Origin of the sequence: Psychrobacter sp. NG27 (assembly GCF_016106655.1) — a bacterium.
In the GTDB taxonomy this organism is placed as follows: domain Bacteria; phylum Pseudomonadota; class Gammaproteobacteria; order Pseudomonadales; family Moraxellaceae; genus Psychrobacter.
On the sequence record NZ_JADGIN010000003.1, the window covers coordinates 1 to 57,671 of the forward strand.

Annotated in this window: 48 protein-coding genes and 2 pseudogenes (1 of these 50 running past the window's edge); 32 read left to right on the forward strand and 18 right to left on the reverse strand. The window is 38.6% G+C overall.

The features are described 5' to 3' along the window. The first annotated feature begins 520 nt into the window (after positions 1 to 520). The 16 genes and pseudogenes from hisD (at position 521) to IP485_RS06180 (ending at position 18,311) form a co-directional block, all read left to right on the forward strand. Positions 521 to 1,834 carry a histidinol dehydrogenase gene (hisD, locus tag IP485_RS06100; protein ID WP_265090933.1) on the forward strand — a complete coding sequence of 438 codons (1,314 nt, stop codon included), beginning with the start codon at positions 521 to 523 and terminating at the stop codon, positions 1,832 to 1,834. 66 nt (positions 1,835 to 1,900) lie between these two features. Then, positions 1,901 to 2,674 (forward strand): SDR family NAD(P)-dependent oxidoreductase, encoded by a 774-nt coding sequence (locus tag IP485_RS06105; RefSeq protein WP_198326483.1) that lies wholly within the window; start codon positions 1,901 to 1,903, stop codon positions 2,672 to 2,674. 130 nt (positions 2,675 to 2,804) lie between these two features. Further along, entirely contained in the window at positions 2,805 to 3,854 is a 1,050-nt protein-coding gene (locus IP485_RS06110) for a LacI family DNA-binding transcriptional regulator (RefSeq protein ID WP_198326484.1), read from the forward strand. 54 nt (positions 3,855 to 3,908) lie between these two features. After that, the gene (locus tag IP485_RS06115) at positions 3,909 to 4,901 is read left to right on the forward strand and encodes a cupin domain-containing protein (protein ID WP_198326485.1); all 993 of its coding nucleotides are present in this window, start codon (positions 3,909 to 3,911) and stop codon (positions 4,899 to 4,901) included. Positions 4,902 to 4,975: 74 nt separating this feature from the next. Continuing rightward, on the forward strand, positions 4,976 to 5,686 hold the full coding sequence (locus IP485_RS06120; RefSeq protein ID WP_198326486.1) for an alpha/beta fold hydrolase: 711 nt from the start codon (positions 4,976 to 4,978) through the stop codon (positions 5,684 to 5,686). 70 nt (positions 5,687 to 5,756) lie between these two features. Then, the gene (locus IP485_RS06125) at positions 5,757 to 6,461 is read left to right on the forward strand and encodes an RraA family protein (protein ID WP_198326487.1); all 705 of its coding nucleotides are present in this window, start codon (positions 5,757 to 5,759) and stop codon (positions 6,459 to 6,461) included. Positions 6,462 to 6,524: 63 nt separating this feature from the next. Further along, a complete protein-coding gene (locus IP485_RS06130) occupies positions 6,525 to 7,067 on the forward strand; it encodes an ester cyclase (RefSeq protein ID WP_198326488.1) in 543 nt (180 codons plus the stop codon). A 148-nt stretch (positions 7,068 to 7,215) separates the two neighbouring features. Continuing rightward, entirely contained in the window at positions 7,216 to 8,274 is a 1,059-nt protein-coding gene (locus IP485_RS06135) for an ester cyclase (RefSeq protein WP_198326489.1), read from the forward strand. Positions 8,275 to 8,313: 39 nt separating this feature from the next. Next, positions 8,314 to 9,261 (forward strand): ester cyclase, encoded by a 948-nt coding sequence (locus IP485_RS06140; protein ID WP_198326490.1) that lies wholly within the window; start codon positions 8,314 to 8,316, stop codon positions 9,259 to 9,261. 428 nt (positions 9,262 to 9,689) lie between these two features. Further along, positions 9,690 to 10,916 (forward strand): tetratricopeptide repeat protein, encoded by a 1,227-nt coding sequence (locus IP485_RS06145; RefSeq protein WP_198326491.1) that lies wholly within the window; start codon positions 9,690 to 9,692, stop codon positions 10,914 to 10,916. A 721-nt stretch (positions 10,917 to 11,637) separates the two neighbouring features. Further along, entirely contained in the window at positions 11,638 to 11,991 is a 354-nt protein-coding gene (locus IP485_RS06150; protein ID WP_198326492.1) for an IS630 transposase-related protein, read from the forward strand. A gap of 40 nt (positions 11,992 to 12,031) precedes the next feature. Next, positions 12,032 to 12,484: pseudogene (locus IP485_RS13965) on the forward strand (transposase). Between the two features lie 176 nt (positions 12,485 to 12,660). Next, entirely contained in the window at positions 12,661 to 15,096 is a 2,436-nt protein-coding gene (locus IP485_RS06165; RefSeq protein WP_198326495.1) for a dynamin family protein, read from the forward strand. Next, positions 15,093 to 16,007 carry a diguanylate cyclase regulator RdcB family protein gene (locus IP485_RS06170; protein ID WP_198326496.1) on the forward strand — a complete coding sequence of 305 codons (915 nt, stop codon included), beginning with the start codon at positions 15,093 to 15,095 and terminating at the stop codon, positions 16,005 to 16,007. Before IP485_RS06165 ends, IP485_RS06170 begins: the two co-directional genes overlap by 4 nt. Then, positions 16,000 to 17,028: a patatin-like phospholipase family protein gene (locus IP485_RS06175; protein ID WP_198326497.1), complete on the forward strand. Its 1,029-nt coding sequence runs from the start codon at positions 16,000 to 16,002 to the stop codon at positions 17,026 to 17,028. Before IP485_RS06170 ends, IP485_RS06175 begins: the two co-directional genes overlap by 8 nt. Before the next feature lie 323 nt (positions 17,029 to 17,351). Next, positions 17,352 to 18,311: a tetratricopeptide repeat protein gene (locus IP485_RS06180; RefSeq protein WP_198326498.1), complete on the forward strand. Its 960-nt coding sequence runs from the start codon at positions 17,352 to 17,354 to the stop codon at positions 18,309 to 18,311. A gap of 129 nt (positions 18,312 to 18,440) precedes the next feature. On the opposite strand, the gene IP485_RS06185 is transcribed toward IP485_RS06180, so the two are convergent. The 5 genes from IP485_RS06185 to IP485_RS06205 form a co-directional block, all read right to left on the reverse strand. Then, the gene (locus IP485_RS06185) at positions 18,441 to 19,067 is read right to left on the reverse strand and encodes a flagellar motor protein MotB (RefSeq protein ID WP_198326499.1); all 627 of its coding nucleotides are present in this window, start codon (positions 19,065 to 19,067) and stop codon (positions 18,441 to 18,443) included. A gap of 14 nt (positions 19,068 to 19,081) precedes the next feature. Further along, entirely contained in the window at positions 19,082 to 20,242 is a 1,161-nt protein-coding gene (locus tag IP485_RS06190) for a hypothetical protein (protein ID WP_198326500.1), read from the reverse strand. Between the two features lie 148 nt (positions 20,243 to 20,390). Then, on the reverse strand, positions 20,391 to 21,677 hold the full coding sequence (locus IP485_RS06195; RefSeq protein WP_198326501.1) for a serine/threonine-protein kinase: 1,287 nt from the start codon (positions 21,675 to 21,677) through the stop codon (positions 20,391 to 20,393). A gap of 73 nt (positions 21,678 to 21,750) precedes the next feature. Then, positions 21,751 to 22,737, reverse strand: coding sequence for a PP2C family serine/threonine-protein phosphatase (locus IP485_RS06200; RefSeq protein ID WP_198326502.1), 987 nt, complete (start codon positions 22,735 to 22,737; stop codon positions 21,751 to 21,753). Between the two features lies 1 nt (position 22,738). Next, positions 22,739 to 23,446, reverse strand: coding sequence for a vWA domain-containing protein (locus IP485_RS06205; RefSeq protein WP_198326503.1), 708 nt, complete (start codon positions 23,444 to 23,446; stop codon positions 22,739 to 22,741). 330 nt (positions 23,447 to 23,776) lie between these two features. On the opposite strand from IP485_RS06205, the gene IP485_RS06210 reads away from it, so the two are divergent. After that, the gene (locus tag IP485_RS06210; protein WP_198326504.1) at positions 23,777 to 24,991 is read left to right on the forward strand and encodes an IS256 family transposase; all 1,215 of its coding nucleotides are present in this window, start codon (positions 23,777 to 23,779) and stop codon (positions 24,989 to 24,991) included. Positions 24,992 to 25,085: 94 nt separating this feature from the next. Here the strand turns inward: IP485_RS06210 and IP485_RS13775 are convergent. From IP485_RS13775 to IP485_RS06230, 3 genes and pseudogenes are all read right to left on the reverse strand, one after another. Next, a pseudogene (locus tag IP485_RS13775) lies at positions 25,086 to 25,664 on the reverse strand (transposase). 62 nt (positions 25,665 to 25,726) lie between these two features. Next, a complete protein-coding gene (locus IP485_RS06225; protein WP_198326506.1) occupies positions 25,727 to 26,059 on the reverse strand; it encodes an IS630 transposase-related protein in 333 nt (110 codons plus the stop codon). 464 nt (positions 26,060 to 26,523) lie between these two features. Continuing rightward, positions 26,524 to 27,324 (reverse strand): alpha/beta fold hydrolase, encoded by an 801-nt coding sequence (locus IP485_RS06230; RefSeq protein WP_198326507.1) that lies wholly within the window; start codon positions 27,322 to 27,324, stop codon positions 26,524 to 26,526. A gap of 554 nt (positions 27,325 to 27,878) precedes the next feature. Here IP485_RS06230 and IP485_RS06235 point away from each other — a divergent pair. The 10 genes from IP485_RS06235 (at position 27,879) to IP485_RS06280 (ending at position 37,330) form a co-directional block, all read left to right on the forward strand. After that, positions 27,879 to 29,246, forward strand: coding sequence for a PLP-dependent aminotransferase family protein (locus IP485_RS06235; protein WP_198326508.1), 1,368 nt, complete (start codon positions 27,879 to 27,881; stop codon positions 29,244 to 29,246). 305 nt (positions 29,247 to 29,551) lie between these two features. Continuing rightward, positions 29,552 to 30,826 carry a hydroxymethylglutaryl-CoA reductase, degradative gene (locus tag IP485_RS06240; protein WP_198326509.1) on the forward strand — a complete coding sequence of 425 codons (1,275 nt, stop codon included), beginning with the start codon at positions 29,552 to 29,554 and terminating at the stop codon, positions 30,824 to 30,826. 168 nt (positions 30,827 to 30,994) lie between these two features. After that, a complete protein-coding gene (locus IP485_RS06245) occupies positions 30,995 to 31,423 on the forward strand; it encodes a hypothetical protein (RefSeq protein ID WP_198326510.1) in 429 nt (142 codons plus the stop codon). A gap of 70 nt (positions 31,424 to 31,493) precedes the next feature. After that, positions 31,494 to 32,867, forward strand: coding sequence for a tripartite tricarboxylate transporter permease (locus IP485_RS06250; RefSeq protein ID WP_198326511.1), 1,374 nt, complete (start codon positions 31,494 to 31,496; stop codon positions 32,865 to 32,867). A 232-nt stretch (positions 32,868 to 33,099) separates the two neighbouring features. Then, positions 33,100 to 34,119 (forward strand): WG repeat-containing protein, encoded by a 1,020-nt coding sequence (locus IP485_RS06255; protein ID WP_227686450.1) that lies wholly within the window; start codon positions 33,100 to 33,102, stop codon positions 34,117 to 34,119. Positions 34,120 to 34,223: 104 nt separating this feature from the next. Continuing rightward, a complete protein-coding gene (locus IP485_RS06260; protein ID WP_198326512.1) occupies positions 34,224 to 34,745 on the forward strand; it encodes a hypothetical protein in 522 nt (173 codons plus the stop codon). Between the two features lie 195 nt (positions 34,746 to 34,940). Beyond that, complete coding sequence (locus IP485_RS06265) at positions 34,941 to 35,414, forward strand: WYL domain-containing protein (protein WP_227686451.1); 474 nt, start codon at positions 34,941 to 34,943, stop codon at positions 35,412 to 35,414. A 27-nt stretch (positions 35,415 to 35,441) separates the two neighbouring features. Beyond that, complete coding sequence (locus tag IP485_RS06270) at positions 35,442 to 36,116, forward strand: hypothetical protein (RefSeq protein ID WP_198326513.1); 675 nt, start codon at positions 35,442 to 35,444, stop codon at positions 36,114 to 36,116. A gap of 50 nt (positions 36,117 to 36,166) precedes the next feature. After that, the gene (locus IP485_RS06275) at positions 36,167 to 36,619 is read left to right on the forward strand and encodes a DUF1810 domain-containing protein (RefSeq protein WP_198326514.1); all 453 of its coding nucleotides are present in this window, start codon (positions 36,167 to 36,169) and stop codon (positions 36,617 to 36,619) included. Between the two features lie 84 nt (positions 36,620 to 36,703). Beyond that, positions 36,704 to 37,330 carry a hypothetical protein gene (locus tag IP485_RS06280; protein ID WP_198326515.1) on the forward strand — a complete coding sequence of 209 codons (627 nt, stop codon included), beginning with the start codon at positions 36,704 to 36,706 and terminating at the stop codon, positions 37,328 to 37,330. 335 nt (positions 37,331 to 37,665) lie between these two features. On the opposite strand, the gene IP485_RS06285 is transcribed toward IP485_RS06280, so the two are convergent. The 6 genes from IP485_RS06285 to IP485_RS06310 form a co-directional block, all read right to left on the reverse strand. Beyond that, positions 37,666 to 38,964 (reverse strand): McrC family protein, encoded by a 1,299-nt coding sequence (locus tag IP485_RS06285; RefSeq protein WP_198326516.1) that lies wholly within the window; start codon positions 38,962 to 38,964, stop codon positions 37,666 to 37,668. Beyond that, entirely contained in the window at positions 38,964 to 41,723 is a 2,760-nt protein-coding gene (locus IP485_RS06290; RefSeq protein ID WP_227686452.1) for an AAA family ATPase, read from the reverse strand. The genes IP485_RS06285 and IP485_RS06290 overlap by 1 nt, the downstream gene beginning before the upstream one ends. 288 nt (positions 41,724 to 42,011) lie before the next feature. After that, positions 42,012 to 43,154: a PD-(D/E)XK nuclease family protein gene (locus IP485_RS06295; protein WP_198326517.1), complete on the reverse strand. Its 1,143-nt coding sequence runs from the start codon at positions 43,152 to 43,154 to the stop codon at positions 42,012 to 42,014. 127 nt (positions 43,155 to 43,281) lie between these two features. Continuing rightward, positions 43,282 to 44,379 carry a PD-(D/E)XK nuclease family protein gene (locus IP485_RS06300; protein WP_198326518.1) on the reverse strand — a complete coding sequence of 366 codons (1,098 nt, stop codon included), beginning with the start codon at positions 44,377 to 44,379 and terminating at the stop codon, positions 43,282 to 43,284. A gap of 505 nt (positions 44,380 to 44,884) precedes the next feature. Continuing rightward, positions 44,885 to 45,529, reverse strand: coding sequence for a hypothetical protein (locus IP485_RS06305; protein WP_198326519.1), 645 nt, complete (start codon positions 45,527 to 45,529; stop codon positions 44,885 to 44,887). A gap of 127 nt (positions 45,530 to 45,656) precedes the next feature. Further along, entirely contained in the window at positions 45,657 to 45,887 is a 231-nt protein-coding gene (locus IP485_RS06310; RefSeq protein WP_320159121.1) for a restriction endonuclease subunit S, read from the reverse strand. A gap of 295 nt (positions 45,888 to 46,182) precedes the next feature. Between IP485_RS06310 and zorA the strand changes: the two genes are divergently transcribed. The 5 genes from zorA (at position 46,183) to IP485_RS06335 (ending at position 55,022) form a co-directional block, all read left to right on the forward strand. Then, on the forward strand, positions 46,183 to 48,249 hold the full coding sequence (gene zorA / locus IP485_RS06315) for an anti-phage ZorAB system protein ZorA (RefSeq protein ID WP_198326521.1): 2,067 nt from the start codon (positions 46,183 to 46,185) through the stop codon (positions 48,247 to 48,249). 18 nt (positions 48,250 to 48,267) lie between these two features. Then, positions 48,268 to 48,999 carry a type I Zorya anti-phage system protein ZorB1 gene (zorB1, locus tag IP485_RS06320; RefSeq protein WP_198326522.1) on the forward strand — a complete coding sequence of 244 codons (732 nt, stop codon included), beginning with the start codon at positions 48,268 to 48,270 and terminating at the stop codon, positions 48,997 to 48,999. Positions 49,000 to 49,004: 5 nt separating this feature from the next. After that, complete coding sequence (locus IP485_RS06325; protein ID WP_198326523.1) at positions 49,005 to 50,426, forward strand: EH signature domain-containing protein; 1,422 nt, start codon at positions 49,005 to 49,007, stop codon at positions 50,424 to 50,426. 9 nt (positions 50,427 to 50,435) lie between these two features. Further along, the gene (locus IP485_RS06330; RefSeq protein ID WP_198326524.1) at positions 50,436 to 53,663 is read left to right on the forward strand and encodes a DEAD/DEAH box helicase; all 3,228 of its coding nucleotides are present in this window, start codon (positions 50,436 to 50,438) and stop codon (positions 53,661 to 53,663) included. 153 nt (positions 53,664 to 53,816) lie between these two features. After that, positions 53,817 to 55,022 carry a hypothetical protein gene (locus IP485_RS06335; RefSeq protein ID WP_198326525.1) on the forward strand — a complete coding sequence of 402 codons (1,206 nt, stop codon included), beginning with the start codon at positions 53,817 to 53,819 and terminating at the stop codon, positions 55,020 to 55,022. Between the two features lie 25 nt (positions 55,023 to 55,047). Here IP485_RS06335 and IP485_RS06340 read toward each other — a convergent pair whose 3' ends face one another. From IP485_RS06340 to IP485_RS06355, 4 genes are all read right to left on the reverse strand, one after another. Continuing rightward, positions 55,048 to 55,956: a viperin family antiviral radical SAM protein gene (locus IP485_RS06340; RefSeq protein ID WP_198326526.1), complete on the reverse strand. Its 909-nt coding sequence runs from the start codon at positions 55,954 to 55,956 to the stop codon at positions 55,048 to 55,050. Between the two features lie 177 nt (positions 55,957 to 56,133). Then, positions 56,134 to 56,454: a hypothetical protein gene (locus tag IP485_RS06345; protein ID WP_227686455.1), complete on the reverse strand. Its 321-nt coding sequence runs from the start codon at positions 56,452 to 56,454 to the stop codon at positions 56,134 to 56,136. Positions 56,455 to 56,464: 10 nt separating this feature from the next. After that, complete coding sequence (locus IP485_RS06350) at positions 56,465 to 56,758, reverse strand: hypothetical protein (RefSeq protein ID WP_198326527.1); 294 nt, start codon at positions 56,756 to 56,758, stop codon at positions 56,465 to 56,467. Next, positions 56,755 to 57,671, reverse strand: the 3' portion of a protein-coding gene (locus tag IP485_RS06355; RefSeq protein ID WP_198326528.1) for an Arm DNA-binding domain-containing protein. 328 nt of this gene lie beyond the right edge of the window; the window shows 917 of its 1,245 coding nt (coding positions 329-1,245); its start codon lies off the right edge, out of view; it ends in the stop codon at positions 56,755 to 56,757. The genes IP485_RS06350 and IP485_RS06355 overlap by 4 nt, the downstream gene beginning before the upstream one ends.

Sequence of the window (57,671 nt, forward strand, 5' to 3'; positions counted from 1 at the left end):
GCAGGTCACTAATCTCTGACCCATACTTTTAAATATACGCTTTTCAATAAAAAAGTCACTGAGGTGGCTTTTTTTGCATTCTATAGCATGAATGATGCCGATGAATAATGTGATGCTCGTTCTTATCGACTTTTATATTCTATATGAAAGAGTAGCATGACTGCCAAACATTCGTAAATTTAAGCATTAAATATCTCACATTAAAGCCCTTTGATAGAGGTATAAAAATTAATGAATTCGAATTCAATAAAATGTTGTATTATTGGTCGTATCGCGCTAATATATATTCATAATCAGTAGGTTTCTAGATTAACAATTTTTATTTTATACGCTTTATTTAAAGGTTCTTATTGGTATTTTCAACGTATTTAGATAAGTATCGACATAAGGATTTTAACGATAAATTCGTATGCAGTATAAGTGTGATGCGTGAATGGTTTCATACCATTAATAACATAATGTAAGAAAGCCAATCTGTTTTATCTATCAAAAAACATGCTAAATAAGCATAAACGAGGACATGGATGTGATTACCTATTTAAAAAAAGGCAAACCTGAAGCACAACGTAGCCAAGATGATGCAAAGGTGCGTCAAGTTGTTGAAAACACACTAGCAGATATCGAAAAGCGTGGTGACACTGCCATACGTGAGCTGTCAGAGAAATTTGACAATTATTCTCCACAAGCATTTCGTTTAAACCAACAAGAGATTGACGAGCTGATTGCGCAAGTTTCGCCTCGTGATTTAGAAGACATTAAATTTGCTCAAACTCAGGTACGTAATTTTGCCCAAGCTCAGCGTGACTCAATGCAGGACATTGAGATTGAAACCATGCCTGGAGTTATCTTGGGTCACAAAAATATTCCTGTTCAGTCGGCAGGTTGCTATATCCCAGGTGGTAAGTTTCCGATGGTCGCATCAGCACATATGTCTGTTGCCACAGCTTCGGTCGCTGGTGTACCTCGTATTGTTGCTTGCACACCACCATTTAAAGGCAAGCCGAACCCTGCTGTGATTGCTGCGATGCACCTAGGCGGCGCGCATGAAATTTATGTGTTGGGTGGTATTCAAGCCGTTGGAGCAATGGCATTAGGTACAGAAACCATCGAACCTGTGCATATGCTGGTTGGTCCTGGTAATGCTTTTGTCGCTGAGGCAAAGCGTCAGCTATTTGGTCGTGTGGGAATTGATTTATTTGCAGGACCTACTGAAACAATGGTCATTGCAGATGACACGGTTGATGGTGAGATTTGTGCCACAGATTTGCTAGGTCAAGCAGAGCACGGCTATAACTCACCTGCTGTACTGCTAACGACATCACAGCAACTGGCTGAAGACACCATGAGCGAAATAGAGCGCCTACTCAAAGTATTGCCAACGGCCGACACAGCATCGGTAAGTTGGGAAGATTATGGTGAAATCATTGTTTGTGACACCTATGAAGAAATGCTAGAAGTTGCCAATGATTACGCTTCAGAGCATGTGCAAGTGATGACGGATCGAGATGATTGGTTCTTAGAACATATGACTTGTTATGGGGCATTATTTTTAGGTCCTCGTACCAATGTTTCTAATGGTGATAAAGTCATTGGTACCAATCACACGTTACCCACCAAAAAAGCAGGTCGTTATACCGGTGGATTGTGGGTAGGAAAATACTTAAAAACACACTCATACCAAAAAATCATTACGGATGAGGCCGCTGCCAAGATTGGAAGTTATGGGTCGCGTTTATGCATGCTAGAGGGTTTTGTCGGTCATGCTGAACAGTGTAATGTGCGTGTACGCCGTTACGGTCATCAAGAAGTACCTTATGGTACAGCGGCTGACTAAGCCAGTATTATCATTCAATCATATCTATTTGATATCAAATATTTAAATTAGAGAAGATAAAGACCTATGCAATTACCAACAACACCCTCATTTAATCTGACAGGAAAGCGTGCATTAGTGACTGGAGCCTCATCTGGTATTGGGTTAGGGTGTGCTGTTGCATTGGCTGAAGCAGGTGCAGACGTCACATTAGCGGCGCGCTCCTCCGATAAGTTGCAAGCTGTGGTGACACTAATGGCAGATAAAGGTTTAAAGTCCAACGCCTTAAAACTAGATGTGACCGATGTCGCCTCTGTTCGTCATTTATTTGAAAACCTCTCTAATGCAGATGTTTTTGATATTGTGGTCAACAGTGCAGGTATGGCCAAACACACGCCTGCACTGGAGACTGAACCTAATGATTTTGATGACGTGACTGATATCAATCTGCGCGCCTCTTATTTTTTGATGCAAGCGGCAGCAAAGAAACTCATTCATGCCAATAAAGTCGGCAGCCTTATCAATGTCTCCTCACAAATGGGCCATGTCGGCGGGCCAGATCGTGCCGTGTACTGTGCAACTAAACATGCTGTTGAGGGTTATACCAAGGCCATGGCAATAGAGTGGGGTAAACATGGCATCCGCATTAATACCATCTGTCCCACATTTGTAAGAACAGCCTTGAGTGCGGCAACGTTTGCTGACGCTGACAAAAGCCAATGGATTATGAGTAAAATTCATTTAGGCAGAGTGGCTGAAGTAGAGGATATTATGGGAGCAACGGTGTTTTTGGCATCAGATGCCGCCGCCATGATAACAGGCACTTCATTGTTAATAGATGGTGGATGGACCGCAGAATAGCCAATGCTAGATATTGAGTTCTCAGCGGTTTTGACACTAAGTGTTTTTGATTTATTAGCTTAGGTATAATAATTAACATAACACCCTATCAACACCAATGGCTAAGAGCTGGGCTAAAAAAGGTTATGAGATGACAAATAAAAATTCTGATATCACAAATGTTATAAAAACCCAACGTGTCACAGCAGATCAAGTTGCTGAAGCAGCAGGGGTCAGTCAATCTGCGGTATCTCGGGTCTATACCCCAGGTGCAAGTGTGTCGCAAAAAATTAAAGACAAGGTAAAAAAAGCCGCTAAAGAACTAGGCTACCGCCCAAATATGCTAGCACGCTCATTAATCACTGGGCAAAGTCGTTTAATTGGTTTGGTTGTTGCGCACTTAGAAAACCTCTTTTATGCAGATGTGATCGAAAAGCTTTCTCATGCGTTGCAGTCACAAGGTTATCATTTACTAATTTTTATGGCGATGAATGACAAAGATTCTACGCTTAAGGTGGTCGATGAGCTTTTGGATTATCAAGTGGATGGTATTATCACAGCGTCTCTGAGTTTATCTAGCGATTTGACAGACCGTTGTCATACAGAGAATATTCCTGTGGTGATGCTCAATCGTTTGCAAGATGATGATCGACTCTCTGGTGTGAGCTCTGACAACTTTGTCGGTGGTCGTAAAGTAGCAGAGTTTTTTGTCAAAGGTAACCATAAAAGGATAGCTCATATTTCAGGTTGGACAGGGTCTTCTACACAGCGAGACCGTGAAGCGGGCTTTATTTTAGGGTTGCAACAGTCTGGTCAAAAGCTATTTGCACAAGCGGTCGGTAACTATGATCGTGAAACGGCGAAGCAAGCCACGATAGAGTTGTTTGCTAATAAATCTGAAACAAGCCGCCCAGATGCTGTATTTGTCGCTAATGACTTTATGGCTTTTGCTGTCATGGATACCTTACGTTATGAGTTGGGGCTTAAAGTGCCAGAAGATGTATCCGTCGTTGGGTACGATGATGTTGCAGTAGCATCTTGGGAATCTTATAGCTTAACGACCGTCAGTCAACCGGCTCAGCGTATGGCAGATGAGGTGGTGTCTACTTTATTAGAGAAAATAGCCAACCCTGATTCTCCACCGAGGCGTATTTCTATAGATGGCCCATTGATTGTTCGTAACTCGGCAAAAAAACCATAAATGCTTCTGATTAAAAAAGCTGTTTAGAAGATAAATTAAAATAGGAATAAAGTAATGGAAGGTATCAGCAGACTTGAGATGGAAAAACGTATCGTGCGCTATGGAGATTTGCAGCCTTGCCGCACTGCCTTTATTGATGCACATACGCCAGGGTCAAATCATAAAGAAAACTTCACTATTATTGGTGGTGGTGTGTCGGAAAGCCCAGACCAGCACGTACATATTCAAGACACCCCTGGCTTTAACATTGGTGCTGCAGGCCAACCTCCACATTGTAAAAACAGCTTACATCTACACACCACGGCCGAAGTCTTTTTTGTATTGAGTGGCCGCTGGCGCTTTTTTTGGGGCCTTCATGGTACAGCGGGAGAGGTTATTTGCGAAGCAGGGGATATTTTTAATATTCCAACGGGTGTATTTCGTGGCTTTGAAAATATCGGCAACGACTACGGCATGATTATGTCAATATTGGGTGGTGACGATGCGGGTGGCGGTGTGACTTGGGCACCGCAAGTTATTGAAGAGGCTAAGGCTCATGGTCTGATTTTGGGCAATGATGGTCGACTGTATGACAGCAAAAAAGGGGAGAGCCTACCTGAAGGTATTGAGCCAATGGCGCAACTCACAAAAGAAGGGCTTAAACAGTATCCAGAAGTGCCAACCTCAGCAATCGTCCCTCATTATGTTGCCCGTTATTGGGACATGATGGCACTGGCCAAAGAAGCACCTTGCCAAGTGATTGGTGAACATGCCTTGATCAAAGACAAGCCGGGTTTTTCGGTGGAGTTTTTGACACGCGGCTCAATCAGTGAAGCGCCTTATCAGACGGATTGTCACGAAATCCTAATGGTTAAAACAGGGCATTGGACATTTAAATGGCTAGATGATACTGGTGAAGAATCTCAGACGAGCATAGCACCAGGGGATGTAGTGGCTGTACCGCCTAATCTGACACATCGTCTTTACCCTTCTATGTCTGGTGAAACTGCCTTATTTAGAGTAAAAAATACTGCCGAAGCGGCAGGGGCGACTTGGATACAGAGTTAACCACCCAAAGTGAACGGTAGTGTGATTAAGGTTATTACCTTGGATTTTGAGGCAGACTGTTTAGGAATATAAAAATGATACCTTTGGTTCTTATCCCCGGCATGATGTGTGATGCAAGACTGTACCAACCTCAAATATCAGCTTTTTCGCATAGAGTGCCGATTCATACTGTACCGGTTTCAACTCACAGTAATATGCAGGATTTGGCAAAAGACATTCTAGATAATGCACCACCAGTCTTTGCGCTGGCAGGATTGTCCATGGGCGGTATTATTGCCATGGAGGTGTTACGTCAAGCGCCCAATCGCATTGCCAAGCTTGCGCTACTTGACACAAATCCAAGAGCAGAAGTAGAAGAAATTAAGAAAAATCGCCAGTTATTAATGGCCAATGTGCAACAGAATGGATTGGCTGAGGTGATAGCGAATACTATTCCTAAGTATTTTTCACCGACAGAAAGTCTAGCAACTCAGAAAAATTTAGAAATAATTGAGCTTTGCAACGCCATGTCTCAGTCATCTGGTGTAGCCGCTTATATTAACCAAAGCCTGGCTTTGCGTGATAGACAGGACCAGCAAGAAACGTTAAAAAAACTTGCTGCTAATGTCCCCACTTTGATCTTGTGCGGTGAAGACGATCAACTTTGTCCTGTTGAGCGCCATACATTGATGAAGTCTCTGATGCCACATGCAGATTTACACATCATTAAAGGTGCAGGACATCTACCGACATTGCAAGCGCCAGAGCAAACCAACCGTGCCTTAGAAAGCTGGTTGTTTACGTAAATAATGATACACCCTAGTTAAGCAGAATTCGCTTGTCGCTCAAATCATATGGAAATGAAAGGAGATATCTATGAATAATACGTTACTTAAACTGCTGCAATCTGTGGATACGCCAACGGTATGTAATGCCATTGAAGTGGCTCAAGGCAAACGAGGCTTCAATAGTTTTACACGTGGAAATATGTTGTCATCTGACCCTGATTCAAGACCGATTGTCGGTTATGCCGTGACCGCAAAGATTAGCGCATTGGCAGAACCCACAGAACCAAAAGAGGTGATCCGCGCCAGACGTATGGATTATTATCGTGCCATGTCAGAGGGTGCTAAAGGTGACATGCCCTCAGTCGCAGTGGTTGAAGATGTCGATTATCCAAACTGCATTGGCGCATACTGGGGCGAAATCAACACGACGATACATAAGGCATTTGGGATGAATGGGGCACTAACAAATGGCGTGATGCGCGATTTGAGTGACATGGCAGAAGACTTTCCAGTGATTGCCCATTCTGTCGGTCCTAGTCATGGATTTGTCCATGTTAAAGAGGTGAATACCACGGTCGATATCATGGGCATGACGGTTGAAGTTGGTGATTTAATACATGCTGACCGTCATGGCGCCGTCGTCATACCTAAAAATATAATCGATAAATTGGAAGCCGCTATTCATAAGTTATTAAATAGCGAAAAAATCATCCTAACACCAGCAAAACAGGAAGGCTTTGACTTTGCAGCTTTTGAGAAAGCGTGGCAAGCGTTCGAAGAATCAAGAGTTTGATTTTTGTCTTCACCAATGCTTAAGAAATAAACTTTACCTTTTAACCTAATAGAGAGAAATATTATGACAACCTCAAAACGTCCAGAGCAAGGTATCTTAACCAAAGACAATGATCTCAGTAAAACAGATGAAACCATAGGGGTGATTGACGCCATGGTTGACGGCTTAAATGATCATGATATTGACAATATGGGTCGATTTTTTGCCGAAACTTTTCGCTGGATGGGCAATGCAGGATGTGGTTATAAAGAAGGCTTAACAGAGTTTCAAAATGGTTGGCAGCGTCCGTTTCAGCAAGCATTCTCTGAAAAAGTTTGTATTGATGAAGCAAGACTAACCCAAGGTGAATGGTGTGCAGCATTTGGTCGTCAAGAAGCCATCCACAGTGGCGAGTTCATGGGTATAAAGCCCACCGGTAAGAAAGTTATCATTCGCTATATGGATTTTTGGAAAGTTGCAGATGGCAAAATCGAAGATAACTATGTCATGGTCGATTTCCCTTCTATTATGATGCAGCTAGGTGTTGACCCTTTTAATGGTCATGGTTGGGAAAAGTTTGACACCAAGTCAGGTGATTTGGCCCATACACCTACTATCATGGAATAGAGTCTTAACCTAAGACCTAAGATATAAGTCACTACCAATCAAAGCCATAACCACATCTACTATTGTCGGTGTGGTTGTGATGAGTTAACTGAAAGCTTGTGAGATTTTTAATCGATTCAAATCTAAAAAATACAGCAAGGGACAGCACATGAATAACCAAACAGTAGAACAGCAAAATAAGCATCAAATTGAGCGGTTTAATCAAGCGCTATACAATTATGATAGTGAAAAAGTGAAGTCTCTAATCGATGAGCTCTTTACGGAATCTGCTGTCATTCAATTGGCTTACCCATTAGAAACTCTGCAGAACCGTGATGCTTTATTTACTGAAGCGTTTAAGCCATTACAACAAGCCATTCCAGATCTAGAGCGCCGAACCTTTATTGTCATGGCTGGCAATAGTGGTAGCAGTATGACCAGCAATAAAAATAGCAATACTGACTGGGTAGGGTGTGCTGGCTACTATACAGGTACGTTCATGGAAAGCTGGCTTGATATTCCTCCCACAGGACATCAGGTTACCATGCGTTTTCATGAGTTTTACCGCTTTGAAAACGGCAAGATTGTTGAGATGCAAGCGCTCTGGGACATACCGGAAGTGATGCATCAAGCAGATGCATGGCCAATGGTAAAAAGCCTTGGGCGTGAGGGTATCACCTCAGCACCAGCTACCCTCGATGGCAACCTAGTGGGACAAGATTACTCTGTTGAACACAATCAGCGTAGCGCGCAATTAGTGCTCGATATGCTAAACGGTTTGGGCGAGTTTTCGACCGGCGGTGTCTCAGCCATGAATCTAGAAAAGTATTGGCATCCTCGTTGCACTTGGTACGGACCTTCTGGTATTGGTGCTTGCCGAGGTATTGCAGGGTTTCGCAACTGGCATCAAATCCCATTTTTAAATGCTCTGCCAAACCGTCAAACCATTGAAGAAAACGGGTATTTTTTTGCTGAAGGAGATTATGTCGCTTTCACCGCTTGGCCTGGCATGTCGATGACCGTCTCTCACGATGGCTGGCTTGGTATTGCACCTGCCGGGCAACAGATTATGCTTCGTAGCCTAGACTTTTGGCGTTGTGAGGATGGCTTAATTCGTGAGAACTGGGTGCTTGTAGATATTTTACATGCCTATAAACAAGTTGGCATAGATGTCCTCGCTCGCATGCGCGAATTTAATAAAGCACGTTACCGTCAGTTTGATAAATAAAACCAAGCTAATAATACTTACTTTAAAAAAGAGACATTTATGAAAGGATTCGATGAGAAATTTAACGATTTTCCCGACTATATATTAAAAATTACTAATGAAATTTGGGAAAACCGTGGATTACACACGCTACATGACTACTATGCGCCAGATATTGTGGTTAGGACGCCACTAGGTATAGACTTCGGAAATCAAGGCGTGATAAATGCGACCATGAATGTGTTAGCAGAGTTCCCTAATCGTACCTTGCTGGGTGAAGATGTCATTTGGAGCGGTACGCCAGAGACTGGCATGCTGTCTTCACACCGTATTATCACCACGGCCACACATATTAAAACGGGTCAAAATCTTCGTTTTCGAGTCATTGCTGATTGTCATGCAAAAAACAATCAGATTGATGATGAATGGTTGATAAGGGATCAAGGAGCCATTGCTCGACAAATGGGTCAAACGCCTAAAGATCGCGCGCAAGAAGTGATTGAAATGCAAGAGCAAAGTGGTATTGTCAAACCACCATTTACCCCAAATATTGATCAAGACGGCCCTTATTTAGGCCATGGTAACGACAATGAATGGGGTGAGAAGTATGCTGATATTTTAACTCGCTTAATGAATGCAGAGTTTGCTTTGATTCCGCATGAGTACGACCGTTGTTGTTTAGGCGAGTACCCAGGTGGCGTTTCAGGTATATCACATGGTGATGTTGATGCTTTTTGGCTAGGGTTGCGTTCATCATTTCCGAATGCTGAGTTTAAGATTCACCATCAGATTGGTCGGGAAGACAAGTTAATGTCACCTCGTGCAGCGATTAGATGGTCATTAACTGGCAAGCATGAAGGCTATGGACACTTTGGACAACCAACTGGTGCAGAGGTACATGTCATGGGCGCCTGCCATGCTGAGTTTGGACCTTGGGGATTACGCCGCGAATATGTGATGTATGATGAAGTAGCGATTTGGCAACAGATATTATTGGCTGCAAAATAATTTAGATGTGTAAAAGTTATGGCGTTATATATAGACGCTAATCATCACGAGTTTGTGCAAAAATATTTTAAGAAAAAGGATGCTAATACCTAAGGGTACTAGCATCCTTTTTTATTTTTATTACATCATCAATCTTCTACAGTGCGCTCTAATTCTTGTTTGACGGCAACTTACCAATGTTTATCACCATTTTTAGAATGAAGACACACCCTAGTAATATTCAATAGAACCGTAACTTCACAAGGGCTCTAATATCAATATTCAATCAAGATAAATATCGCTATGATCAAGAAATCGCTGTTGCTTTTGACCGCACTAGCCTAGCTTGTAAATAAAAACCTGCATAGTACAAAAAGTACGGAATGTCTGCCAATTATCCATGTTTATGCTGTTGAATTAGATATTTGCTTTTCATAGGGAGGGTGATAATGAGATCTAAATTTAAAACTTCTGTTTTTTATAGCGTGTTAGTTTTGAGCTTATCGTTTGGATTAATGTTACCAGCTACTAGTGCAGATTTTTCAACCACTCAAGCGCTGGCGGAGCAAAGAGATGCTTATTCTCAATACCGCCTTGGCTTTAAATATCATATCGGAAAAGGCGTTGAGCAAGATTATGCCAAGGCATTCGAATGGTATTTAAAATCTGCCTCTAAAGGTAACGCTGAGGCTCAAAATAATCTTGGCGCACTATACGATAAAGGCAAAGGTGTTGAGCAGGATTCGTCTAAAGCTTTTGAGTGGTATCTGAAAGCAGCAGAGCAAAGCGATACTAAGGGGCAGTTCAATGTTGGTGCTCTTTATCACAAAGGTGAAGGGGTCGAGCAGAGTGATAGCAAAGCCAGAGAATGGTACTTAAAATCTGCTGCTCAAGGGGATGATGGCGCTAAAAATAACTTGCAGCTCCTAAATCTTAATAAAGACAATAGACCTCAAAACCCAGCTAAAACGATTGAATGGCTAACTAAAGCCGCTAACGAAGGTGATGCAGATGCTCAATTTGAGCTTGGTATTCTCTATCACGAAAGCAATGATGTGGAGCAGGACGCTAGTAAAGTACTCGAATGGCTCACCAAAGCGGCCAATCAGGGACAAGTAAAGGCTCAATATGTCTTCGGCGCTATGCACTACTTTGGCAGAGGGGTTGAGCAAGATTATACCAAGGCTAGGGAATGGTGGCAGAAGTCAGCTGAGCAAGGCTATGATGAAGCGCAGTACAACCTTGGCGTTATGTACAGTCAGGGCGAAGGGGTTGCTAAAAGCGATAACCAAGCATTTAATTGGTATCAAAAAGCAGCTAAGCAAGGACATGCTGACGCTCAAAATAATCTTGGGGTCATATATGAGAACGGCAATGGCATTGCGACAGACTATGCTAAAGCAGTCATGTGGTATCAGAAGTCAGCCAATCAAGGCTTAACTGAAGCCGAATATAATTTGGCATGGATGTTTGAAAATGGCCATGGTGTCGATCAAGATTATAAGCAAGCATTTAACTGGTATCTGAGAGCGGCTGAGCAAGGTGACGCCATGGCAGCATATGTCATCGGCACGATGTACAACTATGGCAGAGGGGTAGCGCAAGATAAATCTCAAGCTGATATATGGCTCAATAAAGCTTGTGGAAATGGGGTGCAAATACGCTGCAACCGGTAACAGCCGTTTTGTTAAACAGGTTTAAATCATTGAGGATATACCCTAGCAACATGGCACTCTTTTCCATTGACCCTCTACACGTTGTAGGGTGTCATCGTCAAAGCGTGCCAGTTGTTTATGCGGATAACGTGTTGCGTAGCCTAACTGTAGTAGCATAATAAAATTGGATAGTGTTTACGAGGTTATACTAACTCAAAGAGAGAACCTGCTCTATTGGTTCCTTCTCTTTTAATATGAGAAAAATCACCACTTGTGTTTAGAACTGAATAAGCTTCGAGACCTTCCCGGATTCTGTGTAACTATCATGTATATGAAATGCTTTCTGAAAATACTGAACTACCCTAGGCTTGTCCATATTAGTCTCCGACAATCCTGGAGCTGTTCGGAACAGCTGCCTAAATAAAAAAAACTTTTTTTCAAAGCACTTGTAAGGATATTTCTCAAAATATCCTTAACTCTATTTACAAACTCATCTTCCGTATCTTCTTTTTGGAAAACCTAACTCGTTACTAAGTTTTGATATTACTTTTTCACTATTCACCAATTCTTCTGATTTTTTTACAAATTTTTTCCCTTCGGATTCTGAATCGAACAGCTTTTTGCTAGAATTAACCTGTACCTGAAGTGGCTTATTACTAAGTTGAGTAGTTATAGTCACTATAGTCAGTCCAAAATAGAAAAGGTACAATACTTTTAAACCAAGCAAAGTGAAATATAAAAGATGACCTACTCAGCAGATTTTCGAGCACAAGTTATCAAAAACATTAAACAAAAAGACATGAGCATCCGTCAGGCCTATACTTTTTACAATATCAGCAAAAGTACCTTACAGCGCTGGCTTATAGACCCAAACATCCAAACGACTAGAGTCAAAACACCAAGCAGTATACCTAATGAAGCCCTTCTAAAAGACGTTAATCAATACCCAGATGACTATTTGTATGAGCGAGCTCGTCGTTTAAACTGTAGTAAATCAGGTATTGGCTATGCTTTAAAAAGATTAAATATCAGCCAAAAAAAAGACCTTAGCACATCTAAAAGCCTGTCCGACAAAAAGAGCGATATATCAGAATAAGCTTGATAGCTTTACACAGCAAGGCTATCCCGTTATTTATATGGATGAAAGGGGATTCGAAGCTGAGCTCATTCGTGCTTACGGTTATGCGCTGATAGGTAAGCCTTGTATCGACAGTTACAACTGGCAAGATAAAAAACGAACCAACGTCATTGGTGCTCTTTATAAAAAGATGTTGTTTACGCTTGGTTGCTTTGAGCACAATATTAACAGCATCATATTTTATCATTAGCGCAAACATACGTTGATACCAAGCATTAAGACTAAATGTGTGATTGTCATGGATAGTGTACAGTTTCATAAAAATAAACATACTCAAAAACTACTGAACAGGCATGGTAATCGTATGCTTTGGTTGCCATCTTACAGTTTTACTCTAAATCCCATCGAGAAAAAATTGGCACAGGCAAAATTCATACGCCAAGGGTGGATGAATAGTAATTTACATAAACTATTTCATGATATAAGTTGTGTCTATTTTATTCTGGACTGACTATACTATGATACTTTTCTTTGTTAGGCATTGCTGCCTACATTAAGTAAATCTGCTACCGATATATTTGGGGCGGCTGAGTTTTCAATTTGCTATACATTTATATTTTTATAAATATAAGAAATAATATGTAATAAGTGCTTATAAATTTTAACTATTTGAGGATCGAACTAAATATGTACGAATTGGATATTAATTTATTACGGGATGAAGCACAACGTTTATTAAAACAAGAGATTAAAGTATTAGAGGAAATTCAAAGCACGCCCAACTTACTAGTTAAAACAAAGCAGAAAAACACTCAAACCCTTGATTCGGAATCTATTATAGAAGCTATTAAACGTTTAGAGGATGAAAGTTATAAGCTTAACAACCTTGAGTTAGTCATAGCTGTAGTGGGGACCATGAAGGCGGGCAAGTCAACCACTATCAATGCTATTGTTGGTATGGAGGTCTTACCGAATCGTAATAGACCAATGACTGCTTTACCCACATTGATTCGCCATACTCGGGGAGTTACTGAGCCGCGTTTAATTTTTCAGAATACGGCACCTGTTAACACCTTAATCAATGAGTTAAGTGAAAAGTTAAAAAATGCGCCTAACAATCTATTAAAGGAGCTTAACGAAAATGATGATATGCAAGAACTGCTAGAACAGGTTAGAAGAAAACAGACTTTTTCGGAAAGCCACGAAGGTAGCGATGCAATTTTTAACTTTCTTAAAAGCTTGAATGACTTAGTTCGTTTATGCACAGAGCTTGAAGTCGATTTTCCATTTTCTGATTATAGTCGTATTGAGAGTTTGCCTGTTATTGAGGTTGAGTTTATTCATTTAAGCCAGATGGCTCATATGCAAGGCCGTTTAACTTTATTGGATACTCCAGGTCCAAATGAAGCTGGTCAGAGTCATCTACGACCTATGCTTCGTGATCAACTCAAAAAAGCGTCTGCAATTTTGGCTGTGCTGGATTATACTCAACTAAAATCGGATGCTGACAATGAAATGCGTGAAAACTTAGAAGAAGTTGCAAGTGTAAGTGGTGAACGCTTATACGCACTAGTTAATAGGTTTGATCAAAAAGATAGAAACAGTGATAGTTCGGATGAAGTGCGTAAATACGTGTCGAGTAATTTAATGAAAGGGCTGATTCCTACTAATCGTGTATACCCCGTATCAGCAAGGTATGGTTATTTGGCAAGTCAAGCTAAGAATGAGCTTGCTATAAATAAACGTCTACCTAGTCATGACACTCATGAGTGGGTTACTGACTTTGCCAAAATAGCAATAGGTGGCTTCCGCTGGAAAGACCAACTTAATGATATTTATACAGTTACTGCTGCAGCTAATTATTTATGGGAAGAGTCGCAGTTCAACGAACCGCTAGAACATGTGATTCGCCAAGCTTACAGCAAGGCAGCTATTCTTACTATTGATTCCACAGCATCAAAAATGGTTGAGATTTTAGAGAATGCAAAAAATTTCTTAGGTACTCGTAAACAAGCTTTTAAGAAGAGTGTTGATGAGCTTCAACTTAAAATTATCTCGCTGCAAGATAATATAGATTTTATTCAGTATCAGGAAAAGGCTGTTAGTAAAGATATTAATTCTGCTCTAAATGACGTAAGAAAAGGTATTCAAATTGCAGGTCAAGTAGCTCAAAAAGACACCCTATCTATTCTTGATAAGTACTTTAAAGAAGGTAAGCGTATTGAGCGGACGAAGCAAGAAGAAAAAAAGAAAGAGCTTAGCACAAAACCTAAAAAAAAAGGTATTGAAAGTTCGACGCAAGAACGTCTGAAGCGACTTGGCTTTGGTGGCCTTTCTAATACTTCAGATAGAGAAGAAGACGCTCAAGACTTCGAGTTTAAGGACAAGCCACTTAAGTTTGAAAATAAAAATGAAGCTGAAGAGCTACTCAGTCGTATTGAAGCATCCATTGATGCAGCAAGTAAAGATGCTGAAGAGACTTTACGTAAGGATATTCAGCAGCAAGTACAATCTTTCAGTAAAAGGTTTCAAGGTTATGTTGATGAAACTAAAAAAATAATTGACAATATCAAAAAAGATATGGGTGACTTTGACTTGATTATCCGTTTGCCAGATGTAAAAGATTTACAGCTTGGTTTCGTAATCGCCGAAGTGCTTGATGATGCAGCAGAGATTAAAAGAGAATCGCAATCTCGCTCACGTAGAAAAAGTAGCGCGTGGGGTAAAGTTTGCAGCTGGTTCAACACAGATGATTGGGGCTGGGAGAGTTATTCAGTCGATGTATATGTGTGCTATGTTGATATAAAGTCCATCAAGAGCCAAGTTAAAAAAGGAATTGGAGTAGCTTTTAGTGAGTTAGAGATAACTCTTGGTTTAACAGTTGAAGCGCAGTTAAATAAACAAGCTGATAGCTTTTTTACTGCTTTAACAGTAAAGGTTGAGAATATTCATGGCGACTTAATAGCTAGTATGGACGATAGGAAAAAGAGTCAAGAAGATCAGAGGCTACTACTAGATAGTTTAGAAGAATTAGAGAAGCCTATTCCTCATTTATTGGGCGATAGCGAGGCTATCTTAAAAGATGTACGTGGTCTATTGCTAAGCGTAGGGACAGTAAAATGAGCCAGAACTTACAACCGATAACTCCTGATTGTGTTTTACTAAAAACGCTAACTTCAATACCAGAAAAATTTATAGTAGATTTTGCAAATAGTATTGATGTTACTCGCGATCACTCAGAGGTACAGCGTGAGAGAAATAAATTTTTTGCTCGCTGTTTTGATGGTTTTACAGGTAAAGATGTAAGACGCCAAACTGAAATTAATACTAACTTAACTAATGCTGTTGAATGTTCATTGACATGGCTAACCGAGCTTACCCAAGACTTAGTTCATACTAACCATGCTATAACACGCGTCAATGAACGAGTTACTAAGTTAACCAGTCAGGTAACATACCTTGCACAGTATTCAGAAAATACTCGTCATAGATTAGATGAGTTGTCGCAAAATCTTAACGATCGCATGCTATGTTTAGATAAAGAGGTTATGCGAATTGGTTTTAATCAAAAAGTAATACTGCATCTTGACCAAGTTTTTAATAAATGGAGGGCTGGGCGTTTGGTAAGTTATTCGCCTGCTGGTCGTTGCTACGCAGCTATAGAAGAGTTACGGTGGGGTGCATTTGGTGATTTCTGCCTCAGTCATACAGGCTCAGAGAGAGATAGCTTTATGCAGCAAGCAGTAGATCGTGCAACTGCACAGCTAGCAACAGATGCAGAAATTAGCACTAGTACTAGATTGAGTTTTTATAGTGGTTGGTTACAATTGTCTCATAATACTAATCAAAATGACGACTGGCATCAGGCACTAAAGTATTTGGCGAATGGCTTTACTACGGATAAAGCGCCTTTAATTACAACTATTACGCAAAAACTACCAGAAAGGCTAGGAGAGGTTCCTTTATTAGCAAATGCATCACGAATAGCTGAGACAATTGTGGATGAAGTATTTGCGGAGGAAAGTTATGTCTGAACAAATGAAGGTAGGTTTAGTACTCTCTGGTGGCGGTGCTAAAGGAGCTTATCAAGTTGGTGTCCTGCGAGCTTTACAAGAATTAGGTATCCAGATTGATATGGTGTCAGGCGCTAGTATTGGGGCACTTAATGGTGGGATACTAGCCAGCGCACCAACCCTTATTGAAGGCATTGAGCGAATTGAAAAACTTTGGAGTATTTTGGCTGAGACCTCTCCTATTCAGTTAAATTCAATGAGTTATATTAGGCTAGCAGTATCTGCAGGATCTTTATTAGTACCTAGCGCCCGATTTTTGATGTTAGCTCTTGGATTAAATGAGGAAGCGATTCTATCAGATAAGCCTTTAGCAGAGTTAATGGATGAGTATCTTGATACGAATGAGCTCGCTAAAGGTATGCCTCTTTATGTATCGGTTTATAGAAGTTTAGGTGCGACAAGAGATATTGGCCGCTGTTTTTTGGCAGCGACTGAATTAAAAAATACCCCAGACTCTGAGTTTTTACATGTTCAGTCGTTGCCTAAAGAAGATCAACGTAATGCTTTATTAGCATCAGCAGCGCTGCCTAAGCTTTTCAAAGCACGAAAGGTGTTAGGTCATAAGTATACTGATGGGGGTCAAGGTGGTTGGTCAAAAGCACAAGGTAATACGCCAATACAACCTCTGATAGATGCAGGTTGTAATCTTATAATAGTAACTCACCTTAGTAACGGTTCTTTTTGGAGCCGTAACGACTTTCCTGGGGTAACAATTCTTGAAATTCGTCCTCAGGCAACTATGGCTAGAGCTACGGGGCTAATGGGAGGTGCTAAAGATTTGCTAGGCTTTGATACAAGCAAAATCCCATCGTGGATAGAGCAAGGATACAATGATACTTTACATTGCATAGGCCGAGTAAAGAAAGTAACACAGGCTAGGGAAGCACTCAAAGCATCTAAATCTACTTTCGAGGAAAGTGAAAAATATGGCGCAGAAGTTGATATAGCTTTAGATGATATCTTATCAAGAATGAGAGAATAAAAGAGATACAAGGTAACCGAGTGCAGATGTATATGTGATATTTCAAACGAGGGTAACGCTGTAGCTCTCTAATAGAGGATTGACTATATCTTAAATCAAAGTGTTTGGATATTGATAACATAATCTATATATAGTGAGTTTAATATAATTTAAATATAAGCAAGACAAGTGAAAGTACTAAGATTAGCAGACTAAGTGAGCCTGACACCATATCTTATATATAATTGAATATATCTATAATTGATTTTTTAGGATCATGAATGTTTGGATATAGCTTACGCTGTAACCTTCATAGGTTTTATGAGTATAACTGGATAAGAATTATGAAACCATCAAGAGCTATAGAGTATATTTTATCAGAGTATGACCATAAAATTTTTAATGAATATCGTAAAGTTGAAGCATTATTTATGGATTTGTGCATAGAACCTAAATATACACAAGAGGTTAATGCCTTATTAGTTGCAGCAAAAATGAGGGTTCCTAATGAACTGCTTAAAAAAAGTGAGGTTGATGAGCTTCGTGAACTTGCCTTAATTAAGAAGATGATTGAAGACTATGGTATTAAAAGCGAGTTAGCTTTTGAAGCAATTTTTACGTGGTCAGATGCTATCTATGGTGATACAACTCACAAAAAACTAGGAAGTACTCTGCAAGATTTAAAAAAACATGCCGCAAAAGGAGATATGAATAAGCAGTTTGAGTTAGGTAAAGCTTATCTTAAAGGTTCTATATTATTCGAGGGTACTGAGGAAAGTATAGAAAAAGATGAAGCTAAAGCATTTGAGCTTTTCATGTTGGCTGCGAAAACCGATCATGTAGAAGCAAAAAATTATTTAGGTTACTGTTATGATCAAGGCATAGGGGTGACTAAAGACAGTAAAAAAGCTAAAGACTTTTATCAGCAGTCAGCAAAACAAGGTAGCTTGAATGCTTTATATAATATTGCTAATTGTTATGAATATGGTATTGGTGTCGCTCAGAATGAATCTAAAGCTTTTGAACACTATAAGAAATTGTATAAAAAAGGTTATGTAGAGGCAGCATATAAACTAGCATGGTTCTATGAAAATGGTATATCTATAGATGAAGACAAAAAGCATGCACTAGATTTATACCGAGAAGCAGGAGAAAAAGGATCGAGTCAAGCTCAGTATTATTTGGGTCAGTGTTATCAACATCCATCTCATGGTGAACCAAATATAGAAGAAGCAAAGAGATGGTATTACTTAGCAGCTAAAAATCATCATCCAAAAGCAAAGCTCCACTTGTCACAGTTGTAATATAGTCAATCCTTTATAAAAGAGCTACAGTGTTAACCTCGCTTGAAGTATTACATATAAATCTGCACTCGGTTGCCTTGTATCTCTTTTAAACTGAATCAACTATAGACTAAGGTCATGAAAGTCCTACTAATCTATATTAACAAATCTAATTTCAACTCTTCGATTTTTTGCTGATTCAGGATTCTCTACATCTATTAATCTGTCAGAGCCATAGCCTACAACTGATACCCTTTTCATCCATTCAGCTGTAGTTCTATCTACATCAGAAAATAGAGCGTTTCGGGCTTCTCGAGCTCTGCCAGCAGAGAGGGTGTAGTTATCATCGAATGGTGCGCAAGTGCGTGTGCTGCTTCTTTTAGAGCTACTAACAGGTACAATATCTGTATGCCCCTCTATTTGAACTCCTAGATGAATATTTTTTGATAGCTCTTTGATAATCATTTCTGATATCTGCTGCTGTAATAGTTTTTTTTTGCTTTCATTGATACAAGCACTGCCTTGAGTAAAGCTACTATCAGCTAATTGTATAAGCCTATTTTCAGGAAAAAACTCAATTCCTTCATATGCTTTATTATTTTTACTTTGTTCACTAAGTTTTTGAACGACTTCCCGTGCGCCTCTTTGCTTTTCTTCTTGAGCAGCTATTTGTGACCCAACTATAGTCAATATGGATATCACGAAAAATAAAACTAAAACACCTACTACACCAGACATTAAGTCACTAATTGATACCCAATAATCACCTTGCTTCATTATTATAATACCTATTACTGGTCATCTAGTTTGATTTGGCGGTCTACAGTCAACCTTAATAAATTTCTATTTACTTTCTCTGTTAGCGTAAAGTTTTTATCAAGAGATTGTATTATTCTATCACTGGTGATTAGGTTTTCATTCAAATTCCGTGAAGTATCTAGGTTATCCTGTAAGAAGTTACTAATTTTAGACATATTTTCAGAAATAGGAGTGGATGATGATGAAATTAATAATTTTGTTTCTAATAAAGAGCTAGATAATGAGTCTAGGTTATTATTGGTATGACGTAAATCTTTTGTTAAGGATACAAAGTTATTCGCATTAAGTAGTGACTCTATATTTTCTACCAGTTTTATAGCCTGCTGATTTGTTGTTTCCAGATTTTTCATACTGTCTGTAACAATAGATTTAGTTAAGCTGTTTAGTTCTGTGAAGCTCTCATTATTTTTTAAATCAATATTCTTAACTGACTCGTCAATATTATAAAGAAGTTGTGATATATCTAATTTCAAATCATTTATTATTGCTACTAAATTACTAATTGATTCAGTAGATTCGATATTATTTTTATTAATAGAATCAGTAAAAGATAATATACTACTTTCGATTGCATAAGGAGTATTGGCTATTTGTTTCATCTCTATTAACATATCTTCATTTGCTACTTGGTTTTTCTGGAAAAATCCTATCATTTCACTGTAAAAGTTGGCTTTTTGCTTTTCTGTATATGAATGTATCTGGTTTAATTCATGAGCTATAAAGTTCTGCTTTAATACATCAGTTTTGAAAAAAGGAATAATTAAGCGAATTAATATATGAACACTAATTCCCCAAGCACTAATTTTAAATTTAGTACCAATATCTGATAATACGGGACTAAGTTTACCGATAGTATCCATTGCATTAGATGTGGTAGTAACAGTAGAAAAGTTACTGAGACTTAAAATAACTTTACTGGCATCCTGTATAGCAAGACCTATACCTAAAAAGGTGCCTAATAATCCGAGGATTAAAACGAATCCTGCCCCATTCTCGACGATGCTATCCCATGTCGGATTAGAAAGATAGTTACGTATGTTTGTCTCATCCGTGAATGGCAGTGAGGATAGAGGTCTAACTAATAACTTGTTTATTGATTTTCTTACCATAAAAGCAGACAGAATAGTAATCATAAAACATGAGGCTATAGCGAAGAAAAATATCCAATCCAGATCAGTTTTCGGTTGTAAAAAAATAAATATTTCCACTATAACCCTTAAATAAAAGTATATGAGTATTAATCAATACCTATAAAAATTTCAATTGATAATAAAGTAGAGTTTAGACTATAGTCGCTTCTGTTTTACCAAAGTGAATTCTAGTATTAGGCTTAATAACCACACTTCTCTCCTTATCTATAGGTTGCATTTCACCATTCAATGGAAATGCTTGCCAAGTGTTATTACTTAAGTTTTTTAAACCCAATATAGTAGGGTCTTGTGGATGTTGAACAATCTGTGCTGTAATTTGACTAAAGTCATAAGTCTGACTGGGGTCGATATGATGCCCATATAGCTTAGTCTGTGAATGTATGGTGACAAATTTGCGTAGAAATTCTAGTCTTATATCTGGAACAATATTTTTACAGTTCCAGCAACTAATGGGTTTTTTACTTTGTTGAGCAAAATTTTCTACTCCACAAGAGCAAGGAATGATACTGTCTTTCAGCTGGGTAAGTGCTTCTTTCCATTCACTTCCTCTAACTCTCTTAGCAGGATCAATACCTGTAGTAAAAGCTCTAATAAAAATAGCTTTTAAAAAATCAGGATAAACTTTCCAAAATTCCAGAGCATTTTTATGATAACCAGGTACAGGACGGTTGGTTTCGTTTTCTGGATCAAAGATGAAAACTGGATTCACTCCATAGATTTGGTTCATAGCCGGTTGGTCAAAACACCTAATCTCAGCTTCATTTTTTCCTTCTAATGGATGACTAATAAACAACATGTAGAATAAAAGTGTCGCAAGGGAAAAAAGATCTGAATCAGAATTAGGGAAAGCTTCAGCTCTAACGATTTCAGGAGCCATGAATCGAGGTGTACCCACGACGCCCTGACTTGGGCTATTGTTTAACCCCACATTATCATTATCACATATTAGTACATCGCCGCTTTCTTCATGGAAGAATATATTACCGTGTGAAATGTCACGATAACATAGCCCAAGTCCATGTAACTTTTGAAAGCTATCTACTAAGTTAAAGGTAGCTGTAGCGAGAGTTGCAAATCCCGGATTAGATCTTCCTTTCATCAAATCGAATAGGCTTTTATATTCTGGACCACGCAGTCCCATGATATAACCAAAGCTTTTTGATCCTGAATCGTGAGCTATGTCAATAGGCCATAGAAAGCTACTACTAGGCTTACCACTAGAAATTAGTCTTTTAATATTATCGAGCTGCTCTGAAGTTGCTTGGCTGTCAAAATACCATTTTAAAGCAAAGTACTCGTTGCCAACCTTAACTTCATATACTTCACCTTGTCCGCCACTACCTATAAAACGTTGAACCAGTAATTTCTTGCCACTTTCTAATTCTAATTCTTGTCCTGTCTCTAATAAGAAACTCATATTGCACCTTTGAGCGATAAAATTAATAGTTTTTTTAAGAAAATTTTTTTTGTCTAAGAATACTATTCAGCAATTACTGAAATTTTCCTTTAGGTATTCCATCTTGAACATCCTCTTGAACATCCTCTTGAACATCCTCTTGAACATCCTCTTGAACATCCTCTTGAACATCCTCTTGAACATCTTCTTGAACATCCTCTTGAACATTTTCTTTTAAGATTCTGTCACTAACTAACCGTTCTCTATAATAAAAAACGATAGTAATATCGTCGCCTGAGCCTTGATAAGTGTATTCTTCTAGCCATTTTGGTATTTCTATTGAGATAGTTTCAAGCCCATGTTCACAAATGGATTCATATATTTCCTCAGCAGCAGAAAAAAATGCTTTATCTGTGGGAAAACTGTTTGGAAGTCCATCTGTAGTTAAAAAGACTAGATGAGGAGTTTCATGATGTAGCGTTATATTAAATTGAATATATTTATCGGCATCTTTTTCACAAAGAGAATGGGTGTCGTTACCTAGTAATATTTTGTCAGGGATAATAGGGGAGTTTGACTTATTTTCTGAATCAACGACAAATATATTGCCATCTCCAAGTTGTACATACAGTGTATAGTCTGATGTAATGACTGCGAGTAAAAGTGTAGCACCATAAGCTAGCTCAAAATCCTCTTTATTCTTTAGAAGGTTACGCTCATCTTCACTAAAAGGATCGTTATCTAAATGGCTTCTTACAGCTTGCTTCCATTCATAAACAATTCGGCGACAAAGAATATCAATTTTGCCTTTTAACTCGTTCGCTGAAGGAATATTACGAAAAAAATCTGATGATACTTTAACCGCAGTTTCAACTGCTATTCTAGAGCCATCTTGACTCCTAAAACTACGGCTACTTCCATGACCATCAGATACAGATAAAATGCTAACGTTCTCGTTATGCAAGCTAACATGTTTAGTAGAATCTTGATTTACTTTTTCTTGGCGTACATGAGAAGCTCCTATTTGAGTGAAGCTCATGACAATACCGTCTAAGTTGGTAGTTCCCACCGTATGTTCCATATTAAAAGACATCCAGTGATGAGTCTATAGGTTTAACTGGTGGCATTTGTACTGGGACGTTAGTCACTGAAGCCTGCTGACCGGGTGTTCTACTATCAGGAGAAGACGCAGCTTTTAGTACGACAGTTGAAGCCCATCTTATATAGTCGACCAATTGTGCTGAATTATTAGCTACTAAAGGCTGAATCTCACTATGGCCAATAAATTGTTGTAAAACATCTAAATCTGCACCTGCACCAATAGCGATAGATAGCTTTACAGCTTTTTTACCCCATGGTAATTTCATAATCTCATTCAGACCGCTTCTAAAGTCATCGGTTGGACAGCCATCAGATAATAAGACTAAAACAGGTGGTAAGGCACGATCTCCCATTTTATCTGTTTCAAGCTCTTTAGCAACTAACTTTAGGGCAGCCCCCATCGAAGTGACACCACCAATAGATAAGTCGATCCAGTTAAAAGTTTCTACTGGTGTTGGTGTTTCAATATGCCATTTAGCGCTACTATCAAAGCTGACTGCTCTACATAATATTTCAGCATTAGGGTTTTCGTCTGCTACGCTTCTCATAGCAGGCAAAGCTTCTTTAATTGCAAAATTGAGAGAATTTATTTTATCGCCATGCATTGAGCCAGAACAATCTGCAATCCAAATAAAGTGTAATGGGCGAGTCGCTAGTGCTTCTCCCGGTCGTTTAATTACATTAACCATATTATTTCCAGACTATAGTGTAAAAATGATATAAAAAGTCTACATAAGTTAATACTTTAAATACATTCTGTCAATAAAGAAATACATACATGTGTTGAGAGAGGTTCTCGCCTCATCTCTTTAGAATTAATGGATGAACTGTGTTTTTGGTCCCATAATTTGAGCTATTATATTAAATGCGAAAGTATGGGATTATTAGAAAAAACTATTGGAGTTTTATGATGTGGTGCAGAAATAAATAAACCAACATATGAACCGCCCCGACTATATCGGAGGGAGTTTCCTAAAAAGTGTGTAACTGCTTATAATCCAATAACCGGAGAATAAGCAATGACTACTCAATCTGACATTAAAAAACTGGCTGAGCAAATGGCCAGCAGCATGAACAGCTTCGATGATATCAAAGACTTTCAAAAGCAGCTCATGCAGTCGTTTATCGACACTGCCCTTGAAGCTGAGATGGAAGACCATCTCGGCTATCCCAAGCATGAAAAGGCAGACAAGCCAAATAAGCGTAATGGGCACACTAAAAAGACCGTCCGCAGTGACACAGGCGATCTTGAGATATCTACCCCAAGAGACCGCAATAGCAGCTTTGAGCCTGTGCTGGTCAGTAAGCATCAAAGTCGTATTAGTGGCCTTGATGATAAAATAATCATGTTTTATGCCAAGGGTCAAACCACCACGGAAATTGTAGAAACCATCAAAGACATCTACGACGTTGATATATCAAGCTCTCTTGTCTCAAGAGTCACTGACAACATCTTAGAGGACATCACCGCCTGGCAGAACCGGCCACTGAGTAGTGTTTATCCTATCGTCTACTTAGACTGCATCGTCGTGAAGATACGTCAAGACAAGCAGATCATCAACAAGGCTATCTATCTGGCGCTAGGTGTTGCTCTTAACGGTAAAAAAGAGCTGCTTGGTATGTGGCTATCAGAGAATGAGGGCGCTAAGTTCTGGCTGGGCGTACTCACTGAACTACAAAACCGTGGAGTACAAGATATCCTCATTGCCTGTGTCGATGGTTTGAAGGGCTTCCCTGATGCCATTAACACCGTCTACCCCAACGCTCAGGTCCAGCTGTGTATCGTACACATGGTGCGCTATTCGATGAAGTTTGTACCTTGGACGGATAAAAAGGCAGTAGCCGCTGATTTAAAGGCCATCTATGGTGCTGATACGCTTGAGATAGCAGAGGCTAACCTTGAGCATTTCGATGAGGTGTGGGGTGATAAGTATCCGCATGTGGTCAAGTCTTGGCGTAATAACTGGGAGGGCTTAACGGTGTTCTTCGAGTATCCTAAAGACATCAGAAAAGCCATATATACCACCAATGCGATAGAATCACTGAACAGTGTGATTCGGACGGCGGTGAATAAGCGTAAGGTGTTCCCATCTGATCAGGCAGCACTCAAGGTGGTGTACTTAGCCACCCAGCAAGCATCCAAAAAATGGTCGATGCCCATTCGTAACTGGACGTCTGCTCTTAATCGTTTTATGATTATGTTTGATGACCGTATCAGCAGGCATTTAATCTAAATGGCAGTTACACAGAATCTGGGATGGGCTCATATCGGAGGTTGATTTACTTGAGTCAGGCAGCCTCATCTAACAGATTAAGATTATTATATAGTCAGTCTAGAATAAAAGAGATACAACCCATATCATGAAACAGTTTTGGTAAATTATTTTCCATCCATCCTTGGCGTAGAAATTTTGCCTGTGCCCACTTTTTCTCGATGGGATTTAGATCAGGACTGTACGGCGGTAACCAAAGAATACGATGATCATGTCTATTAAGTAATTTTCGAATGCATTTGTTCTTGTGAAATCTAGCATTATCCATAACTATCAAGCATTTAGTCTTTAGTCTTTAGTCTTTAGTCTTTAGTCTTTAGTCTTTAGTCTTTAGTCTTTAGTCTTTAGTCTTTAGTCTTTAGTCTTTAGTCTTTAGTCTTTAGTCTTTAGTCTTTAGTCTTTAGTCTTTAGTCTTTAGGCTTAGGAGCAACGTGTGTTTGCACCAGCGATAAAATATACTGCTGTTAATATTTTGCTCAAAGTAATCAAGCGCAAACAATATTTTTTCATAGAGCGCACCAATAACGTTAGTTCGCTTTTTTGCTTGCCAGTTATAGCGATCAATACAAGGTTTACCGGTGGGTGCATAGCCGTAAGGACGAATGGTTTCTGCCTCAAAGCCACTTCCGTCCATATACACAATGGGATAGTCTCGCTGCTTAAAGCTATCAAGCTTGCTTTGATATATCGCTCTTTTTATTGGACACACTTTTGGATGCCCCAAGGTCTTTTTTTTTCACTAATTCCAAGGCGCTTCAAGGCAATCTCAATACCCGATTTACTGCAGCCTAGACGCTGCGCTTGCTCGTACATATAATCATCTAGATGTTGAGCGACGTCTTTGAGAAGAGCCTCATTCGGTATTTCACTTGGTGGCTTATCCCAAGTTTTCTTAATACTTGGGTTTTTTAACCAACGCTGTAGTGCGGTTTTGCTAACATTATAGAAAGTACAAGCTTGACGAATGCTCATGTCTTTGTTTTGGACACTTTTGATCACTTGCGCTCGAAAGTCTGCTGAATAGGTCATGTATTCTTCTGCCGTGTCGCTTATTTTAAAAGCATTGTATCTTATCTATAAAAGATGGATTATACGTTGAAGAAGGACCCGATGTATCACTAAGGATCTGAAACTATTAGTGATATCATTTAATACATCAAGCCTAAGTATAATGAGAAGCGATTAGTAAAGCACTGCTTTGCAGCGACATAAGACAAGAGCGATGCTCGCAGTGGGAGTAGGATTCAAAAGGATTTAGGCTATAAGATGTCAAGACGGATGTAGTTTGATTGTTATAGTCAAGTTGGTTGAGTAAAATCTCCTAAGTCAGTTCCTAAGGATTTGACAGTAGGGGGAGGATTGACAATATAGTAAAGCTATCAAACAATAATAAAAAATGGCATATAGCATCCACTTCTTATTATTGTTCTGTACCTGTAAATTCGCTGAATCAAAACCTTAAAAGCAGTATCTATTAAGCATTGTTAATAGTGTTATGAATGTGCTGAAATAAAATCTGCAATATATCTATTAACGATTTCTGGCTGCTCAAGTGCTACCGAATGGCCAGCCTTTGGAATCACGAACATTTGGCCTTCTGCTACTGTTTTAGTAATATTTTCTGACAGAGGTACTTCATACGCATGATCCTGTTCGCCTGCCAATACTAGCGTAGGTACTTTGCACCCTTTAAGATCATCTAATATGCCAGTGCGATGAATAACGCCATTAGCACTGCGCGCGATGTCCAGTCCTAGTTTTAGCATATGATCACGCCAGTACTCACGCTCGCTTGCTCGAGAGGTATCTGCCAAATAGTCATCGCCAAACATGATATACATAAGCGTATCGATAAATGGTTCAGTACCTTGTGCACCTAAGCCTTCAACCAAAGGCGAAAAATCGGCCAGTTTGTATTCAAGCTCACCGCTAGATCCAAGTACAATACAACCTTTTAGCAAGTCTGGGCGGCGAGCGGCTAAACGTAGCGCAATAAACCCGCCCATAGAATTGCCAGCAAAAAAGCAAGGTCCTAGATCGAGTTCTTCAATTAATGCTATAGCATCGTTGGTGTGCGTATCCATATCAACGCTTTTCAATTCTGATCGGGCACTTTGCCCTTGATCCCGATCATCATAGCTCACCACTCGAATGGTTTTAGATAGATGCTCTATTTGATGCGCGAACATTTTATGATCAAAAAATAGCGAGTGACTTAGTACCAAAACCGGGGCGTTTTTAGGGCCATTGTCACTATAAAATAGGGTAGTTCCATTAACGTTAATATTTGGCATGATCTTCTTCCTTGTGTAAACACTATTGATCTTTATGACTCTTATAATAAACAGAATGTGATATTTACCTTAATCTTTTAACTTTAATGCTTTTATCAGAATTTCTGAGTCATTGAAAGCGTTGAATTGTGAGCGTAACGGTTGCTAGATAGTTTACTAATACGATGGTTTTTAGCTCTTAGATATGCGTACAGATACTTAACATTATAGCGCTGTTTGATTTTAATATAAGTTGATTTGACAGTATGAAACGCCCCAGGCTTTTCATATTCTCTCAGAATACTCGAAGTGGGAATAGAATGCAGAAGAGTTTTAGCTATAAAATGCCAAGACAAGTGTGGTTTGATTATTATCGTTAGCCTGTGTAAGTAAAATATCCCAAGTTAATAACTACGAGATTGACAGCATAGGTCAAACCTCCTCGGGGCGGTTCAGCTCCGCTTATCGTTAGTTAAAGTAATTTGATAAATAGAGTATTAATCTATTCAATAAATATACTTCTGGAAATTTACTATGATAGCTAGCAAGAATTTTGTTTAAATTGGGAATTAAATATGAAGAAGTTTGAAGAAATATGTTTATCTGTCATTGATGATATTAAGTCTGGTAGAAAGAAAGTGGGGGATAAAATACCTTCAATCCGAGCTATGTCAAAAAAATATAATGTGTCCAAGAACACAGTAGTGAATGCATATAGTGTTTTACTAGAACAACATTGGATCAAGGCGCTTTCTAAGTCAGGGTTTTACGTTGGCGAAGATTTATCCAATAAGCAAGTGAATAGTACGATGTTAAATTTGACTACTTTTCATAATGGAGTCGATTTATTAGAACAACAGCTTATCAACGAGTACAACCATAAACCTGGTGAAGGAAGGTATCCCAGAGAGTATATGGATAGGCTAAATCTCGAAAGCTACTTAGGGTACTCAAATGATGGAGATAAACCGCTATATCTTGATCATGGCTATGGTGATCCAGCTGGAAATGGCATGCTCCGGGGGTTTATTACTGACATACTCAAAAATCGTGCCCTTAGCATTGAACCTCAGAATCTATTAATGACATATGGGACCAACCACAGTTTAGATTTGATCATCAGACACTTTTTAATCAAAGGCGATCATGTCATCGTAGAGTCTCCTGGATATTACCCATTATTTAGTAAGCTTGAATTAAATAAAATTAATATGAAGGCTATCAAAAGAACTAAATTTGGTTTGGATGTTAATAATTTAGAGTCAATAATTCAGAAACATCATCCTAAAATATTATTTTTGCAGCCCTTCGCTCATAATCCGACCGGAACAGATTTGACGTTAGAAAACATGCAATCTATTAAGTCATTATGTATAAAGCATAATGTACTTATTGTTGAAGATGATCCTTTTTTATTAATCAGAGATAAAGATGCCAGCTACTTCTTCAGTGAGGACTATCCTGTTATTTATTTAAGTAGCTTTTCAAAGACTGTATCAGCTTCGCTAAGATGTGGTTTTATAGCAGCTTCTAAGCCCGTAATTGAATCACTTACACGGTTAAAAATGATTACGATTATTAACACGTCTTCGATCACTGAAAATATTCTCAATCATTTGATAAGCAGTAACACTTTACATAGTCATCTACAAGCCCTTAAAAGTCTCTCATATGAGAAATCGGCAAATGCCACAACAGTCTTGAGTAAGATCGATGGACTAAGGCTTTATCCTCACAATCCTAGTGGCCATTTTCTATGGTTTCGTATCCCAATGGATGACAAAAAAGTGGTTAACTACGCAAAAACTAACAATATTTTTATTGCACCAGGCAATCTTTTCTTTCCTTGTGATAGTACGTACTTTGCATTAAGAATAAATAAATTCTATATAGATGAGATAACTATCAAATTTATTGAAACAGAAATATTCAACAGACTCTAGAGTTTTTATATCTAATTTTTTCATTTCTCCATATATTTCTTTTTTAAATCAACCACACTTCCTAATGCAGCAAAGCGCTGTGAAAATAGGTACAGTTTTACCTGGAAAAGTATTTCTGTACCCTTGGAAGAAGTCCCTACCCATGGTATTTCTATAATAGCTAACTTCAGCAGTTCTGCTGGGGGGAGTCTGAGGGCTTGGGTAATTAAATGTGCTATGACAGTTTCTGCTTTTATCTTCTGTAGAGTACAAATTAAACACTTTTTGGCTCTCCTTCAAGGAATCACTTTACAGGACGTATACCAATGGGAAAATCAACCGCTTCTTCAAGAATCACTAGTTTTTATAAACTTGAACACCAGCAGCGTTTAGACAAAATCGCTGAATTTTTGGGCGAAAACATTTTTAATCAAGATCACTTTCTAGACACAGGCAATACCGATTTTCAGATTGTTGACAATATGATTGAGAATGCCATTGGGACCATGAATATACCCATTGGCTTGGCGACTAACATGATCGTCGATGGTAAGGATAAACTGATTCCTATGGCAACAGAGGAGTCATCAGTGGTGGCGGCTGTTTGTAATGCGGCAAGACAGTGCCGAGACACTGGTGGCTTTTATACCTATACCTCTGAGCATATCATGATTGGCCAGGTTCAATTGATCAATGTCATTAACCCCATGATTACTAAACAAATCATTCTTGAAAATGAAGATGAGATTAAAAATATTTGTAATGAAGTGGATCCGCTTTTGGTTCAGTTGAAAGGTGGATTCAAAGGAATGGAAATAAGAATTTTAGATGATGGTCATGAATATAATGTCATTGTTCATATCTTTGTAGATACCTGTGATGCTATGGGCGCAAATGCCGTCAATTCTATGGTTGAAGCCTTATCACCTGTGTTGGAGCGTTGGACGAATGCCAAAGCCAACATGAGAATTTTATCAAATCTTGCAGACAAACGATTGTCTATGGCAAGAGCAACGTGGCGTACTGAGGATATAGGAGGCGAAGCTGTAAGAGATGCTATGTTATCCGCTTTTAGATTCGCAGATTCAGACCCTTATCGGGCAGCCACTCACAATAAAGGTATTATGAACGGCATATCAGCTGTGATTCTTGCGACAGGAAATGATACACGGGCGATAGAAGCAGGTGCACACGCTTATGCTTGCCAGACAGGGCGCTACCGCAGTTTATCTAGCTGGGGCGTTGATAAGGATGGTAACTTATGCGGCACTTTAGAGCTGCCCATGGCTGTCGGGTTGATTGGTGGCGCGACTAAAGTGCATCCCACTGCCCAGCAAAATTTAAAGATTCTCGATATTGATTCTGCTGATGATTTGGCTCGTATTACCTGTGCAGTTGGACTGGCACAAAACTTTGCAGCAATGAAAGCATTAGTGACCACAGGTATTCAAAAAGGTCATATGTCATTGCATGCAAAAAATATCGCTGTGATGGCAGGTGCTAAAGCAAATGAAGTCAATAAAGTCACCGAATTATTGGTTAAAGGCGGCAAAATACGTATAGATGTGGCTGAAGAAATTTTAGCCAATTTACGTCATTAAATTGCGTAGAAAAATAAAGCTAAAAAGTCTAAGTTAAAAAGCTTAAATCAGTACAAGTACAAGTACAAGTATAAGTATAAGTATAAGTATTTAGTATGGCGTCAAGGATGATGCTGAATCCTAGACAGTGATTCTATAAGAGAAATAATGACAAGGATGAATATAAATATGGAACATTCAAATAGTAATTTGGTAGAAGTATGGGGAGACACGGTTGACTTTAGGTCAATGCTATTCTCTATTGTAATAGGAAGTGTTGTGAGTACAGGGACTTTTTTATTGGCCAAATTTTTTATGTCCTCTGTATCTGGAGATGCAACCCTTCTCAACGGTTATGCGATGCTGATTGGTCTGGGAGGTTGTTTACTCTCAGGCTTTATTTGTTCAGTCATATTTAAACCTGCAAGGACCGTCATCTCAAGTCAGGAAGACAATAGTGAAAGTGTTAAAGCATTCATTGTTGAATTGATAAAGGACGATTCAAATTATACCAGTGTCAATGAGCTGCCATCTGAAGTTAAAAAAGAGCTTGAATTATTGCAATTGATGTCAGTATTTCAGGAAGCTGAAGTAATAGCGAAGAAAAATAATAATTAATATATGTTATCTAGTTAGATAAGCACTTACGTCAGAACAATGTCTGACACAGACTTCAAGGAAGAAGGTAATGTTACATGAAATTTTGATTCAGTTTTGGCCAGCGCTTATGTATGGTATAGCGGGTGCTATTATTTTTTCGTTGATTGGTATGGTATCAGGAACGGACGAGACAGCGACAATGGTGCCTCTTACCTTAATGGTGATAATCATTGGGGCACCTCCTGCAGCGGTTTTCACATTTTGGATGGCGGGGGCAGTTTCTAAACACATGACTCATGCCATACCAACGGCGCTTCTAGGTATACCGGGTGATACGATGGCGACTCCTATGCTAGAGGAGGCAGATCTCTTAAGGAAATTGGGCATACCACACATCGCCCTCAAAAAGATGATCTCTAGCTCAATCATATCGGCTTTTATTGCGGTCGTTGCTGCAGTTGGTTTTGCCCTGATTTTAGCGCCTTTTGGCGATATTATTACCAAGTTTGCACCATGGATATTTCTAATAGCCGCTATATCCATTGCATATTTCTCAAAAGGTAAGTGGGCCTCTGTACTTTTACTCATTCCCTTTGTGACGTTCATCTTAGCTTTAAAAGCATTTACAGCACAACACGATACTAGTCTAGGTGTGACATATTTTTTAGCTATTGCCATTGGTCCTCTAATAGCAGACTTGTTTACAGTTATGGGTCCTGCAGGTAGAAAAGCTCAATTTAGAGAAAAAAAGAATGAGGTTCAAGTCGCACCAGATTTAAAGTTGTGGCAGGGTTATTTTCCCAATCCATTTAAAATTCTGAATAAGACACAGATTAAGTTTACGGTTATAACTTCCTTAATATCTAGTGCTACTTTCGTATTTAGTCCTGTGGCTATGACTGTGATATTGGGAGAGTTTGTGGGTTCACGTATCAAAAATACGTATCATAGATTGACGACGGTATTATCTTCTAAAAATGGTGTTACTGAGTCGACTTATATTGCTGAAGCACTGATTCCACTAATCGCTTTTGGTCTACCACTCAGTCCAGTTGCTGCTGGCCCTGCTGCTCCTTTATTTAATGCACCGCCTGTTTTTAATGTGGAGACAGCTGAAGTAGCGGGTAATAACCTGCATCATCTACTGAGCCCGATGGATTTCCTTTTTTACGGGCTCTTGTCTGTGATACTTGCCGCTATTATTGCTTATCCTTTTTCAATGAACTACGCTAGAAATGCAGCTTTATTCGTAGTGAAAAAAATAAGTCATGAAGCTATTATTGCAACCTTTATTGGATTAATTTTAGTCATTAGTATATGGGAAGGCGGATTAGTAGGAGTGTTTACCGTACTAGGATTGGGTCTATTGGGTGGTCTCTTATCAAAGCACTTCTCGTTTAACACAGGCTGTCAGTTCATGGGTTATTACGTTGCTGTGTTATCAATACCTGCGATCATTTAACACTTAAAGATTTATAAGCACAAAAAAGGACATAACGATGATGTTGTGTCCTTTTTTATGCTTATAGATTCTTCAAGACTATTTAAAATTACTGCATCGGATAACATATATATTGATTATTAAAATAAAGTTGACTACTATTGTTTATTAAATTTAGCGATATCTATTGGCTATTTTTTAGAGATGTATTTGTGGATTATAAATAGCGTTTATACCTTACGACGAGATTGAAATGAAAAAAAACAATAGAAAAGTGGCAATGATATTGGGTCTATGTGCAGCATTTGGCGCAGGTAGTGCAACCGCTGGCTTACAAGCCTTTGAGTTGGAGAATACGGAGCAACCTCAGTGTGGCTACAAAGATGCCGGAGAAAAAGTCATCGTACCTGCAAAATATTATAGCTGCGGTGGCTTCTCTGAAGGCATGGCTCGTGTCGCAATCATGAAAATGGGTATGGTCAAAGGCTATGACGGCGGTGAGGACTACGAAGACTATCTGTACTGGCAAGGCTATATTAACGAAACGGGCAAATTAGTCATACCTGTTGAGCATCAAGCACCGATGACTGGTGGATATTACATTGATTTTCGAGATTTCCAAGAAGGTATGGTAGCCGCATATAAAGACGGTAAATATGGCTATATGAATAAGTCAGGGAAAATGACCATACCTTACTTATATCAGAGTGCTGGTGATTTCAATGATGGGCTGGCAGTGGTCAGTAAGGACGATAAATTTGGAGCAATTGATAAAACAGGTAAAACAGTCGTGCCATTTAAATTTAATTGGCTAGATGACTATTCAGAAGGGTTGGCCAGATATAACACGTCTACATTGGGTGATGAAGATAGCAAAACAGGCTTTGTGGATACCACTGGCAAAACCGTGATAGCAGCCAAATGGGATGAGGCAATGGAGTTTTCAGAAGGATTGTCTGCTGTCAAGATTGGAGATTATAGAAGTGGTAAATGGGGCGTCATCGATAAAACAGGTAAGGTCATTGTTTCACCAAAATATGACATGGCTTATATAGAGCCAATGGGGGATGCGGTAGATGTCGATGGCGGCCGCTATGAAAATGGAAAGCTCGATGTTTATAACCTAAATACCAAAGGTGCTAATGCTTATGATGAGGGCTATGACAGTATCACGCGCTATACGCTAGACCACCAAGGTAAAGTGCTCTCCAAAAAAACCTATACAGATTGGAGTGAGATAGATCAAGAACGCTATCCGCAAAACGATCAGTAACTTCTAAAATATATCATCAAAGATGCATATTTACTGAGATCTAAAAGTGAGCCACATAGAAAAATAACAGTACTCAATCTATTTAAATTTATAGGAAAAATCTCATGTTCAAAAAGACAAGCCTACTATTAGCAGCATCGATAATTATCTTAGGTCTATCCTCTACGGCTAATGCAGCACCTAAAACGAAATATGGTGTCACAGTGGTTGAGTGTGATTTTGATTATGAGGACGAGAAATTTTGCACAGACAGTCGTTTGAAAAGCTATGCAACCGTTATGAAAGAACGTAAGCCTAACTTCAATGGTAATCAGATTATCTATATCTTTGACACCAATATCACAGGGTACGTCAACAAAAAGCCCTATCGTTTGGTTGTGATAGATCCTGCTAAGAAGACAGTAGTGCCTTTTGGTTATTCATTATCAGCGGCAACTGGATCAAATGGTAAGCCAATAATTGTTAACAAGAAAGGTGATACGATTGATTTTGATTTTAGTATCAAATCTAACCGCTTTTGTTTTTCTGGTGATATCTATGCTTATAGAATGTCTGACAGCTATGTAGATCAACCTTTTTGCTTTAAATACGATAAAGCTCAAAAAGATATGATGAGAGAGTATTAAAACTTATTGTCCTCAAATAATGTATAGAAGGTGATGAGCGAAACGTTCATCGCCTTTTTATTTATAGAAAGCAACTCTGTATTACTCTCATGCTATTTAAGTGATTTTATAATCGAACCTAGAAAATAAAATTATATGTAGTCAGATATACTAACCTTTATGATAAATATATAGGTTTGATCTATCACGTGCGGTTTGGTATTTATCGATAACATGATGTATCTGACAGGCTTTTATCCAGTAAACGATCATATCGATGATAAGGAGTTGTTAAAAGCGCATCGCAATTTTGCAGTTAACCGTATTACCCAAGCTAGCGTCATAAATAAGTTAATACCTGAATGGGTAGGTCGCGACGTCTTTATATTAGATAACTTACAGAAGCTGAGCAAGCTAGAGTTTGGTAAAAATATTGAAACCAACTTGGTTTTAAAAGTACAGAAATATGCCTGTCAGCATCTTTATGAGCGTCCATTATCGATAGATCAGCAAATTACTATTATTGATGACAATTGGAATAAAGTCAGCGCTACGGTTGCTCATACTACTCGTCTGCAAGATTGGCTGGTAAGTATGTCGCAATTATCCGTCGTCATTGAACCATTAGAGCTAAAGACAGTTATTCTTGAGCGCCTAGAAAGTGGGATGCAGCTTTATAACCGTAATTAATGATTTCACTTTAAAGAGGAGCCGAGTATGACAGTAGATAGTATTTTTAAAAATAAACAGACTATAAAAAACGATATCAACGAAGAACGTAATAATGAGCTTCAAATAGAGCCCATACCTTTATCTACTTTATATAGGCCACAATCAGATAGCTACCTCTTGTCTGAGGTTGGGTTTATTGTTATCGAAGATGGCTGGAATGAGCAGTCACTGCTAGCGTTAAAACAACAAGTCGGTTGCACATTGTTTGCGCTACAAACCACAGATAAGCAAATTGATAGGTTCGAGATTATAGACGGGATCATTATTTGCAAAGCTGATGAAGTCGGGCAGGTAAAGACCGTGTTTGAATCAGTATTATCTGATCGTAATAAGGTTGGTATAGATGTTAATGATATCAAAAAATCTTGCGGGGCTGAAAAGCCTGCCAATTTTATACAGGTTAGGGCAACGGACATAGCAGGTTCAGAACAAATAAAGAGTACCGTTAATCATCTGCTCAATCAAATTCCTGAAGGGCTTAGCACCCAGTATATGATGCTTGGTATTGAAAGCGATCATAAGCTATCTCTTGATGAGTTTTTTAGTGTCACAACTGCTGTTGAAAGTCGGATTTCTGATAATTCAGAAGTGTTTTACGGCAATAGGGTGATTGATAGACCTGACCATTGCTGGATGGGAGCGATATATGTAGCAGGCTAGCGTGGCAGATAGGCAAACGCTCATTAATTAAATCGCAAGGAGTGTGAAAAATGACAACAATGGATAAAGATTTGTTTGATGATTTTATCCAAGCTCAAGATACTATTTATTCAAAAGTGATTGAAGAGCTAACCCAAGGTCATAAGCGTACGCATTGGATGTGGTTTATCTTTCCACAGGTGAAAGGGTTAGGGCACAGTAGAATGGCTCGACGATTTGCAATAGATAGTTTGGAGCAAGCGAAAGCGTATTTACAGCATGAGGTGCTTGGAGCACGGTTAATAGAGTACGCTGAATTACTGCTGTTACATCCTGACAAAAATGCTTTAGATATCTTTGGTTCACCGGACAATCTGAAGCTGCAATCTTCGCTAACGTTATTTGCTTTTGCCGCTGGTAACAAGTGTTTATTTGAGAAGCTTTTATACCAGTTCTTCGCTGGCAGTCACGATATAAACACTATCAAGATGCTAAAGCAAATCAATGACCAGCAGTATAAGTGAATAAAACCGAATGAGATTTAACTAGTGCTAAAGTTTGATACTTCTAACTACATCAAAAGTCATTAATTCTCAGTGAGTATAGCGATGAAATACCATATGGACGAATCGTATATAGATAACACACCTAATGCATTCCTCTACCAACGAATTATGGATCGTTACCCTAAGTCTGCTATTGGTTGTTTTATTATCAGCGAGGATTGGGATGAGCAGGCGCTACTAGAGCTAAAAGAGAAGTCAGAGGCTCGGTTCTTAGTGGGATTGCAAATAGATGATATGGATTTTGATCGCTTAGATATTATAGAGGGCATTGTTAGGTGTCAGACTGAAGACGTAAATCAAGTAGTTAAGTTATTGAATATCAGTCCACGTGGCTTAATAGGTATAGATGTTATCGATATTAAAAGCTTATTCGAAAGAGAAAAATCATATAAATTTATTCAAACTCATATAACAGATGGATTTGAAACAGATATGGCAAAAAAAGCAGCTAATGAGATCGTTAGTCAGCTCCCTAAAAATCCTAATATAAAAGGGCTATTGTTAGGTATAGAGAGTAGCGAAAGTCCTTCATTAGATAATACTGCTTATATAATAGATTTTATTGAAAAGAGTATTATGGCCGATGACTTATATACGTACTACTGCACAAGTATGGGCGATGAGCCTAACTCTTTTCGATTAAGGGCAATGTATGCTGAGGAAGAATAAACTTGCATTGCATTTAGGAAGCTCTCAGAAGGATTAAAAAACTCAAGCTGTCTTATTTTTTCGATCAAGCCTAGTATGTATCAACTGTTGTTCTATAGCGGATGTACACTCCACTAAAATCCTGGTTTAGCCTAGACTTATAGTGGATTAGCTTTTCATCAAGTAGACAATTTGGTGATGCATCAGAAAGCATGTCGATTAGGTTTTGAAAAAATATTGAGGTCTTTTTAGAATTAGAGAGCTTAGCCTAGGTTTTTATTTACTTTTGTCGCTAGCATACCTGCAGAGCATTACCGATTATTTTAAATGTACTAACAATACTTTTATTGAAAGAATTAAGATAAAGTTAGTGTCAAAAAATGATTCATCCATTCTCCACTAATCAACTTATCAGACTCCACACAAAATGGAATCACCCAAAGTCGTAAATCACTATCTAGCTTAAAGTAAGGCATGGGTAAGGTAAACTTCTCATGCTTAGGATAAATAAGCACCAAATCACCATTACCAGATAGATACTTATGGCCGTAGGCAAACATTTGATAAATATCACTTTGGCTCAGATCAAAGTTTTTTTGACTATTAGAGCTATTAATTGATTTCCATTTTGTGTCCATCACGTAGCGGTGCTCACCACGATGATCAATCAGTAAGTCTGGTTTTAAATAGAAGCGGTTTTTATCTGTATCAGACAGCTTGTCTCTTGCTTCAATCATGTGCTTACTAGAGGCTTGAGTTTTAAGCTGCCATGGAGACGTAACCATTTTTTTCAGACAAGCAGCAACGTGTTCTTCGAATAAACGTTCCATTGGAAACAGTAGAGAGATACCTCTATGTAAGCCTTTTTGGAAGTGAGGGTTCATTTTTTCCAGAATTATTTCACACCAGGGTTTTATATCCCTATAGTTATCCAATGTTTTGCTATTGGACCATCTAGGCATTAGATTCAAGGGATTGGTAAGGCTTTGAACAGGGTCTAATATATGTGATAGCTCATTCGCTAGACGCCAATTCTCGGGGCTATGACAACTATCTTGGATGTAATCTAATGCAGATTTTATAAGGCGATTTTCTAAGCGGTTAGGATGATATATATCATGTCTTATATGAAAAAGGTGGGCACGCTCAGCAGGTTGACGCTGCTGAGCAGTAACGTTTAACTGACCACGTATGAATCGACTTTCTTCTTCTACTCTTAGATAGTCAAACCGCAAGCCTGAAGCAACCAACTTGTTTAATTGAGTTAAGAATTGATGATAAATCCACTCATGTATAGGTATGTTCATGCGGGTGAGCTGAGCTGCATGAGCTTCCTTGTAGGGAAGGTGTAGCGCTGAGCACAGCATCTTACACAACACAGCTCTGCCGTTTTGTGGGTCATACTCTGAATTACTTATCTTAGGTAAGACTTCTACACCTTCACCAGCAGGACTTTGTAGATACCCTACGTAAGAGTGCAGCCTCAGGCAGTCAGGTTTTTCAAAACTAATAAATCTACCAGAATTTGGCTGTTCGCTTAAGCTCACCAGCCAGTTAAAAGTATCGGGTTTTATGACCGCTACATCTAGGGTAGAACTAACCGAGGTGTCAGTAGTGAGCCTAGCGTATTCCCTGACCTGAATATGTTTTAGCATTACTCAGCCTGTAGATTAGAAGGGACAATTCCTGCATATGCTTTGGCAAGATTGAAAGCCTCATTATTGATACGATAACGTCTATCCATAATTTGGTCGGTCACACTATCATGAAACAGCGATTTAACATCGGGTGTTAAGTTATCAACTTGAATGAATTTATCATTACTGTCTTTTGCAGGGTCGTTAAGCACCCAGCCAATACGCTCCCAATCTGAGAAGAAATACTCCTGTAGTAAAGGAATAATACGGTTCTCAAATATATTGGCAAGCTCTTCTTCTCTTTCTTCATCTGATTGTAGGTCCATCAGTGACCAGAAGTAAGCATGACCTATAGTGTGCTCTCGATCTAATAATACTTCGATACGTTGATTTATCACTTCAAGTAGTTCAGATACTGAAACGTTATAAACTCTTACTTTCTCCAAGCGCTTAGGTTCTGGTAGCAACTCAATGAATTCAAACCTACGACGCAGCGCGAAGTCAATTTGCGCCAACGACTTATCTGCAGTGTTCATCGTACCAAGTACGTATAGGTTTGGGGGTACTGAGAACTTCTCTTTGGAGTAGGGCAACGTAACTTCGCGGGCATCGCTTCCATCTTTGCGTTTATCAGCTTCTAGCAATGTAATCAGCTCACCAAATATACGCGAAACATTACCTCTATTTATCTCATCGATAATCAGTAAGTGGGGCTTATTTGAAGGACTAACGGTTTGCTCAGATGCAAGTAGCTCTTTAAGCTTATCTCGGTTAATCGTACTATCTTTAAGGTTGTACAAAGTCATTTGTGACAGGGATTTCTCGAATAGCTTTTCTTTAGGAAGGCTTGTTTCATACACTCGTAGCCATTTAACCTTTCTCGACTGCTGGAAACCAATACGATCAGCTACTTTTAAAAATTCATAGTTTCCTGTTACTTCTGCTATTGCACGAAATTTATGGTTGCCATCAGAGATAATTACTAGGTCGCCAGTTTTAATGACGTTCTTAAAGCTATTAACGGCAGTTGCTAGATAATTGTAAGGGTCATCCGAAAGAGAGATGTTACGGGTAGACTCAAACTTTGAAACGACCTGCTTTCTATTCTCGCAACCCGTAAAGTTAATGTCTTCGCCCCAGCCTAGAAGGATATAGTTATTCTCAATACACTCATTGAAAATATCTTCACCCTCATCTTCTAGTGTATTACCAAGGGACAACTTCCAAATTTTCTTACCATCAATATTAACTGACTGCGTTGATCCAGTTCTTTCTTTCGCGTTGGTATCGGCTAGATTACATATGCTTTTAAAAATACCTGGTATAACGTCATAGCTGATTATAGATTGGTTGTCAGGCCCTTTATTAATGGTAGGTCTAATGCCCTCAATAAAGTCTTCATAGGCAAAGCTTTGATGAAAGGTTGTAAATGCAATGCGCCCTTTGCTAGTTAGCTCATCATACTTCTGCTTCAGCAGGATACGCTTTTCATCATCTGGGAGGTCATAAGAATGCCATGACGCATACCAAGCAGGATCAACACACTCTACAGCAAGCTCTGTTGTCTTATAGGTTTTACCTGTACCAGGAGGGCCGTATAAAATACGGTTTAATGGCTGCGATACAGGCTCATCCTTTATTGTGTACTCGCTAGCTTTAGACGACACTATTTTAAGACTATCATTACCTTTTTGATTTGATAACCATGCTTCATATGAAATTTGATAGAAGGGCTTACTACTATTCTTAGCTACTCTTTCTAACGTTTTTATATAATCTTCCCAACTCTCTTTTGGAGTATCAATATTATTTTCTGCTAGCCAATCTCGAGTTTGTTTATCTATTGGGAGGTAGCGCGATGGATTAAAGTAAAATATATTTTGGGTGAGTTTAGTAAAACCTGTATATTTAATTTTTAGCGCAGAGTTAAATGTCTCGGATGTTATTTCAGATTTTAGAACCTGTTCGAAAAGCTCCCATAATAAAGGTATAGTATCTGGATCACGTTCAAATCCATATGGGAACAACCAGGCACCCTGCGCCTGTGCTGTAGGGACGCCATCAAGATCTTTAATCGCTTGTACATTTAGCTCTATTTTTGCAATCAACCTATTAAAAATATTAATTCTATTCTGCAGGTTTTGATACTTCATTAGTAAGGAGATAAAAGTAAAAGGATCCATTACTTTTACCTTTTCTGGCACACCCTTTTTAATTTGATCGTTAAGGCCATTCTCAACTCCAATATCATCTAATATATCAACCAGGTCTTCCTGCTGATCTTTATATTCTAGTAACCATTTTGCAAGAGTTGCAAAGGCGGGTATCCATGTAAACTGTTTCTGCTGGTTTTGATTTGACACTATTTCCATACTTTTATAATTGGCACTCACAAAGTCTAAGTCTTCTATTGCCTCTATCAGCTCATCTCGCATTGTCCACTCAAATAGCTTGTTAGAATCATATCGACCTGTCATAGCAATACGCCAATAAATTCGACTACCGTCATTACTGACAATTTGAAATCTATCCAGTTCTTTTTGAACCCGTCTGCCGAACTGAGTGATAGCACTATTAAAAGCATTGTGGTGGAGATCGTACTTATCGCCAAGAGCTTTGCAGGTAGACTTATGACCAGGTTCTAAATAAAAGGCTATTAAGGCATCTAGATAGCTACGCTTCATTATATTTTTATTAGAAAGTATTTGTTTCCATTCATCTTTGGTAACAAAGGCTGGAGATACATAGTCACCTTCTTTGACAGTTATTATTTCCATTGATAGTTCCGTTAGCATTTAATGATGTATGGTGAAAATTGATATTATTTATTAAAGATGTATCCTGTTGGATTAGGTTGTTTAACTATCGCAGCTATCTTCCTGATAGCTGCTATTTTTTCAAATAAAACTTAGCCATGCTATCAAGTTGAGTCTTAATTTTTTTCTAATGTGGCATGATCTGAGTGAGCAAGCGCCAGGATCATTCACTATAGTTGTATTCAGCAATATGACACGGCTCATGCCATATCACGTAGTCGATGCTTAAAGTAGATACAACTAATATATTTATTTAACCAATATTGGACGATGATTTAACTCTAGGTTGTTTAGGTGATCCATTAATTCAACCATTTTGGCTGACAGATTATCTAAATCAAAAGTTTTAAATGACCAAGATATACCCCAATAAGTATTGTTCACTTCATACCAGGTTTCATTAGGCAAGCTCAACCATGAATCACCAATGATAGTTTTGAACTCTTCTACCAGCTCATCAGACTGCTTGGCAATATGCAAATTAATCTTATGCGATATATCATTATCGCTAGCCTTCATCCATAGAACGATATCAGAGCCTGTTGTCCAATTAAGATTAGAGAATTTAATGACAGGCTCATAGTAATACCACTTAGCGTGTTTTACTTTACATTCAAAGTTTTGTAGGCCACTAGTATTGAAGTCTGATGAAATTCTTGCTCCAATCTTAGGCATTAGATTGTTGTAGATATAATCATTTAATTGAGCAAATTCATTTAAGTTTTCAGTTAAAAAAGAAATCTCATTTGTATTGATATCAGTCATTGTGTTTAAGCCTTTTAAATGTAATAGGAACTCTCTGGCAAACAAAGTCCATTTGTTATAAGGGTTGTCAAACATAGTTTTTGATAAACGTTTTTCAATATGTTCAACCAGTTCATTATATGAGATGCCATGCCAGCCATCTGCTGTCAGATCTACACTGATATTACCATTAAGGCAGAGCACCAGTTTAACGAGTGTCTTTGAAGTTGAGCCTTCAGCGCCATTATTGATACGTTTATTACCAAAGGCTGTGTATTCATCAAAAGGGTTATTTTGATGATGGTGAATTTTACATTCGATCACGATGACTACTGTGTCGGTCTCTATGAATAAGTCAATACGCTTGCCAGTTTGCGTAGATACTTCTGTTTCTACACTCTCAAGAGTACCTAAGTTGGATAGTACGTTCTTTGTAGCGATAGCAGATTCTAGACCTCTAAAGAAACTGTTACCCAAACCGTGGTGGTTGGCTGAATCTAAAAAGAAGCTAAGTAGCTCAGTTGTTGGGTTTTCAAAATGCCCTCGTGTGCCAACATCAAATATATTTAACTCCTCATCCGTGAAGTCTAGTGCTCTAAACTTATCTATAAGGGCCTTAAACCTATCAAGGTCACAGCGTGCTTGCACTGATGTCATTGTAATTCCTTTTATCGGCCGTTTTTATATTGTTGGCTTAGAGCTTCTTATAGATATCCTTAAATTGATGCACAGCGCACTGTACATCACTGCTAATGTTCACTACGACAATCCGAAACTACCATTGGCTACGTACTTTCGTTTCAAACTCATCAAGCAAACTTAGTTTTTCAATGAGAAACTCATGTGCAGTATCTTTGTCAAAAGACTCATAAGGTGATTTATAGCATTTAACTTTGCCTGAACCCTCACTCCAAGTCGAGCTACAGTTCTCCTGTTTTAAATAGGAGTCTGCTATTTCACGTTGCTCTGGTGTGTTGATATTAAATGCATAGTAATTTATACAAAATTTATTATTTTTACGCCCATCAAGGAATAGAACAGCATCTGTCTTGGTTTCCCAAGATTCGAATGAGAAACGAAGGGCAGGATAACCATGCCAATGATGAAGCTTGGTGCGCACCTTTTCATTTGGGAAAGCCCCTTGTAGTTTTTCTAATAGTTCTTTCTGATAAGCCTCAATGACCTTTTGTTTAATATCCTCTGCTTGTTTTATTTCAGCTAGATTTTCCAAGACGTATGATACAGTCTCATGAGGCATGGTTGAATCAGACATAATACCTTCCAAATGTAATATAAATTCACGAAGCAAGACCAACCATTTATTAAGTGGCTGAGTAATAAAGGCACGTGCTAACTTTTCTCTAATGCTATCAAGAAATATAGGGTAGCTTAAAGAAAGCCAATTATTAGGCGCTTTACCATTAGGCGATAGTACAACATAGATATGCTGTTTATATTTGAACTCATCATTGGACTCTATATGTTTTTGATAAGTTTTAAATGGATTTACTTGATGGTGATAGATTTTATTTTCAATCACCATCACCCAGTCATTACCCTCTAACAGTAAGTCAATCCTTTTATTACTTTTGGTGGTTACTTCACGCCCAGGCTCAGTGGTGACAAAGAAATCGCCAAAGTCAAAATTGGCTGACTTTGGATTGGCAACAGTTAGAGCATCAAATAGAGCCTCCATCATCAGGTTACCTAAGCCATGCGTACCTTCACTGTCACAGAAAAAGGCTAGCACATCAGAGGTTGGGTTTTCGTAGTAACCACGGCCACCAATGCTGAATATCGTCTGTTCAGGTATTTCTGGAGTGGGTAAGCTCTTGATATGTTCTATTAATTTTTTTAACTGAATAATATACATCAATTGACCTTAATTCGTTGCTTTTATATAAACATTTGCTGGGTAATAAACTGATAAATAAGCGTAGTCAGTAAAGTTGAGGTAGGTATTTCTGAGCTGAATTTTTCTTGAAAGTTGGGGCTTACATTAGAACTTGGATTACTCATATCTGCCTACTTTATACATAGCGTTTGTTTGGTTTTAGTAATTGTAACGCAGAGTGCTATAAAAAAGACAACAAAAAAACCGCCAAGGTTGCGCGTTACCCAAAGGGCGCTAAGCTTGGCGGTTATATTAGGTATGCTTTATGTGCGAGCTGATGAGCCTATCTTCAGAAGCACTTTTGCTATCTGTAAAAAATGCTTATCTAAAGAGATTTGCGATTATATTTAAGATTAATCCACCGATAGCAAATAGCACTACTATGCCCGATCCAGTGATAGCTAACATAATCAAGATACCCATAAAAAACCTTTTCTTTAGTCTGAACGTCAAATAAACGAGCTAATAGATAAAAAACATCCTATCAAGCACGATAATTTGGATTTGTCTGAGTCCAGCCTGTATCCCTGTTCACGCTAGTGTCACCATCGCCATCTACCCAAATAACATTCCCATTTGGCAAGACCCTTTCATGAGGTGAAACGTCGTGTACGTTATAGTTTTCAACTTGGGTACTGTCAGCAGTCATAGAGCTATCCGCTGCTACTAAGCTCTCTGTTCCAGAAGTGTCAATGCCATCTACCGCATCTACTATGCCAATGGCAATTGTTGACACAGCCACAACTTTTGCTAAGCTTCTGCCTGATGTTTTTACTTTGTCCCAGTCACGCTCAAGCAAACCATCTGCGGTATCAATGGTATCTCCTAAAATTTGGCCAGCCGCCATTAGTAGTTGATCACCCACGTTTTTCGTTGTTTTTCCTAATTCCGAAAAACCTTTATCACGTCGAGCACTATCGCTGTCGAAAGCGCCGATACCTACCTCAGCTATGCCATCAGCTACATTGCCAAGAATATTTCCTGTGTTTTTCATTGATCCATCAACGGCCTCTCCAATTTCTTGAATGAATTCATTTTTTACGAACTTTCCTGCGGCTTTGACACTACCGCCAAGCACAAAACCCGCGCCCTCTCCTAAACCCTTCCCTAGATTTTTTAAAAAAGACATGTCGTATTACTCAAATTATGTTTAAAAAAACATATTAACAATAACTAACATATTTTACTAGAGTATATTTTACATTAATAATTTAGCAACAAGATACCGAGTAGCTGGGCGACATTATTTGCAAAAGTTAACCCTCTCTATCAATCACCACCCGCTTCTTACCCGTCAACAATACCTGCATCAGCGCCTTTTTCTCTTGCTGAAAATCAGTCAATTGCTGCTCAAGCAAATCGATTTCTTTATCGACATTGGTTAATATGGTGCCGATTTTTTGTTGTTCTTCTAAAGTTGGTAACCCTACTGGAATACTTTCACATTTTTTCTTATTCATATACTGAATTGTCGTCTTTGAAGCCACATCCAATATAACCGTTAATTGTCTATAATTTACTCAATATCAGCTATCAACAACTTCCCAACCATTTGTTTGTCACCTTCAGTTTGATTAAATTTTATAAACAATAATTGATTTATGTTAATATTCTCTCTTTCAAGTTACAGCTTGTAATTAAGGGTATGTAATGCCGTCAGACATATTTATTGACGTACCTGTGCCTCATGAATTTAAGCTGACATTAATTTAGTAATATTTAGGATTGATAAGTTAAATAACAAAGCTTTCAATCTTTTATTTGATGGGATAGGTGGTATTGATGGATTGGTTCAAAACAGCTCAATTTGTGCAAGAGTTTTATATTTTTCCTATACTGGTTTCTATCTTTTTGATATTTATTGCGATTCGATTTATCTTAAATTATTGGGTGCCTGCTCATGTACTAAAGAATAAACTATCAAAATTAGCTAGCGATTTAGAAAAGCTGAACGAGCAACCTAATGTTGACAAAGACTCATTGGATGCAAGTTTTGAAGATACCCTATACTTAAAGCAGGCTTGGTTAAATTATAAAAAAACCTTTCATGATATTCATGGAGTAGTGGATGGAGAAGATATTGTCGTTCATTCGCGTGCAACCGTGCCAAGTGAAGTATTTTTTACTGAATCAATCATCATCGATACGCCCTTAAAAGTAGATTTTTATAAACATTTACCCGGTATGATTACCGGTGTCGGTATTATCGTGACATTTGCTGGTCTGTTGATTGGATTATTAGCGTTCGACCCTGCGGGTAATCCTGATAAGGTTCAAGACAGTTTAGCGTTATTGCTAACAGGTGTCGGCGAAGCCTTTATGGCTTCTGGCTTGGCTATTCTCGCAGCTATGATCATTACGTTTCTTGAAAAGTCTTGGTTAAGAAAATGTTATGAGCAATTACAACGCTTAAATACCGCTATTGATAATGCTTTTACTGCTGACGAAAGTGGTGAGGAGTATCTGGCTAAATTACTCAAATCATCGCAAGCCAATGAAGTCAATGCTAGGCAGCTCAAAGATAGTCTGGTTAATGACTTAAAAGCCATGATGACTAACCTAGTTGAAGAAAATAAAAGAAATCAGACGGCCTTCGCTGCTCAGTTAAGTGACTCTTATGCTCAAACAAGCCAGTCGATGGCAACACAGATTGGCGATTCGATTAAAGATAGCCTTCAAGATCCTTTAGAAAAAATTGCCTCGAGCGTGCAGCAAGTGAGCGGTGACCAAGGCTCAGCTGTACAAGACCTTATGACTGATGTGCTAGCCGCTTTCATGAGTAAGCTAGAAACGACGTTTGGTGGTCAAATGACAGGTATGAGCGAGATGATGGCTCAATCTGTCACGGCCATGCGTGAGATGCAGTCAGGGTTTTCTCAGTTAATTACAGATATGCAAACTAATAGTGAAGTGTCGACCAAAACGTTAGAGACCCAAATGGCAAAAATGATGGATGATATTCATCAAAAGCAAAATGAGATGTCTACCCAAATGACTGAAATGGTAGAAAATCTATCCGCAGGTTCGGCCAAGATTGGCGATCAAGGGCTGCATGCTGTTGAGCAGCTGAATAGTAAAGTGTCGGAAATGGTGTCGGGTTTAGGTACTTCAATGTCAGGCCTGCTATCAAATGTGGCAGAGCAACGTATCGATCAGGATCGCCAAATATTAGACAATCAACAAAAATTGCATGAGCAGTCATCTGTATTGATTGATAACTTAGGCAGTGAAATTAAAGAGTTGATCGTCCATAGTCAAAATGCCGTTCAGAGTCATAAAGAAAATATCCAAAAACTCTCTCAAGTGACTACCGACAGTATTGCGGGTATGAATACTGGCGCAGAAAAGATGCGCTTAGCCTCTGAGCAGTTTACGACGGCTGGTAGCTCACTAGTCACAGTGACTGGTAAAACCTCAGAGCTTATTGCAGAAGTGAATACCACTTCAACCAACATGACCAGTGCAAGTAGTAACCTCATTGAGTTGATAAGAGATTATAAGAACTCTCAAAACAGCGTTAATATTGCCATTGAAACACTAGAGAATCTTATTCAGCAGTCAAAATCTGAAGCTGGCATGAGTAGTAAAATGCTTAATGATATGCAGAATATGACCACAGCTTTAGACAAAGTGAAGATGGAAATGCAAGAGTATCTATCAGAAGTGAGTGATGTTCTGGTGAAGAGCTTTGATAGTTTTGGTACCTCCGTTGAAAGCAGTCTAAATCATTCATTAGTGTCTTTTGATAATACACTTGACCAAGCTGTCAAACGTCTGGCAACTGGTGTTGAAGGTCTAGGTGATGTAGTAGAAAACCTTGAAGATCTTACGCAAAAAACCAAACGCTAATTCGGGAGTGTATCGCTAATGATTGGTAATAGGTACGCGAAGAAGCATCGTTCAAAAGATGAGGGTGAAAAACCTTTTTGGATTTCATTTGCTGATTTGATGACAGCGCTAATGACGCTGTTTTTGGTAGTGATGGCAGTATCATTAATGGTCGTCACTAAAAAAATTAATGAAGCCACACAAGCAGAGAAAGAACGCAGTTCAGAGATTTTAGATATCTGTACTAATATTAAAGATGACCCTATTTTAAAAAATCAGTTGATCACCGTAGACTGTAAAGAGAACCGTATAAATTTTGGTGAAGCGGGTCGGTTTGGGTACAACGACTACCGATTGAATGCAGAGGGCATAAGAGTGCTAAGTGCTTTGGTGCCTGTTGTCTTAGAAGCTGCTAATAGTGAGAATGGTAAAAAATGGTTTAAGCAGATCGTGATTGAAGGTTTTACAGATACAGATGGATCGTATTTATATAACCTCAATTTAAGCTTGCGTCGTTCGGAGTGGGTGATGTGTAGCTTATTGGATCCCACATTTAATCAAGATTTAGATTTAACTGACACGCAAAAAAATCAAATCAAACAGCTGTTTCTAGCGGGCGGTGTGTCATTTAATGCTGCAAAAGACAGTAAAGAAGCCTCGCGCCGTGTAGAGCTGCGGATGCAGTTTTATGGTTTAAAAGAAAAAGACAGTGCTGAGGCGCAGCCGATTTTTGTTTCTGCTCCTATTGAAACCTGTCAGCTGGCAAGGTGAATGTGATGAGTATCGCTATATTAAAACAGAGGCTGAATCAGAGTGTCGATAATTTTTCTGAAGCCGACCAAGTACATAATAAATTTGCCAAACCGACCAAATTAATGAAGACATTAGCGCTCATTGAACGTAAATTTGATGATATGGAAAATGCGCAGCCTATCGAAGAAAAGATTGCCAACTCGATTTTAAAGTTAGAAGAGCATGGCAAAGACTATTTGACAAAACGTGACTGGAAGAACCTAGCTTGGTCACTCAGTAAAAAGCTTTTAAATTATGAGGATAAGATACTTTTCACCTTTATAGGTGGCCAGCTTATTGAGCAGTTTAGCAAAATGGATCCTGAGTCACTAAAGCCTGTCTATTTTCCGCTGCTGTATGGTTATTTTGCAGTAGAGCAAGATGAGATAAACAAACGGCCTAATAACTGGATCCAGCTTAGAAATATCTTAAATAGCAATCGCTCTACGTTGTTTCAGGCCACGCTTAAGCCTAAAAAATGGCTTACCACGTTAACGGATCATCCTGAAGTGCTCTCACTAGATCCTTCAAAACAGTTTATTCGTGATTTTTTACAGAATAGCGATGACAGCAGAGTTAATAATCAGTTAGAAAGCTTGAGCATTGCACCAAACAGCTGGTTTTGGGACAGTTTGGTCAACTCGTCTATCAAGTCTGTTAAGACCATGAAAGAAGAGGATTACTTTAAAGTGATTCCACGTTTTTTACTGCTATTGGAAAGAAATCCAATCTATACCACCGCTATTTTAACAGCTTTACTTGAGCGCTATGCTGCTACTTCAAAGCGCGCAGTCGTACACGAAGCTTTAAAGCACGTCTGTTTGACGCAATGGGATAATCCGCAATACGACTCATCAGCAGGCTGGCGGAATGTCAGTTCAGACACTAAAAAAATGGTGATTCAGTGGTTTGTCCGAGCTGACTTAGAAGCTTTCTTCAAATTATTCAGCCAAACAGCTGATGTCGACCGCTTTGATTATTGGATTAAATTTATTGATAAAATCTCGTTTTCTCAGATATTTTTAGGCCCAGCAGCCGTGCAATCTAGACATGCTGAGCATAGAAAGTTCAGAGAGCTTAATCATGGCAGATTAAAAAATATTACGGGTTCTACTGCTAGTAATAATGCTTTTCTATTAAAAATTGATAACGTCCATATTATTGATTTTTCAGATACTGGGAATGCTTGCTATGGGTATAGTGACTTACCTTTTAATCTTAGTAAGAAAAACATAACGGTTCATGAATTAAAGAGCAAACAACACTCAATATTTAAAAGTGATTCTGGTCGAGCAACGACTTTAAGTCATTCAGGAAACTGGGAAGCAAAATTTGATGAAAAACTCGCTGAGCTGGGCGTCTTTGCCAGCCAATCCAGTAGTCCAAAATACAAAAAACGTTATTAAAGAGCTGATATGAAACTAGCGTTCTGGAAAAGAAAAAAATCCGTTGAGCATGCTTCTGCAGAAGATGCAGTAGAAAGTATCGTGCCTTTACAGCTGCAATACGATGATATTGGCTTAAAGCACTGCTATACATCTGTGGCTGAAACGGATGCAGATTTCTACTGGGAGAGCTTGGCTGATGAGGAGGTTGCCTATCAGTCAGATGATAACTATATCTTACCATGGGAAGAGCTTTTTCAGATCCAACAAGACTCTGAGCATGATGGCGTTATTGATCTGCTCAACCTGCCGTTATCAAATGATTTATACCCGATCATTCGTAGTGAAAATGGTATCAGTGATTCAGATTTTCAAATTATTTTGGATGGCTGGTGTGATAATAACAAGGTTAAATTCAAAGGCTCAGTCAAGCGTATAGGGGCAATCATTAGTCTTGCCGGTAAAGAGCATCTGTTGAGTGAGGCGACTTGGAAGCTACTAGAGAAAATCAAAGAATTCTCTCGTGTCACGGATAAAAACAAATCATTAAACCAAAAGTATTGGGCGCAAATACGCAGTTTAGCGAATAAAAGTGAAGCGAACTTAGATGAGTTTCTGCGTAAAACCATCGTACTTGCCCCAGAGGAGCTGCAACTTAATCTCCGTAAAAACTTAGTGAGTACTGAGTCAGTGGTAGAGGTACAGCCTGACTTTAAAGACTCGCCATCAAATTGGCTACAAACTTTTGATAAATATAATGACGTTCAAAACGAATATACAATCAGCTTACCAGAAGGTGGCTTGGCACACGTTATCATCGATCCGCAAGTTAAAAATGTGCTTAATGAAATTAAGAAGATGCCAAATCGTCGGATAGCTGGTGAGCGTGCACAAACCTTTTTACATAATCCTTTTGCGCAGTTAGGTGAAGATGCCGTCGAGGTCATCTCCTCAGAGGGTTTTGAGAAGTCCAAAGAAGAGGCAGAAATCTATAGCTACCGTTTGCTAATAGATAAAACTTATGATGAATTATCACATTTTAGTTTGGCTCAATTAACATTGCATGAGAACTCGAGTCGAGAGCAAGATTCTATTCTGTTAGAGCTTTCAAATCTAGAGCAAGCTCAACATTTTATCGCAACTTATGAGCGATCATCACCTGTTTTCCTATGGGCAGGTTACAGCATAGATAGAACCAACTACTTAGATAACCAGATAGAAGCACTGAAAAGCGATCTAGAAAAAATTCAACAGTATGATGACGAATTACAAGCTAGGACTGTACTAGATTTAAGCAATTACAGCGATCGAGTGATTGGTATTGGTGAAGCTGAAAAACTGAGCTCTGAAGCCATTCAAAAAGATAGCGGCGAATCCGAGTGGTTACCACAGAACCTTATTGATGAATCAGCCAAATTATCCCAATTCACTTCCGAAAATACTGATGCCAGCACTGAACTGCTTGAGCAGCGTATCCAGCATGCAGAGGCAGAAGGGGAAAGTTTTGTTCTACACCCAGATAGTAATGTATCTATTGCATTAGAAGATGCAAAAAACTTACTTGATGAGCTTCGTGAGTTAAAAGATGAGAGTCCAGCTGAAAAAGATGTAGAGCAAGAACAGGCAGATATTGATGAAAAAAAGAAAAAATCCACCTTACTGATTGCCAATAATATCGATGAGGCTGACTTTACTAAGAAGCGAGCTGAAACGCTGACTTTTGATGATAGTAATCGACCTGCGGCCAGATTGCCATCAAGTTTTAGAAACCAAGAATTTAGTCTAAAAGAGCATCAAGAATACGGTATCGCCTGGCTACAAAATCTATATCAGTATGCACCAATCCAAGTCAGCGGTTGCTTGCTAGCAGATGATATGGGATTAGGGAAAACATTGCAGTTACTTTGTTTTATTGGTGAATATTTAGAAACTGCAGAATTTAAAAAACCTGCATTAGTCGTGGCGCCAGTTTCTTTACTCGAAAACTGGGAATCTGAGATAAATAGGTTTTTTAGCGCAAAATTTGGCAAAGTCTTAAGTTTATATGGCGATGACTTAAAGCAGCGAAAAATACCGAAGCACTTAATATCCTCTCAATTAAGAAATGATTACGGAATAACGAATTTGCTTGAAGAGGATTGGTTAGGTGATGCAGATATTGTACTGACGACTTATGAGACCATGCGAGACCTTGAGTTCTCTTTAGGAAGGGTAGATTGGAGTGTCATGATATGTGATGAAGCACAAAAAATAAAAGTGCCCACTGCAATGGTGACTAAAGCCGCTAAAGCCCAAAAAGCAGATTTTAAGATTGCTTGTACAGGTACGCCTGTAGAAAACTCACTGGTTGACCTATGGTGTTTATTTGATTTTATACAAGAAAATCTACTGGGTTCGCTTAGTGAGTTTAACAAAGAGTATCGTCGTCCTATTGAAAAGAAAGACGATGAAGATAGCGCGATAATAGATGAGCTTCGTCAATTGATTGAGCCACAAGTATTAAGACGTATGAAGCATGATGTCGCTGAGCTACCAGTAAAACACGAAGTTAATGATTGTAAAAATATTGAAATGTCAACGCTGCAACGCACACTCTATAAACAAGTATCAAATAATTGTAGAAGTTTGTCTGAACAAGGACATAAGGGTGTTATGTTAACCGCATTACATAGTATGCGAATGATTTGCGCTCACCCTCTAAAGTTGCAAGAGCAAGCAACTATCAAAGATTCACCTAAAGCTGAGTGGTTAATAGACACTTTAGAGACCATAAAGCAAAAAGATGAAAAGGTTATCATCTTTACTGAGTTCAGACCTATTCAAGTATTTTTAAAACGCCTTCTCCTTGAGCGATTTGGATTAAACGTTACTACAGTGAATGGAGATTCAAATACCAACAGTAGAGTAGGATTAACGCGGCAGGGTATTATTGACAAGTTCCAAGAAGTGAATGGCTTCAATGTGATTATCTTATCTACGGTGGCAGTTGGCTTTGGTGTGAATATCCAAAAAGCGAATCATGTGATCCACTACACACGTAGTTGGAACCCAGCTAAGGAAGATCAAGCAACTGATAGAGCCTACCGAATTGGGCAAGATAAAGAGGTTTACGTGTACTATCCATCTATTGCAGCAACTGATTTTGAGACGTTTGAGATTAAACTGGATAAGCTACTATCAAGTAAGCGTAGTCTTGCTGATGATATGTTGAAACCAAACGTAGAGCTCACTCAAGAACTGATTCAATCGATTTATTGAGTAGGGTTTTTGACGCAAAGCGCATAAACACTGTACTTCAGTAAGTATATTTACAATTAGGACAGACTGTGACTAGTAAATAGAAAAAAGACCATAATGATTTAAAGATTTATATCTAGGCTACAGATCAGTTTAGAACAAGAGATGCTAAATATGTTGGATGAAAATATTAACCTCTTTAGTAACGAAGCTGAGAAGCAGCGCTATGAATATAGTATGCTACCAACGCAGCTACTGATAAAAGGAATCCCTGAATGTAAGAGCTTAGTAAAGCAGCTGACAAAAGGGCTATCTAAGATACCTAAAAAACGGCAAGTTCAAGTTGCGGGCATTTTTGATAACTTAGCCACTACTCAGAAAAAAGGCAGTATTAACAAGGAAGATATAAACCTTGAAAAAGGTAAGCTAATCGATAATCCTTATGAGACTATATTGCGGATGTTTGGTGCTGAGACCGCTAAAGAATTATTAAAGCATACTAAAATCATGGATACATGTTTAAGCGAAAAGCTCAATACTCAGCTTATTATTGACTTCAAGGACTATTTGTCTGATACATTCAATTATAAGGATGACGCTCTTCATGCTGACATGCCAGCAGACGAGTTCTATCTATATTTAGTGTTGAGTTTTATCGCCCATCTTGATGCCTGTATCCACCATGCGGCTTATTCAAAGGCTATTGCACCTATCAGCTTAGGCTGGCTGTTCATGCACAAGTTAAATCCAGATAAGTGGTACTATGACTCAACCAATAAAAAGTATAATTTAATCAAGAAAAACGGTAGTCCGTTTACTTGTACCTCGCGCTCTTTTATTCATTTATTACTAACAGTATTTTATTTTCAGAAGCACAAGAAAATGCCTACAAGTTTGTATGGTATTCGAAAAGAAATTGACTGGCAAGTAGAAGATAAAGAAGGGATATTAGATGAGTTTATTTATAAGAAAAGCGAACGAGATAGCAAGAGAAACTGGATCAGTCTTGAAGAAGTGTATTGGTTAGTTGGTATGGAGAACTCTGTGAAAGACGACTCTAATAAAATATTGGTTAATTCTCAAAAGTCATTCATTAATTATATTAAAACAGATAACGTTAATGAGCTTGCAGGCTCACCTCCCAGTGTTGAAGGAATTATATGGTTTATCTATGCTTTTTTTCAGAACATCTACGAGCGAACGGACAAATTGAACAGAGCTACTAAAGAGCAAAATTTTTTTATCTACGACGAATATTATGATTTATGGAGGTCATTCACTAGTTTTTATGAACAACACATCGATGAGCTAGATAAAAATGAACGTACTGAGTGGCCTGATTATTTAAAAAAGCAAGCCACACCGATAGCTACCAGTTAGCAGAAAACTCTCAATATATAGTCATTTAACCTAACTCAAGCACATCAATATGATTGTTTTTATAGCGTCCATGAAATTTTTCAGGATCAAACTCTATTTCACTAAATGCCTGATGAATACCGATTTCTATAATTGGACGACTATAAACATACCCCTTCGTAGTATTTGAGTTTTGGAAAAATTTTCCTACAGGGTCAATCATGAGGTAGGAGTCAGTCATCTCGTCATTATCTTCAGAAGAGATAATACTGTCAAACTCACTGTGACGATCTAAAAACTGAGAAAAATCGCTTTGGGATATATTATTTTCTTTAGTGATTATTGGCAGAACTTTAAATATCTTCCATTTAACAGGTTCTATCTTATTAATGAAAGAAGATAAATCTTCATTTTTATTTAAATTACTCACAACAGTATTGATCTTGATGTCGATATTGGGATTTAGTTTTTTTATAGTTTTGATGTCTTCTGACAGTTTCCTGACATCCATAGGATTGTTTTTTTCCGATCTTCCAATTGTTAAGTTTGTTTGGTTGTCCAAGGAGTCAAGACTGAATCCAATACTGCAGAAGTTCATTGCAATCAAATCTATCAACTCATCGTTTAGTCGGCTGCCGTTTGTGATTGCAGATAGGTTAAGGTTTCTTTGCTTAGCATGATGAATAATCCTAGAAACCTTCCTAAAGCTTAGAAAGGTTTCACCGCCTACTAAATTTAAACGTATACTATTGAAGTTTGTTGGATAGCTATTGTTTAATATTGTTGGTAGTTTACTAATTTCATCTAATAAACGAATAGTAGCTGCTTCGTCATTCATAACTTCGTTCTTTTGCCTATTCCATTTGGCAAAGCAGTAACTACATTTATAATTGCAAGCCTCGGTAATGTGCCAGTTTACGACCAGCTCTCTTTTAGGTTGGTTTTTATTATTCATGGATATTCCCACTTGAAGTGATTAGAATTAAGATAATGACAGTACTTACTCTAAATTTTTATAGAAGCCGAATCTCCCCCGAAAAGACGAATTTTGATAATTATTTATATTGATATATGTTTAACCATCAAAAAAGCCAGACAGCTTAAATTGTCTGGCTTTTTTGATGGTTAACATTTATTTATTTTCTTTATCTGTCCGCCATAAAGCATGTTCACATATTGCGCATAACCAACTATCTTTTGCGCGCATATAACGAATATCAGCAGGTACTTCAATTGGACAAGCATAACCGCAGTACTCACACACAACATCGTCCAAGTAGGCAGAACATTGAGCAACTGTCTCAAAGAGTACTTGAGGATTTACCTCATATTTCTCACAAAGCGTCTTCACATGTTTAATAAAGCTGCTCTGATTATCATATGCCCAGTAACCCTCACATATTTTGATATCGTATGGACTCTGCGTCATATTGGGTTGAAGTTTGACACTCATAATACTCTCCTCAGTAGCTGCCATAGTCAGAGTGCGGTAGTAGCTCATGAAGCTCGCTTTGAAGCTGACTGGTCATATCTTCTACAAAGTACCCATCTTGAGCATCCAAGCGTTTCTGCACCCACACACGCATCGCCATATCGTTATTAAAGCAGTGCTTCACTCCCAAGAAGCGAGCGAGGTTATGACCCGATGAAACATACAACTCACGCATCAATGCATTAGCAATCTCATTCGCATTTTCACTGATTGCACCATCCCGTTTAAACTCACCAAACAGCTGCTCATAATTGATAATTTTCATTGTGACGTCTCCTTGTCAGTTTTTGCATTCGTGATTAGTGCTTCAGTGTCAGAGCTATTCGATGCGCTGGTTAATTTCTCCTTGCTCGCCAGTAGCAAGTTATCCATTGCTGAGCCATCTTGACGGGTGATATCAGGCACATAACGGCTATACACACGAAACAGCATCTCCGTACTACTGTGACCCATCTGCCGAGCAATCCACTCAGGGTTCTCACCAGCAGCGAGCCAAAGCGTTGCTGCGGTATGCCGAGTTTGATAAGCACGCCGGTGTTTAAGACCGAGTAGGGCAAGCGTGGGTTTCCATACCCGTCTATTCACATTACGATATTCCATCGGGTTGCCCTGTGAATTGCAAAATACAAACTCTGACTTACCAAAGGTACGTGCTTTCTGCTCCAATAAGCCGTCATAGACTAACTGTGACATCGCAATATCACGTTGTGAGCCTAATGTCTTCGTTGGACCCATCTCACCGTTTACTAATGCACCTCTGATACTGATTTCCCAGCGATCAAAGTTAATGCAGTCCCATTTCAGCCCATCTATTTCACTGGTACGCATCCCGGTAAAAAAGCGGATAGTATAGTAGGGTCTATAATCAGCACGGACATGCTTTAAAATCAGCCATACCTCAGAAAGTGTAAAAGGATTCACATCCGGACGAGCTTGTTTAAGATTCTTAATATTTTTATAAGGCATCTCAAACTCATGGCGATCTGATGCTTCTTCTAGTATCATACGAAGTAGTATCATAATCTGATTGATTCGTGCTACTGACAGACTTGACTGACCATCTTTACCGTAACGAACTTTGGCGAGGGAGCTACGGAAGGTCAGCAAGTCTGATTTTTTTATGGCATGTACCGCTTTACCACCAAATTCAGGTAACAAATACTTGTCCAAAATAATCT

What these genes read in the sequence shown, in the direction of transcription:
- IP485_RS06300 (WP_198326518.1), bottom strand. Translation starts at nt 44,379, where the DNA reads ATGTATATTATTCAGTTAAAAAAATTAATAGAACATATCAAGAGCTTA.
- IP485_RS06145 (WP_198326491.1), top strand. Translation starts at nt 9,690, where the DNA reads ATGAGATCTAAATTTAAAACTTCTGTTTTTTATAGCGTGTTAGTTTTG.
- IP485_RS06110 (WP_198326484.1), top strand. Translation starts at nt 2,805, where the DNA reads ATGACAAATAAAAATTCTGATATCACAAATGTTATAAAAACCCAACGT.
- IP485_RS06140 (WP_198326490.1), top strand. Translation starts at nt 8,314, where the DNA reads ATGAAAGGATTCGATGAGAAATTTAACGATTTTCCCGACTATATATTA.
- IP485_RS06260 (WP_198326512.1), top strand. Translation starts at nt 34,224, where the DNA reads ATGTTCAAAAAGACAAGCCTACTATTAGCAGCATCGATAATTATCTTA.
- IP485_RS06245 (WP_198326510.1), top strand. Translation starts at nt 30,995, where the DNA reads ATGGAACATTCAAATAGTAATTTGGTAGAAGTATGGGGAGACACGGTT.
- IP485_RS06255 (WP_227686450.1), top strand. Translation starts at nt 33,100, where the DNA reads ATGAAAAAAAACAATAGAAAAGTGGCAATGATATTGGGTCTATGTGCA.
- IP485_RS06325 (WP_198326523.1), top strand. Translation starts at nt 49,005, where the DNA reads ATGAGTATCGCTATATTAAAACAGAGGCTGAATCAGAGTGTCGATAAT.
- hisD (WP_265090933.1), top strand. Translation starts at nt 521, where the DNA reads ATGGATGTGATTACCTATTTAAAAAAAGGCAAACCTGAAGCACAACGT.
- IP485_RS06185 (WP_198326499.1), bottom strand. Translation starts at nt 19,067, where the DNA reads ATGAAGCAAGGTGATTATTGGGTATCAATTAGTGACTTAATGTCTGGT.
- IP485_RS06105 (WP_198326483.1), top strand. Translation starts at nt 1,901, where the DNA reads ATGCAATTACCAACAACACCCTCATTTAATCTGACAGGAAAGCGTGCA.
- IP485_RS06150 (WP_198326492.1), top strand. Translation starts at nt 11,638, where the DNA reads ATGACCTACTCAGCAGATTTTCGAGCACAAGTTATCAAAAACATTAAA.
- IP485_RS06190 (WP_198326500.1), bottom strand. Translation starts at nt 20,242, where the DNA reads ATGATTACTATTCTGTCTGCTTTTATGGTAAGAAAATCAATAAACAAG.
- IP485_RS06285 (WP_198326516.1), bottom strand. Translation starts at nt 38,964, where the DNA reads ATGCTAAAACATATTCAGGTCAGGGAATACGCTAGGCTCACTACTGAC.
- IP485_RS06280 (WP_198326515.1), top strand. Translation starts at nt 36,704, where the DNA reads ATGAAATACCATATGGACGAATCGTATATAGATAACACACCTAATGCA.
- IP485_RS06290 (WP_227686452.1), bottom strand. Translation starts at nt 41,723, where the DNA reads ATGGAAATAATAACTGTCAAAGAAGGTGACTATGTATCTCCAGCCTTT.
- IP485_RS06230 (WP_198326507.1), bottom strand. Translation starts at nt 27,324, where the DNA reads ATGCCAAATATTAACGTTAATGGAACTACCCTATTTTATAGTGACAAT.
- IP485_RS06165 (WP_198326495.1), top strand. Translation starts at nt 12,661, where the DNA reads ATGTACGAATTGGATATTAATTTATTACGGGATGAAGCACAACGTTTA.
- IP485_RS06170 (WP_198326496.1), top strand. Translation starts at nt 15,093, where the DNA reads ATGAGCCAGAACTTACAACCGATAACTCCTGATTGTGTTTTACTAAAA.
- IP485_RS06240 (WP_198326509.1), top strand. Translation starts at nt 29,552, where the DNA reads ATGGGAAAATCAACCGCTTCTTCAAGAATCACTAGTTTTTATAAACTT.
- IP485_RS06125 (WP_198326487.1), top strand. Translation starts at nt 5,757, where the DNA reads ATGAATAATACGTTACTTAAACTGCTGCAATCTGTGGATACGCCAACG.
- IP485_RS06225 (WP_198326506.1), bottom strand. Translation starts at nt 26,059, where the DNA reads ATGACCTATTCAGCAGACTTTCGAGCGCAAGTGATCAAAAGTGTCCAA.
- IP485_RS06275 (WP_198326514.1), top strand. Translation starts at nt 36,167, where the DNA reads ATGACAACAATGGATAAAGATTTGTTTGATGATTTTATCCAAGCTCAA.
- IP485_RS06115 (WP_198326485.1), top strand. Translation starts at nt 3,909, where the DNA reads ATGGAAGGTATCAGCAGACTTGAGATGGAAAAACGTATCGTGCGCTAT.
- IP485_RS06200 (WP_198326502.1), bottom strand. Translation starts at nt 22,737, where the DNA reads ATGGAACATACGGTGGGAACTACCAACTTAGACGGTATTGTCATGAGC.
- IP485_RS06180 (WP_198326498.1), top strand. Translation starts at nt 17,352, where the DNA reads ATGAAACCATCAAGAGCTATAGAGTATATTTTATCAGAGTATGACCAT.
- IP485_RS06235 (WP_198326508.1), top strand. Translation starts at nt 27,879, where the DNA reads ATGAAGAAGTTTGAAGAAATATGTTTATCTGTCATTGATGATATTAAG.
- IP485_RS06335 (WP_198326525.1), top strand. Translation starts at nt 53,817, where the DNA reads ATGTTGGATGAAAATATTAACCTCTTTAGTAACGAAGCTGAGAAGCAG.
- IP485_RS06270 (WP_198326513.1), top strand. Translation starts at nt 35,442, where the DNA reads ATGACAGTAGATAGTATTTTTAAAAATAAACAGACTATAAAAAACGAT.
- IP485_RS06135 (WP_198326489.1), top strand. Translation starts at nt 7,216, where the DNA reads ATGAATAACCAAACAGTAGAACAGCAAAATAAGCATCAAATTGAGCGG.
- IP485_RS06120 (WP_198326486.1), top strand. Translation starts at nt 4,976, where the DNA reads ATGATACCTTTGGTTCTTATCCCCGGCATGATGTGTGATGCAAGACTG.
- IP485_RS06345 (WP_227686455.1), bottom strand. Translation starts at nt 56,454, where the DNA reads ATGAGTGTCAAACTTCAACCCAATATGACGCAGAGTCCATACGATATC.
- zorA (WP_198326521.1), top strand. Translation starts at nt 46,183, where the DNA reads ATGGATTGGTTCAAAACAGCTCAATTTGTGCAAGAGTTTTATATTTTT.
- IP485_RS06195 (WP_198326501.1), bottom strand. Translation starts at nt 21,677, where the DNA reads ATGAGTTTCTTATTAGAGACAGGACAAGAATTAGAATTAGAAAGTGGC.
- IP485_RS06305 (WP_198326519.1), bottom strand. Translation starts at nt 45,529, where the DNA reads ATGTCTTTTTTAAAAAATCTAGGGAAGGGTTTAGGAGAGGGCGCGGGT.
- IP485_RS06330 (WP_198326524.1), top strand. Translation starts at nt 50,436, where the DNA reads ATGAAACTAGCGTTCTGGAAAAGAAAAAAATCCGTTGAGCATGCTTCT.
- IP485_RS06210 (WP_198326504.1), top strand. Translation starts at nt 23,777, where the DNA reads ATGACTACTCAATCTGACATTAAAAAACTGGCTGAGCAAATGGCCAGC.
- IP485_RS06130 (WP_198326488.1), top strand. Translation starts at nt 6,525, where the DNA reads ATGACAACCTCAAAACGTCCAGAGCAAGGTATCTTAACCAAAGACAAT.
- IP485_RS06340 (WP_198326526.1), bottom strand. Translation starts at nt 55,956, where the DNA reads ATGAATAATAAAAACCAACCTAAAAGAGAGCTGGTCGTAAACTGGCAC.
- IP485_RS06175 (WP_198326497.1), top strand. Translation starts at nt 16,000, where the DNA reads ATGTCTGAACAAATGAAGGTAGGTTTAGTACTCTCTGGTGGCGGTGCT.
- IP485_RS06250 (WP_198326511.1), top strand. Translation starts at nt 31,494, where the DNA reads ATGTTACATGAAATTTTGATTCAGTTTTGGCCAGCGCTTATGTATGGT.
- IP485_RS06205 (WP_198326503.1), bottom strand. Translation starts at nt 23,446, where the DNA reads ATGGTTAATGTAATTAAACGACCGGGAGAAGCACTAGCGACTCGCCCA.
- IP485_RS06350 (WP_198326527.1), bottom strand. Translation starts at nt 56,758, where the DNA reads ATGAAAATTATCAATTATGAGCAGCTGTTTGGTGAGTTTAAACGGGAT.
- zorB1 (WP_198326522.1), top strand. Translation starts at nt 48,268, where the DNA reads ATGATTGGTAATAGGTACGCGAAGAAGCATCGTTCAAAAGATGAGGGT.